General features: G+C 49.8%; 55 protein-coding genes and 2 tRNA genes. 31 read left to right on the forward strand and 26 right to left on the reverse strand.

Annotated features, from left to right (window positions below; genetic code table 11):
• The first annotated feature begins 413 nt into the window (after positions 1-413).
• The 3 genes from mtgA to tmpT all read left to right on the forward strand — a co-directional run bounded on the left by mtgA (position 414) and on the right by tmpT (position 3,210).
• Complete coding sequence (gene mtgA, locus WG68_RS09975) at positions 414-1,103, forward strand: monofunctional biosynthetic peptidoglycan transglycosylase (RefSeq protein WP_046557552.1); 690 nt, start codon at positions 414-416, stop codon at positions 1,101-1,103.
• Positions 1,104-1,178: 75 nt separating this feature from the next.
• Entirely contained in the window at positions 1,179-2,453 is a 1,275-nt protein-coding gene (locus WG68_RS09980; RefSeq protein WP_046557553.1) for an O-acetylhomoserine aminocarboxypropyltransferase/cysteine synthase family protein, read from the forward strand.
• 97 nt (positions 2,454-2,550) lie between these two features.
• Positions 2,551-3,210, forward strand: coding sequence for a thiopurine S-methyltransferase (tmpT, locus tag WG68_RS09985; RefSeq protein ID WP_046557554.1), 660 nt, complete (start codon positions 2,551-2,553; stop codon positions 3,208-3,210).
• A gap of 32 nt (positions 3,211-3,242) precedes the next feature.
• Here tmpT and WG68_RS09990 read toward each other — a convergent pair whose 3' ends face one another.
• From WG68_RS09990 to WG68_RS10010, 5 genes are all read right to left on the reverse strand, one after another.
• A complete protein-coding gene (locus WG68_RS09990; protein ID WP_200897570.1) occupies positions 3,243-3,554 on the reverse strand; it encodes a hypothetical protein in 312 nt (103 codons plus the stop codon).
• 241 nt (positions 3,555-3,795) lie between these two features.
• A complete protein-coding gene (locus WG68_RS09995; protein WP_046557555.1) occupies positions 3,796-4,722 on the reverse strand; it encodes a DMT family transporter in 927 nt (308 codons plus the stop codon).
• A 129-nt stretch (positions 4,723-4,851) separates the two neighbouring features.
• Complete coding sequence (locus tag WG68_RS10000; RefSeq protein ID WP_046557556.1) at positions 4,852-5,304, reverse strand: SRPBCC family protein; 453 nt, start codon at positions 5,302-5,304, stop codon at positions 4,852-4,854.
• 143 nt (positions 5,305-5,447) lie between these two features.
• Complete coding sequence (locus WG68_RS10005) at positions 5,448-5,663, reverse strand: hypothetical protein (protein WP_052749042.1); 216 nt, start codon at positions 5,661-5,663, stop codon at positions 5,448-5,450.
• Between the two features lie 22 nt (positions 5,664-5,685).
• The gene (locus WG68_RS10010) at positions 5,686-7,617 is read right to left on the reverse strand and encodes a hypothetical protein (protein ID WP_200897571.1); all 1,932 of its coding nucleotides are present in this window, start codon (positions 7,615-7,617) and stop codon (positions 5,686-5,688) included.
• Between the two features lie 222 nt (positions 7,618-7,839).
• On the opposite strand from WG68_RS10010, the gene WG68_RS10015 reads away from it, so the two are divergent.
• On the forward strand, positions 7,840-8,463 hold the full coding sequence (locus WG68_RS10015; protein ID WP_046557558.1) for a LysE family translocator: 624 nt from the start codon (positions 7,840-7,842) through the stop codon (positions 8,461-8,463).
• A gap of 22 nt (positions 8,464-8,485) precedes the next feature.
• Here the strand turns inward: WG68_RS10015 and WG68_RS10020 are convergent, their stop codons facing one another.
• Both WG68_RS10020 and WG68_RS10025 read right to left on the reverse strand, forming a co-directional pair.
• Entirely contained in the window at positions 8,486-9,094 is a 609-nt protein-coding gene (locus tag WG68_RS10020) for a DUF502 domain-containing protein (protein WP_046557559.1), read from the reverse strand.
• 9 nt (positions 9,095-9,103) lie between these two features.
• Positions 9,104-10,198, reverse strand: a complete 1,095-nt coding sequence (locus WG68_RS10025) for a DUF2891 domain-containing protein (protein WP_046557560.1) — start codon at positions 10,196-10,198, stop codon at positions 9,104-9,106.
• A 207-nt stretch (positions 10,199-10,405) separates the two neighbouring features.
• Between WG68_RS10025 and WG68_RS10030 the strand changes: the two genes are divergently transcribed.
• The 3 genes from WG68_RS10030 to WG68_RS10040 all read left to right on the forward strand — a co-directional run bounded on the left by WG68_RS10030 (position 10,406) and on the right by WG68_RS10040 (position 13,945).
• Positions 10,406-11,575 (forward strand): phage tail sheath family protein, encoded by a 1,170-nt coding sequence (locus WG68_RS10030; RefSeq protein WP_083981861.1) that lies wholly within the window; start codon positions 10,406-10,408, stop codon positions 11,573-11,575.
• Positions 11,576-11,708: 133 nt separating this feature from the next.
• Complete coding sequence (locus WG68_RS10035) at positions 11,709-13,169, forward strand: aminoacyl-histidine dipeptidase (protein ID WP_046557561.1); 1,461 nt, start codon at positions 11,709-11,711, stop codon at positions 13,167-13,169.
• 125 nt (positions 13,170-13,294) lie between these two features.
• The gene (locus tag WG68_RS10040; protein WP_046557562.1) at positions 13,295-13,945 is read left to right on the forward strand and encodes an alternative oxidase; all 651 of its coding nucleotides are present in this window, start codon (positions 13,295-13,297) and stop codon (positions 13,943-13,945) included.
• 29 nt (positions 13,946-13,974) lie between these two features.
• Here the strand turns inward: WG68_RS10040 and WG68_RS10045 are convergent, their stop codons facing one another.
• Positions 13,975-14,640: a peptidoglycan recognition protein family protein gene (locus WG68_RS10045; RefSeq protein ID WP_046557563.1), complete on the reverse strand. Its 666-nt coding sequence runs from the start codon at positions 14,638-14,640 to the stop codon at positions 13,975-13,977.
• Between the two features lie 250 nt (positions 14,641-14,890).
• A tRNA-Met gene (locus tag WG68_RS19535) sits at positions 14,891-15,011 on the reverse strand.
• A 164-nt stretch (positions 15,012-15,175) separates the two neighbouring features.
• On the opposite strand from WG68_RS19535, the gene WG68_RS10050 reads away from it, so the two are divergent.
• The 6 genes from WG68_RS10050 to WG68_RS10080 all read left to right on the forward strand — a co-directional run bounded on the left by WG68_RS10050 (position 15,176) and on the right by WG68_RS10080 (position 21,105).
• Positions 15,176-16,552, forward strand: a complete 1,377-nt coding sequence (locus tag WG68_RS10050; RefSeq protein ID WP_083981855.1) for a tyrosine-type recombinase/integrase — start codon at positions 15,176-15,178, stop codon at positions 16,550-16,552.
• Positions 16,552-17,229: a hypothetical protein gene (locus WG68_RS10055; protein ID WP_046557564.1), complete on the forward strand. Its 678-nt coding sequence runs from the start codon at positions 16,552-16,554 to the stop codon at positions 17,227-17,229. The genes WG68_RS10050 and WG68_RS10055 overlap by 1 nt, the downstream gene beginning before the upstream one ends.
• 269 nt (positions 17,230-17,498) lie before the next feature.
• Positions 17,499-17,774: a hypothetical protein gene (locus WG68_RS10065; protein ID WP_046557566.1), complete on the forward strand. Its 276-nt coding sequence runs from the start codon at positions 17,499-17,501 to the stop codon at positions 17,772-17,774.
• Positions 17,771-18,073 (forward strand): helix-turn-helix domain-containing protein, encoded by a 303-nt coding sequence (locus tag WG68_RS10070; protein WP_046557567.1) that lies wholly within the window; start codon positions 17,771-17,773, stop codon positions 18,071-18,073. Before WG68_RS10065 ends, WG68_RS10070 begins: the two co-directional genes overlap by 4 nt.
• Before the next feature lie 124 nt (positions 18,074-18,197).
• The gene (locus tag WG68_RS10075) at positions 18,198-20,552 is read left to right on the forward strand and encodes a DUF3987 domain-containing protein (protein WP_161796362.1); all 2,355 of its coding nucleotides are present in this window, start codon (positions 18,198-18,200) and stop codon (positions 20,550-20,552) included.
• Positions 20,553-20,856: 304 nt separating this feature from the next.
• Positions 20,857-21,105: a recombinase family protein gene (locus WG68_RS10080; protein ID WP_046557569.1), complete on the forward strand. Its 249-nt coding sequence runs from the start codon at positions 20,857-20,859 to the stop codon at positions 21,103-21,105.
• 66 nt (positions 21,106-21,171) lie between these two features.
• Here the strand turns inward: WG68_RS10080 and WG68_RS10085 are convergent, their stop codons facing one another.
• From WG68_RS10085 to rpsU, 5 genes are all read right to left on the reverse strand, one after another.
• Positions 21,172-21,660, reverse strand: a complete 489-nt coding sequence (locus tag WG68_RS10085; protein ID WP_046557570.1) for a hypothetical protein — start codon at positions 21,658-21,660, stop codon at positions 21,172-21,174.
• A 612-nt stretch (positions 21,661-22,272) separates the two neighbouring features.
• Positions 22,273-22,349 (reverse strand) — tRNA-Ile (locus WG68_RS10090).
• 162 nt (positions 22,350-22,511) lie between these two features.
• Positions 22,512-24,353, reverse strand: a complete 1,842-nt coding sequence (rpoD, locus tag WG68_RS10095) for an RNA polymerase sigma factor RpoD (protein WP_046557571.1) — start codon at positions 24,351-24,353, stop codon at positions 22,512-22,514.
• 86 nt (positions 24,354-24,439) lie between these two features.
• Positions 24,440-26,197, reverse strand: a complete 1,758-nt coding sequence (gene dnaG, locus WG68_RS10100) for a DNA primase (protein ID WP_046557572.1) — start codon at positions 26,195-26,197, stop codon at positions 24,440-24,442.
• Between the two features lie 145 nt (positions 26,198-26,342).
• Positions 26,343-26,558: a 30S ribosomal protein S21 gene (rpsU, locus tag WG68_RS10105; protein WP_019675131.1), complete on the reverse strand. Its 216-nt coding sequence runs from the start codon at positions 26,556-26,558 to the stop codon at positions 26,343-26,345.
• A 238-nt stretch (positions 26,559-26,796) separates the two neighbouring features.
• Between rpsU and tsaD the strand changes: the two genes are divergently transcribed.
• Entirely contained in the window at positions 26,797-27,810 is a 1,014-nt protein-coding gene (tsaD, locus tag WG68_RS10110; RefSeq protein WP_046557573.1) for a tRNA (adenosine(37)-N6)-threonylcarbamoyltransferase complex transferase subunit TsaD, read from the forward strand.
• On the opposite strand, the gene plsY is transcribed toward tsaD, so the two are convergent.
• Positions 27,811-28,416: a glycerol-3-phosphate 1-O-acyltransferase PlsY gene (gene plsY / locus WG68_RS10115; RefSeq protein WP_046557574.1), complete on the reverse strand. Its 606-nt coding sequence runs from the start codon at positions 28,414-28,416 to the stop codon at positions 27,811-27,813.
• Positions 28,417-28,553: 137 nt separating this feature from the next.
• Between plsY and folB the strand changes: the two genes are divergently transcribed.
• The 3 genes from folB to WG68_RS10130 are packed head-to-tail and all read left to right on the forward strand — an operon-like array spanning position 28,554 to position 30,231.
• Complete coding sequence (folB, locus tag WG68_RS10120) at positions 28,554-28,934, forward strand: dihydroneopterin aldolase (protein WP_046557575.1); 381 nt, start codon at positions 28,554-28,556, stop codon at positions 28,932-28,934.
• Positions 28,934-29,425: a 2-amino-4-hydroxy-6-hydroxymethyldihydropteridine diphosphokinase gene (folK, locus tag WG68_RS10125; RefSeq protein WP_046557576.1), complete on the forward strand. Its 492-nt coding sequence runs from the start codon at positions 28,934-28,936 to the stop codon at positions 29,423-29,425. The genes folB and folK overlap by 1 nt, the downstream gene beginning before the upstream one ends.
• A gap of 2 nt (positions 29,426-29,427) precedes the next feature.
• Positions 29,428-30,231 carry an undecaprenyl-diphosphate phosphatase gene (locus tag WG68_RS10130; RefSeq protein ID WP_046557577.1) on the forward strand — a complete coding sequence of 268 codons (804 nt, stop codon included), beginning with the start codon at positions 29,428-29,430 and terminating at the stop codon, positions 30,229-30,231.
• A gap of 12 nt (positions 30,232-30,243) precedes the next feature.
• On the opposite strand, the gene WG68_RS10135 is transcribed toward WG68_RS10130, so the two are convergent.
• Together WG68_RS10135 and WG68_RS10140 are read right to left on the reverse strand one after the other, a co-directional pair.
• A complete protein-coding gene (locus WG68_RS10135; RefSeq protein WP_046557578.1) occupies positions 30,244-30,966 on the reverse strand; it encodes a hypothetical protein in 723 nt (240 codons plus the stop codon).
• Positions 30,967-31,326: 360 nt separating this feature from the next.
• The gene (locus WG68_RS10140) at positions 31,327-32,559 is read right to left on the reverse strand and encodes a multifunctional CCA addition/repair protein (protein ID WP_200897572.1); all 1,233 of its coding nucleotides are present in this window, start codon (positions 32,557-32,559) and stop codon (positions 31,327-31,329) included.
• Between the two features lie 79 nt (positions 32,560-32,638).
• On the opposite strand from WG68_RS10140, the gene WG68_RS10145 reads away from it, so the two are divergent.
• Both WG68_RS10145 and WG68_RS10150 read left to right on the forward strand, forming a co-directional pair.
• Positions 32,639-33,574, forward strand: coding sequence for an ExeA family protein (locus tag WG68_RS10145; protein WP_046557580.1), 936 nt, complete (start codon positions 32,639-32,641; stop codon positions 33,572-33,574).
• Between the two features lie 2 nt (positions 33,575-33,576).
• Positions 33,577-34,323 carry a general secretion pathway protein GspB gene (locus WG68_RS10150; RefSeq protein ID WP_046557581.1) on the forward strand — a complete coding sequence of 249 codons (747 nt, stop codon included), beginning with the start codon at positions 33,577-33,579 and terminating at the stop codon, positions 34,321-34,323.
• Here WG68_RS10150 and WG68_RS10155 read toward each other — a convergent pair.
• Positions 34,314-35,459 (reverse strand): HD-GYP domain-containing protein, encoded by a 1,146-nt coding sequence (locus tag WG68_RS10155; protein ID WP_046557582.1) that lies wholly within the window; start codon positions 35,457-35,459, stop codon positions 34,314-34,316. The genes WG68_RS10150 and WG68_RS10155 overlap by 10 nt on opposite strands.
• A 267-nt stretch (positions 35,460-35,726) precedes the next feature.
• Between WG68_RS10155 and WG68_RS10160 the strand changes: the two genes are divergently transcribed.
• Positions 35,727-36,224 carry an Lrp/AsnC ligand binding domain-containing protein gene (locus WG68_RS10160; protein ID WP_046557583.1) on the forward strand — a complete coding sequence of 166 codons (498 nt, stop codon included), beginning with the start codon at positions 35,727-35,729 and terminating at the stop codon, positions 36,222-36,224.
• A gap of 8 nt (positions 36,225-36,232) precedes the next feature.
• Here WG68_RS10160 and WG68_RS10165 read toward each other — a convergent pair whose 3' ends face one another.
• Positions 36,233-36,850: a TIGR04211 family SH3 domain-containing protein gene (locus WG68_RS10165; RefSeq protein WP_046557584.1), complete on the reverse strand. Its 618-nt coding sequence runs from the start codon at positions 36,848-36,850 to the stop codon at positions 36,233-36,235.
• A 144-nt stretch (positions 36,851-36,994) separates the two neighbouring features.
• Between WG68_RS10165 and WG68_RS10170 the strand changes: the two genes are divergently transcribed.
• Both WG68_RS10170 and glnE read left to right on the forward strand, forming a co-directional pair.
• A complete protein-coding gene (locus WG68_RS10170; RefSeq protein WP_046557585.1) occupies positions 36,995-37,930 on the forward strand; it encodes a CYTH domain-containing protein in 936 nt (311 codons plus the stop codon).
• Positions 37,931-37,942: 12 nt separating this feature from the next.
• Positions 37,943-40,744, forward strand: a complete 2,802-nt coding sequence (glnE, locus tag WG68_RS10175; protein WP_046557586.1) for a bifunctional [glutamate--ammonia ligase]-adenylyl-L-tyrosine phosphorylase/[glutamate--ammonia-ligase] adenylyltransferase — start codon at positions 37,943-37,945, stop codon at positions 40,742-40,744.
• 12 nt (positions 40,745-40,756) lie between these two features.
• On the opposite strand, the gene WG68_RS10180 is transcribed toward glnE, so the two are convergent.
• From WG68_RS10180 to tolC, 3 genes are all read right to left on the reverse strand, one after another.
• Positions 40,757-41,323, reverse strand: a complete 567-nt coding sequence (locus tag WG68_RS10180; RefSeq protein ID WP_046557587.1) for a TcpQ domain-containing protein — start codon at positions 41,321-41,323, stop codon at positions 40,757-40,759.
• 2 nt (positions 41,324-41,325) lie between these two features.
• Positions 41,326-42,282 (reverse strand): LpxL/LpxP family Kdo(2)-lipid IV(A) lauroyl/palmitoleoyl acyltransferase, encoded by a 957-nt coding sequence (lpxL, locus tag WG68_RS10185; protein ID WP_046557588.1) that lies wholly within the window; start codon positions 42,280-42,282, stop codon positions 41,326-41,328.
• Between the two features lie 109 nt (positions 42,283-42,391).
• Positions 42,392-43,753 (reverse strand): outer membrane channel protein TolC, encoded by a 1,362-nt coding sequence (gene tolC, locus WG68_RS10190; protein WP_235357717.1) that lies wholly within the window; start codon positions 43,751-43,753, stop codon positions 42,392-42,394.
• Between the two features lie 114 nt (positions 43,754-43,867).
• Here tolC and nudF point away from each other — a divergent pair, with 114 nt between their 5' ends.
• Genes nudF through rraB form a run of 9 tightly spaced genes read left to right on the forward strand, consistent with a single transcriptional unit; the run spans position 43,868 to position 53,214 of the window.
• Complete coding sequence (gene nudF / locus WG68_RS10195; protein WP_046557589.1) at positions 43,868-44,515, forward strand: ADP-ribose diphosphatase; 648 nt, start codon at positions 43,868-43,870, stop codon at positions 44,513-44,515.
• Positions 44,502-44,963 (forward strand): DUF1249 domain-containing protein, encoded by a 462-nt coding sequence (locus WG68_RS10200; protein ID WP_046557590.1) that lies wholly within the window; start codon positions 44,502-44,504, stop codon positions 44,961-44,963. The genes nudF and WG68_RS10200 overlap by 14 nt, the downstream gene beginning before the upstream one ends.
• Positions 44,960-45,745: a metallophosphoesterase gene (locus WG68_RS10205; RefSeq protein ID WP_046557591.1), complete on the forward strand. Its 786-nt coding sequence runs from the start codon at positions 44,960-44,962 to the stop codon at positions 45,743-45,745. The genes WG68_RS10200 and WG68_RS10205 overlap by 4 nt, the downstream gene beginning before the upstream one ends.
• Positions 45,742-46,332: a YqiA/YcfP family alpha/beta fold hydrolase gene (locus tag WG68_RS10210; protein WP_046557592.1), complete on the forward strand. Its 591-nt coding sequence runs from the start codon at positions 45,742-45,744 to the stop codon at positions 46,330-46,332. The genes WG68_RS10205 and WG68_RS10210 overlap by 4 nt, the downstream gene beginning before the upstream one ends.
• Before the next feature lie 19 nt (positions 46,333-46,351).
• On the forward strand, positions 46,352-48,244 hold the full coding sequence (gene parE, locus WG68_RS10215) for a DNA topoisomerase IV subunit B (protein WP_046557593.1): 1,893 nt from the start codon (positions 46,352-46,354) through the stop codon (positions 48,242-48,244).
• Positions 48,245-48,294: 50 nt separating this feature from the next.
• The gene (locus WG68_RS10220; protein WP_046557594.1) at positions 48,295-49,683 is read left to right on the forward strand and encodes a tetratricopeptide repeat protein; all 1,389 of its coding nucleotides are present in this window, start codon (positions 48,295-48,297) and stop codon (positions 49,681-49,683) included.
• A gap of 44 nt (positions 49,684-49,727) precedes the next feature.
• Complete coding sequence (gene parC, locus WG68_RS10225; RefSeq protein ID WP_046557595.1) at positions 49,728-52,052, forward strand: DNA topoisomerase IV subunit A; 2,325 nt, start codon at positions 49,728-49,730, stop codon at positions 52,050-52,052.
• A gap of 42 nt (positions 52,053-52,094) precedes the next feature.
• Entirely contained in the window at positions 52,095-52,838 is a 744-nt protein-coding gene (locus WG68_RS10230) for a 1-acylglycerol-3-phosphate O-acyltransferase (RefSeq protein WP_046557596.1), read from the forward strand.
• Positions 52,839-52,842: 4 nt separating this feature from the next.
• A complete protein-coding gene (gene rraB, locus WG68_RS10235) occupies positions 52,843-53,214 on the forward strand; it encodes a ribonuclease E inhibitor RraB (protein WP_046557597.1) in 372 nt (123 codons plus the stop codon).
• Positions 53,215-53,217: 3 nt separating this feature from the next.
• Here rraB and WG68_RS10240 read toward each other — a convergent pair whose 3' ends face one another.
• The 4 genes from WG68_RS10240 to zntR form a co-directional block, all read right to left on the reverse strand.
• Positions 53,218-53,943, reverse strand: coding sequence for a substrate-binding periplasmic protein (locus WG68_RS10240; RefSeq protein WP_046557598.1), 726 nt, complete (start codon positions 53,941-53,943; stop codon positions 53,218-53,220).
• An 81-nt stretch (positions 53,944-54,024) separates the two neighbouring features.
• Positions 54,025-55,734 (reverse strand): TIGR03545 family protein, encoded by a 1,710-nt coding sequence (locus tag WG68_RS10245; RefSeq protein ID WP_046557599.1) that lies wholly within the window; start codon positions 55,732-55,734, stop codon positions 54,025-54,027.
• A gap of 119 nt (positions 55,735-55,853) precedes the next feature.
• A complete protein-coding gene (locus WG68_RS10250; protein ID WP_046557600.1) occupies positions 55,854-56,945 on the reverse strand; it encodes an SO_0444 family Cu/Zn efflux transporter in 1,092 nt (363 codons plus the stop codon).
• Positions 56,945-57,376 carry a Zn(2+)-responsive transcriptional regulator gene (gene zntR / locus WG68_RS10255; protein WP_046557601.1) on the reverse strand — a complete coding sequence of 144 codons (432 nt, stop codon included), beginning with the start codon at positions 57,374-57,376 and terminating at the stop codon, positions 56,945-56,947. The genes WG68_RS10250 and zntR overlap by 1 nt, the downstream gene beginning before the upstream one ends.
• Between the last annotated feature and the right edge of the window lie 99 nt (positions 57,377-57,475).

A 57,475-nucleotide genomic window follows, 5' to 3' on the forward strand; every position in this document is an offset into this window, starting at 1 on the left:
TTGATTACCCGGCTGTCAAGGTTTTGAAGATTGTCATTAAGGTGTTTTGTTGTGCCTGTCCTGCTAACACTGCTGCAACCGGCCAGCATTGCAGTACAACTTAATATACTGACAATACAAAAATGGCGAAAAAGGTGATTTAACGCCATAACGGGTGCCTTACGGATTGGCGGGACAGATCTAAGATGTTCGGCCGCGGAAAATTTGCTGCGCCAAACATTAGCGGGCTTTAAGTCGTTTTACAAGCAGGTGCAGATACTGCATGGCCAGGCGCCTGGCTGCAGACATTTAGGCTGATTAAGTTATGAGGGCCCAAAGGTTATTAATTATTATAGATGCGCTTTATCCTATACTCTTGCAAGTTGCAGGTGGCATAGCCGCAATGGCTTGTTAACACTAATAAGAGATGCTAAATGATAACGCATAAACGCGGTTTTTTCGGCTGGGCATGGTTTGTATTGTGGCGTTTTGTGCTGGCAATGGTGTTGCTGTTACTGGCACTGTTGCTGACGCTGCGCTTTGTGCCGCCACCGACGTCGGCCTTTATGCTGCAAAGCCCTTACCCGGTTAGCCAGCAGTGGATAAGTATTGCTGAGTTGCCGGCGCATGTATCGCTGGCGATGGTTGCCTCAGAAGATCAGCGTTTTCCTGAACATTTCGGGGTCGATTTTGCCGCCATCAGTAAAGCCCTGGAGCAGTACGACGATGGCGGTAGCCTGCGCGGTGCCAGTACTATCAGCCAGCAAACGGCAAAAAACCTGCTACTGTGGCCGGGGCAAAGCCTGGTGCGTAAAGGGCTAGAGGCTGGCCTGGCGCTGAGCCTTGAGCTTATCTGGGGTAAAAAAAGGATCTTAGAAGTGTATGTAAATCTGGCGGAATTTGGTAAAGGCATTTATGGTGTGGAAGCCGCCAGCCAGCATTATTTTGGCAAGTCGGCCCGCCAGCTGACTGTTAACGAAGCTGCGCGGCTGGCCGTACTGCTACCTGGCCCCCGCAGCCGTGACCCGCGCCAGTTAACGCCTTACCTGCAGCAACGCGTAGCCTGGATAGAGCGGCAAATGCAGCAACTTGGTGCGGGCCACTTGAACCTCATTCTTATTTAGCCATCCAGACATATAGATTGACACGCCATTGAGGCTATGCTTTGATTAAAGCCAATTTATTCCGGAGGATTGGCGATGAAACGAGAAACCATAGCACTGCACCATGGCTACCAGCCAGACAATCAAAACTCGGTCGCGGTACCTATTCACCAAACCAGTTCGTTTAGCTTTGACAGTGCCCAGCACGCGGCAGACTTGTTTGATTTAAAAGTGACTGGCAATATCTATTCCCGCATTATGAACCCCACTTGTGCGGTACTGGAGCAACGCATAGCGGCTCTGGAAGGCGGTATTGGCGCGCTGGCAGTGGCATCCGGCATGGCGGCTATTACCTATGCTATTCAAACTATTGCTGAAACCGGCGATAATATTATTTCAATTAACGAGCTTTATGGCGGCACTTACAACTTATTCGCCCATACTTTGCCACGGCAGGGCATTGAAGTGCGCTTTGCGAATAAAGACGATTACCCTGCTATAGAGCAACTGATTGATGAGCGCACCAGAGCCGTATACTGCGAAAGCATTGGTAACCCCTCTGGCAGTATTGTTGATATTGAAAAACTGGCGGCGCTGGCACACCGCCATGGCGTACCCTTAATTGTTGATAACACTGTTGCTACGCCATTTTTGTGGCGGCCTATTGAGCAGGGAGCCGACATAGTGGTGCATTCGGCGACCAAATACATTGGTGGCCATGGTACTACTATAGGCGGCCTGATTGTTGACTCAGGCAAATTTCCCTGGGCTAAACATGCCAAACGTTTCCCGTTATTAAACGAGCCGGATATTTCTTACCATGGTGTCAGTTACACCCGCGATGTCGGTGATGCTGCCTTTATTGCCCGCGCCCGGGTAGTGCCACTGCGTAATATGGGCGCGGCGTTAAGTGCGCAGGCTGCCTGGAACTTATTGCAGGGCCTGGAAACACTGGCGTTGCGTATTGAGCGCATTAATCAGAACACTTTGGCAGTGGCTAGCTGGCTTGAGCAGCAACCGCAAATTGGCTGGGTGAAGTACGCCGCTTTGCCGCAGCATAAAGACCACGCTTTAACACAAAAATACATGCAGGGGCAGGCATCGGGTATTCTTAGTTTTGGTATTAACGGTGGCCTTGAAGCAGCTGCCCGCTTTTACGATGCATTGCAGCTTATCCTGCGGCTGGTGAACATTGGTGATGCGAAAAGTTGTGCTGCTATTCCGGCTGCGACAACCCATCGCCAACTGAACGATACTGAATTAGCGGCGGCAGGGGTATCGGCTGATATGGTGCGTTTATCCATAGGCATTGAGCATATCGATGACTTGCTGGCTGATTTACAGCAAGCATTAATTGCTGCTTCTGCCTGATATGGCCAGTTGCGATAGTGACTAATATGCTCTGTCTGGTATTCTGGCACTCTTCAGACTGTTGACGGTATTAGCTGCTGTGCAATAAGAGGTATAAGTGGAAGCGGATTTTTGGTTACAACGATGGCAGAGCAGAGAAATTGGCTTTCACCAAGTGGCGGCCAACCCTTTGCTGGTTAGTTGTTTTAAGCAGTTGGCTCTGCCGCCGGACAGCCGGGTGTTTATACCCTTGTGTGGCAAAACGCTGGATATCGGCTGGCTGTTGGCCAGTGGCTATAGAGTGGTAGGGGCTGAGCTCAGTGAAATAGCGGTAAAAGAACTTTTTGCTGAGCTGGGTATTACACCAACCATCAAACCTGTTGGCAGCTTGCAGCATTATGCCGGCCCGGATATTGAGGTGTTTGTTGGCGATATTTTTAAGTTATCAGCTGCCAATTTAGGGCCAGTTGATGCTATCTATGACAGGGCGGCGCTGGTGGCACTGCCAGCTACTATGCGGCAAGACTATGCGCAACATCTGATTACCCTCAGCGAGTGCGCCCCGCAACTGGTTATTTGTTTTGAATACGATCAAGCAATGCTGGCAGGGCCGCCTTTTGCTGTCGATAGCCAGCAGCTGCAGCAGCTCTATGGTAGTGATTACCAGCTGTACTGCCTGCAAAAGCTGGAGGTGCCAGGTGGATTAAAGCGCAAGTGCCAGGCCACAGAGCTGGCCTGGTTATTAAAACCGACAAAATTGGGCTCAGATAACGATTAATCTGAGCTTCTGTTTTGGCAGACTATGCCGCTTTAATCTGCAGCGTGCTCTTTTTCCTGTCTGGCAGCGTGTTTCGCCGCTTTTACATCACTTTCATGCTGCATCAGCAACAGCGTCAGGTAAATTTTAGTAGGTAACGACAAGAGCAAGCCAAGTGCGCAGCAGGCCGCTACCAGCATGATGCCGGAAACGCCCATAGTTTGCGGCAGGTCCAGGCCGACCCACAAATAATGGCCAATGATGATCAGTGCTATGCCAAGCAGCATGGCCAGCTTAAGCCAGAATAACCTGGGTGGTTTAACTGCTGGGCTTGCTGCATGCTGCCCGCCCGATTGTATTGCCATTGTGCTTACCTGCAAAAGCAACCAGAACTTACTGATAACACTTGTTGATATTACGACTATAGAACAATCACCAGACAAGCAATTGATCTGTCACAAACATCGGGATGGTTGATTAGTGAAATCGAATGTCAAATCTGACTCATTAAAATGGGGTGCTCACTAAATTATCCGACCTCTAGCACTGTCAAACGTAAAATGCTGCTGGCGAAGTTAGTCATGCAACCTGCCAGCGGCGATTAAGTCAGGGCAGCATAGGCTGCGCTGGTAGCTTCGGTTTAAACAGCAGTGCTTTAATTTTAGCAAAGGGTGTTAATACCAGGGCATTGCCGGCCAGTACCAGCGCAAAGCCGGCGAAGGTGTAGCCTGTCCAGACAAAGTCTTCAAATAAGGTGCTTAACACTACCGCCACCAGCGGGAACAGCACTATTACGTAGCTGGCCTTTTCTGGACCCATTCGTTTTAATAGTGCAAAGTAGGTAGCAAAGGCGATAACCGAGCCAAACAACGCTAAATACACCAGTGAAATTATATAAGCCGGGCTGCTGCTGAAGCTAAAGGGCGTGCCGCTGAACCACACCAGTAAGGCCAGGGCGACAGAGCCATACAACATACCCCAGGCATTCACCTGCATAATCGGCAGGCCGGCACGGGAGTTGCGCACGCTAACCATATTGCCCAGGGATGCACTAAGTGCGCTACCCAGCACCAGTAACAGGCCAATCAGGCTGGCGTTGGTGAGATCGAGGCCGTCTAAATCGGGGTAAAACAACACTGCTATGCCGACGATACCCATCAGGGCACCAAAATAAATGCGCTTGGCCACCGGCTTGCCAAAAAACAGCCGGGTATTAACGATATTCATCAGCAGCATAGTGGTAAAGGCAATGGCTGCCATGGCCGACGTAATATGCAGCTGCGCCTGATAAATCAGCAGATAGTTCAGCGCGAAATTCAGTACCGCCATTAGCACAATAAAAGCATGATTCCTGCCACTAAAACGCATCGGCAGGCGGCGCCACCAGCAAAATAGCCACATTAGCAGCGCCGACAGCGCAAAGCGATACAGCAATGATACTTCTATTGCCACTTCGCCAAGCTGAAATTCAATGGCAATCCAGGTAGAACCCCAAATAAGTACAGTAATCAGGTACAACAGCATGTTTTGCATAAGGGGTAATAGTGTCTGTCATTGACGGATGGCAAATGATAAGGCTAAGTCGCGTTTTCAGCCAGAGGCAAAAGCCAATTTTCGCCAGCTTTACCACTTAAAGCTGGCCGCTTGCTGCCCGGTAAAACGTTAAACCTGATCCGGTATTTCCGGCTCAGTTAACAGCGCCAGTAACTGCAGCGATTCCTGCCAGCCGGCATAGCAAAATTCAACTGGTATTGCCGCCGGTACGCCGGTTTGCTCAATGCTCAGCTCAGTGCCACAAATAACCGGCTTTAAGCGAATGGTAACCTGCATCTGGCCGGGCAGGTTCGGGTCGTCAAACTGGTCGTTGTAGCGAATTAGCTCGTCCGGTTTTAGCTCCAGGTAAGTTCCACCAAAGCTGTGGCTCTTACCGGTATTAAAATTAATAAATGACATTTTATAACCGCCGCCCACTCTTACGTCCATACTGTGCACCTTGCCGGTAAAGCCATGCGGTGGCATCCACTTGGTTAATGCATCGGCATCTAAAAAGGCGCGGTACAACCGCTCTGGTGTGGCTCTCATTACCCGGTGTAATGTTACAGTATTGCCTGACATAACAAATCTCCTGTGCTACCTGCGGCCGGCAAAGGCCGCGTTAATTGGCTGTATCAAAGCTTAGTCGAAATAGCAGGGCGGGATTCGACAGTGGGGGGGAGATTTTTTGTTTGTCGATTACACAAATGCTGATTAGTTTCACGCTATACAATATCGTCTAATGCTATGCCAACAGCAGTTTCAATCCGTTTGTACTGCGCTTTAACTTCAGCGTATAGCTGGCTTACTGCCATTAAATACTCTTGGTAGTGAGCGCGGTCACGTAAGGTTTCACTGGTTAACAGCTGCTCGTTGTACCTTAGGGCATCACGTAGCGCCTGCACCAACATAGGTGCTGCAGCATTGGAAATTTCAATCATTTCGCTATCATTTCAATCCGTGCTAAATACTCTTTGCAATCAGCTCAGCTTTTAGTAATCCACCCTTGGTTAGCAAGCGTGCTGAGAAGTTGGGGCGGCGTTTGGCTTTGTAGGCATCGTAAATTTGCTTTAAACCTTCCGCAGTTAGCAGCGAGATATTTACCTCGGTATCCATCTCTGCTGATTCAATAAAGTCCTGCGAGAAGCTTGGCGCTATTATAAGCACTTGCGCGACCCGTTTTCCCTGATTTTCACAGCGGTTTACGTAAGCTTTTATTTGTCTGGAGGTGGTGGAATACTTAGCAAAGTCGCCATTTTTGCAGGTTTTAGCTTCCCCGATGATGATGTCATCATCACTGATTGAAATAATGATGTCGGCTTTGTCTTTGGCGGTGTTAATATTTTTACGCAGTTCCTCGTCTATTACCAGATCGAGCTGTTCCAGGATTGATTTCGTCGCTTCTTCAAATTTCACCCCTATGTCAGTTTCGGCGATGTCGATACCGACAGTTTTCAATGTCAGAAAGTCGCGCCTGGCCAGTGCTTCATAGTTTTCTATCAGTTTATCGTTGACGTTGGCGAAGGCTTGCAGAATGTTAAAGCGAGGATTGCCTTTCTTAGATAGCTTTAAAATGTCGCGCAGCTCTTTTACTTCATCATTACTAAGCAAATACAGCATATCTTGCGGTGTAATACTCAGTGCTCGCAGTCGCTCGACAGAAACTTCATCGTTTTCTTCCAACTCGAACTCTGTTCTGATCCGCTGGATCAGTGATTCGGGGTTACCGGCAGAGTCCAGCCCCTTAAAGTTTTGCTGAATAGAGTCGAACATTTCCTTGTATCCAGCGGCACTAATGGCATCAAATTCGCTATCACTGGCACTATTCAGGCTTTCAAGAATGACATCAATGCGCTCATCCAAGGTAGAGCCAATTCTTTCTGCGTCGATTTCTAAATCAGTTATGAGTACTTTTAACCGTTCTTTTCGCTTGTTTTGATTATCTGCTTCGTCATAAAGATCGCGGGACAGCATATCTCTGACGGCAATCCCGGAATGCAAAATAGTGCTAATTTTGTCGCCCCGGCTTACCCCGCGGATCCGTTTGCCATAGCTTTTCAGAATGTTTGATAGCTCTGCATCAGACAATACCCTTAAAATCCGCAGCAAGTGTTTATCTGCCAGCTCTTTTCCTTGGATCTGATTGAGGACAGCCACTACTTCGTCGGGGATCAGGACCTCTGCGTTTTTGCGGTTAATAAATATAACGCCCATATCGCGAAGTTCTTGCAGGCAGCTATCGACTGTCTGCTTTCCGGCTTTTATGGGGTCTGCCAGGTGCTCAATGGCGACGACTTCATCCTTTGAAATTTTCAGATGGTGGGACAAAGTGTTCAGGATGCTGCGCTCATCGTCAGTAATATTTGCCTGACGATTAATTTTCTCATCATTGGTGTATGCGACATTCAGGCAATCACGGAAGATCTTCAAACGATGAATGTGACTATAATCTTCCGCCTCGCTATTGCCGACATCTTGCTTAATTTGATTGGCAAGACAATCTAATGACTCCCACTCACGAGCATACAGTTGTTCAATCCAAGATATCCGTGCAACGCCATTACCATCCCGGCTAAGAATATTAACCAGCAAGGCCATTGATGCATCGCAGAGTGCCAACTTTTCCCGCGCTGACTCTTTGAACTCTTGCGCGACGGCTTGGAACAGTTGTGTAATATCACTACCCGAAGCATCTTTAATTTGTTGATTTACTTTTTTAAGAGTTTTGGTAATGGTTTCAGAAGCGGGGTCTGCAGAAGAACAAAGCTTATCCAGGCAGGTAATAAATTTAGATTTTTCAATTTGATTTAGTGTGGATAACACATGGTTCAACTTCATACGACTTCCCTTTCTTGTTGTTTTTAGTAAGCAAAGAGCTTCATCTTCGAAAAGCATTTGAAGTTCTTGATATTTTTTCAGTTGTGGCGAGTACCCAATCTAGAACATAACATGAGGATACGCAACTTTAGGAAATAACGAAGAATGCAGAACGGTGTTTGTTTGGTTTTATCAATGATGTGAGGATATCGCGTCAATCACCCTAAAATTGCGGCTTAAGCCTATTGTCGGCAGTAGCGCGATCAGCCAGAATAGCGCCATTCTGTTGTCGGGGTGGTTATGGTTAATCTGGCTTTAATGGGCGCGTTTATTCCGACCTTTTTATTTGTGTCGGTTACCCCGGGTATGTGCATGACGCTGGCAATGACGCTGGGCATGAGTCAGGGCGTGCGCCGCACCTTTTGGATGATGTGGGGCGAAATGCTCGGCGTGGCGCTGGTTGCTATCTTGGCAGTGCTGGGCGTGGCGGCGCTGATGTTGCAGTTTCCAACAGTTTTTCAGTGGTTTAAAATTCTCGGTGCCTGCTATCTGGCCTATATTGGCCTGCAAATGTGGCGGGCCAAGGGTAAGTTAGCCATACCAACCGCCGGGCTGGTGCCACAATTGCTACCCCGGCGTACCTTGTTTAGCCAGGGCTTTATTACGGCAGTATCTAACCCCAAGGGCTGGGCCTTTCATATGGCGCTGCTGCCGCCGTTTATCGATAGCCAGCTGGCGTTCTGGCCGCAGCTGGTTATTCTGATCAGTATCATTTTGTTGTTGGAGTTTTTGTCGATGCTGCTGTACGCCAGTGGCGGCAAGGCGCTAGCGTTGTTTTTAACCCGCGCGAACCGGGTGCAGTATTTAAACCGCATCGGCGCCAGCCTGATGTTTGGTGTGGCGCTGTGGATGCTGCTTGGCTAACTAAGTAACTCATCAGGTAAGCCTACCAGCCTTTACCCGGCGCTTTATTGCTGCCCAAGCCGCCACTTAGCACCAGCTGCAAGGCTTCAGCCGGTTTCATATCGATATTGCGGGTGCAGCTGCGGGGTACAACAACAGTATAACCACCCACGTTGTAAGCCATTGGCAAAAATACCGCTAATTGGTCTTGCTGCATTAATGAAGACATCCGGTCATGCGGTTGGCCACCATGCTTGGTCACAATGCCTATCAGCTCAATCTCTGACGAGGGAAGCTTCACCATCACCACTGAGCCATCGGTGAAATTTTTACCCGACATCACGTCAATAATGTCCTGTAGCATGCCATATACCTGTTTGGTACCGGGCAGGCGCATTAAAATCTTGCCCGGTAATTGCCACAGCCAGTCAAAGCTGGGCCAACGGGTACTATAGCCAATGGCAATACATACCAGCACAAAGCCCAGTATTGCCATGCCGGGCAGGTACCACTCGCCGGGTAACATCAGCTGCAGCACTGGTGCCAGGCCTGATTCAACCATGGTTAACAGCCAGCGTAACACTTCAATGGTGATTATCAGCGGCAGAATAATGGCCAGGCCTTTTAATAAACTTTTAACGATGATTTTCATCTGGTTCCTTTACTGCTTCGCGCTGTTTAACGCATGAATGGCAAAACTGCCCAGCCAGTGGCCACCTTCGTAGCTATCGCCTATCAGGTTCGGGTAAGAGTGCGCCATATGTTGATCGGCAAGCTGGCGTAAATGGCTATATTGCTGGTACTGGTTGGCCAGGGCATATAAGTTCCAGGCGCGGCTGAAATTTAAACCATCCAGATGCACCAGTTTCCCGTCAGTTCGATCACTTACTTTGCCCACTGCCAGCTGAAAATCGGGCTTAGCCAGTTGCGGCATAAAGCGCTGCAGCCAGGGTAAAAATTGCTCGGCTGGTAAAATACGCTGCATCAGGCCAATTTGCTCCAGGCAAGGCGAGATAAAATCATAGCCGCTGGGTTCCCAGTTAATCGGGCAGTGAGTATCCTGCAAGTAATACCCTTTTGCGCGTTGGCTGATCAATTGCTGCAGTTCGGTCCGTTTATGGTTCACCGCATAATCATAGGCAAAGCTTAAACCAAAAGCGGTGTTGGTATGCTCGCCAACCCGAATGGGATACAGCAGCCGTGGTAAAAAGGCGATATAACGCTCAACCAGTAAATCCGCCAGCGGTTGCAAATTAGCCGCCAGCTCGCCGGCCAGCGGGTCTTGCCAGTGCTGCAATTCATCCGAGAGCTTCAGTAGCCAGGCCCAGCCATAGGTTCGCTCGAACGAAGCATTAATGTCTTTGCTGAAAAACGCCACTTCTTGGGCCACCTTCGTCGCGGTTAAATTGCGCTTAAGAATGGTTTTTATCTCAGCGGCCTGAGCCAGCTCGGGAAATTGCCGCAGCAAGGTGACCATTGACCAGTAGCCATGCACCGCACTGTGCCAGTCGAAGCAACCATAAAATATCGGGTGCAACACTACCGGCTCTTGTAAATCGGCAGCACTGGCCAGTACCACCCCGGTTTTATAGGGGTAGGGTGTTTCAACGCAGTGGAGCGGCAGGCTGATTAGTTTATTCGCCTCTGCCAGATTAAGCTTGCCTGGTACCGGATTGTTACTGGCGACGCTTTGTGCCGCAGTTGCCAGACTTAGCGTGGCAAACGCCATGCTGCAAATAAACACGCTTAATTTCATTGCTTTACCCCATTAAATATAGTGATGGCTGGTTGCAGCTTAGCTATGGCATCGATAATACCCAGTTATGGGGGTTGTGGCGAACATAAATGCTGAGGCAGTAACTGGCTCTCAGGGTTTTTTATGGGCATTTCAGCTGAGCATAATGGCAATGACCTGGCTTTCTGACTACCTTTAACTGTGGCCAGTGAAGCGGAAGACAAAGTAATGGCAAATTTTACCAATCCCGGCATTTATCGACAAGACGTGAGCTTGCTGGGACAGCCTGTTACGGCTGCCAACACCTCAACGGTAGCTTTCATTGGCAATACGGGAGCGGGGCCGGTCGCTCAGCCGGTACTCGTAAACAGCTTTACCGAGTATCAAAGCCAATTTCAAAGTGCTGCAGACCCAGTGCAAAACTCTGCCGATAGCCCCGATGCGATGACGCAAGCGTTAATGGCCTTTTACGGCAATGGAGGTAAGAAAGCTTATATATGCCGTTTAACCAGCGCTGATTATCAGGCTTTTTATCAGACAGTGCTGCTGAATTATCATGATTTCAGCCTGATAGTATTGCCTGGCCAGCATTGGGACATTGCTACTGGCAATACGGCCATTACGGCAACGCTGGCATTTTGTCAGCAGCACAAACAGTGCTTGTTATTAATGGATGTTGCTGCAAGCCAGCCTCTTACCGGCGCAGCCAGTGTGGCAGCATTAGCGCTGCCGACGTCCAGTTATGCCGCCTTGTATTATCCCTGGTTAAAAATGGTTAACCCGCTTTATCATGCGGTAAACAACCCGACAGCGGCAAAATTGCTGTCTATTGCCCCATCGGCTGTGGCTGCCGCAGTTTATACCAGAACGGATAGCAGTTTTGGCGTATGGAAAACGCCGGCCGGCGTGTCGGCTAAAATTATTGGCGTGAGTGGCCTGGCATATAGTGTGGATGAGCTTAGTCAGCAGCAATTAAACCCCCTTGGTATTAACTGTATTCGCACCTTACCCCGGGTTGGCACAGTGTTGTGGGGGGCCCGCACCCTGGCAACCCAGGCCGATCCGGAATGGCGCTACATTTCCGTCAGGCGTACCGCTATTTTTATCGAGCAAAGTATCCGGCAAAGCCTGGGTTGGGCGGTGTTTGAACCTAACGAACAACCGCTATGGCAGGCAGTACGTCGTAATATCAGCAATTTTTTAAACACCTTGTTTCGGGCCGGTGCCATGCAGGGGCAAACAGCAAAAGAAGCTTTTTTTGTGCGCTGTGGCCTGAATGACAGCATGACGCAGCACGATATTACCAAGCAGCAGTTGGTAGTAGAGCTTGGTTTTGCGCCTCTTAAACCGGCAGAGTTTGTGGTGATACGTATCGTGCATCCCCTTACTCCACCGTAACGCACTGGCAGCCGTTCTTTACAGTGCAGTCCGCAACCAGAGCTGCCGCCAGCGGCAGTGCTCAACTAGGTTGCTCGCTTATGGTAAACTGGCGCTAAATTTTGCTTAGCTAACCAACTTATCAGGAGTATTTGTGGCTGCATTAGGTGCTTTATACCCGCAACCGTTATGGCAATGGTTTGCACAAATTTGTGCTATTCCCCACCCATCTAAACACGAACAGGCGTTAAGCCAGCATATTCAGGCCTGGGCCCGGGGGCTGGGTTTAAACGTGTTGGAAGATAAGGTGGGCAACCTGATCATTAAAAAGCCGGCTACTGCTGGCATGGAAAACCGCAAAGCAGTGGTGATTCAGGCGCATTTAGATATGGTGCCACAGAAAAATGCCGATAAAGTGCATGACTTTACTAAAGATCCGATAGACGCTTACATTGACGGCGACTGGGTTACCGCCAATGGCACTACCCTCGGCGCTGATAACGGCATTGGTATGGCCTCGGCGCTGGCGATTTTAGGCAGTAGTGAGATAAAGCATGGCCCGTTGGAAGTATTATTAACCATCGACGAAGAAGCTGGTATGACCGGCGCCTTTGGCCTGCAGCCTGGCATACTGCAGGCGGAAATTTTAATTAATACCGACTCTGAGCAGGAAGGCGAAATTTATATGGGCTGCGCCGGTGGGGTCGATGCCGAATTCAGCGTGCCGCTTAACTGGCAGACTGTGCCTGCGAATAGCGCGGCGGTAACGCTGAGTTTAAGCGGCTTAAAAGGCGGCCACTCCGGGGTGAATATTCATTTAGGCCGGGGTAATGCTAATAAACTGCTGGCGCGGTTTTTAGTGACTGAAGCGCGCGAGCTGCAGTTACAGCTTAGCGATTTATCGGGCGGTTCGCTGCGTAACGCTATTCCGCGTGAGGCCACCGTTACCCTGTGTTTGCCAGCTGCCAAACTGGATTTGCTGCAACAAAAGCTGCAGCGCTTTGAGCAATTAGTGCAGCAAGAGCTGGCCGTGGTTGAGCCCGCCATTAAACTCAGTATGAGTGACGCCGCCATGCCCACACAGGTGATGGCCGACGCCAGCCAGCAAGCGTTGTTAAACCTTTTGCATGCCTGTCCTAATGGCGTAATGCGGATGAGCGATGATGTGCCCGGTGTTACCGAAACCTCACTGAATATGGGTGTTATCAGCACCGAAGGTGACAAGGTACAGGTGCTGTGTTTAATTCGCTCGTTAATTGATTCTGGCCGCGAGCATGTCGAAACCATGTTAGCGTCTTTGGCTGAGCTGGCCGGCGCTGAAGTCAGCTTCAGTGGTGCTTATCCGGGCTGGAAGCCCGAACCAGATTCGCCAGTGATGAAAATCGTTAACGATACCTATCAGGATATTTATCAGAAACAGCCGGTGATTATGGTGATCCACGCCGGGTTAGAATGTGGCCTGTTTAAAAAGCCATACCCAGAGATGGATATGGTGTCTATCGGCCCGACTATCCGTTACCCGCACGGTCCGGATGAAATGGTGAATATTGAAACCGTGGGCCAGTACTGGCAATTGTTGCTGGCCGTACTGGAGCGTATTCCGGTTAAAGCCTGAATAAAGTAAGTTTTTACAGATAACACAGCGCATGCCATTTACCCGCTGGTAAATGGCATGGCTCAGCAAAGGTTAAGCTTTATGCCAACATACTGAGTTAATTCTGTTTACCAGAGGAGCAATAAATGTCAGCACCAGCCGACAACACGCATAATACAGATACTACTGATGATCCTTTAGCTACCCACCATACACCTGCCAATTTATCTGATCGCATTGCGTTTCGCCTGACCAAAATGCTGCGTTTTTGTGCCGATACTTTTTTTGCTAAACGCTATGGCCATCGCGCAGTTATTCTGGAAACTGTTGCTGGTGTACCAGGTATGGTGGCGGGTATGCTACGCCATATGCGCAGCTTACGGCGGATGGAAGACGACCACGGCTGGATCCGTACCTTGCTGGATGAAGCCGAAAACGAGCGGATGCACCTGATGACTTTTATTGAAATTGCCAAACCAAACTGGTTTGAACGGTTTCTAATCCTGACAGCCCAGGGCCTGTTTTTCAGTGGCTTTTTATTGTTGTATATCATGTCGGCGAAAACCGCTCACCGCCTGGTAGGCTATTTTGAAGAAGAAGCGGTGTACAGCTATAGCTGTTACCTGCAGGAGGTAGACAATGGCGCTATCGACAATATACCAGCGCCAAAGGTTGCGATTGATTACTGGAGCTTAGCAGCTGATGCCCGCTTACGTGAGGTTATTATTGCGGTACGGGCAGATGAAGCAAATCATCGCGACGTTAATCACGATTTTGCGAATCAGCTGGCAAGCTAGCCAGTGGTGTGAATCTAACAACGGATAAATCAGGGCAGCGGCTTCAGCGACAAATCGCTTAGCTGGTTGCGTAGCCGGTTCATAAAGGCAATATCCGGGTCGTTCTTTTCGGTAAAATAATTGGCATCGGTTTCCTGCCACCAACTGGTATCTCTGAATCTGTGGTACTCGCTGTGACCCAGCACATACTCTATCGGGTACTTGGCGGCTAAATAGCGAATCAGCCGGGTATTGGCGTCCAGCTGGGCGTCGGTCATCGGCAGGCTGTCACCATCTGCAATATTTTCAATGCCAATGGCGGTGTAGTTCAGGCCAATAGTATGGCGTGCCATAGTCGTCTCCGGCATTAGCTGGTAAATGGTACCGTCCCGGTCTATTACAAACTGGCTCGACACATTTAAATCGCCGCCGGCCCTTATACCGTCGCGCGCGGCGGGCAGTTCCGGAGGGTTAAACGCAGCAAATGTCTGCTCAAAAGTGGGGATCACCGTCCAGTGCACCACCACCAGCCGCGGGATAATAGTCGGCTCGTCCTGCATCATACCGTAGCGTTCCTGCATATACTGCAGCGTCAGCGCTTTGCGTTTGTCATCAAATACAATCGGCTTTTGAATAATCAGCAAATCGTCAGGCATAGTGGCAGCAACGGATAAGGGGGATACCAATCCCAGCAGACAGAGCAGTAGTTTTTTCATGGCTATTCCACACAATGATAATCATCATAGTGGTTTTATAGCATGAAATAGCATACGGCGAATAAAGATGCTTATAGTTAGCAGGTAAAGTGTGAAAAAGGGTGATAAAAGCAAAGCTTGAAATGGTGGCCCCAGCTGGGTGAAACGAGCGCAGTAACAAAGCATTGCTTTGGGCGAGTTGAACGCGCAGCAGCTTTAGCTGCAAGTGGGAATAGTCCGCTGAGGGTTAGCATGAAAGCAAAGCTTGAAATGGTGGCCCCAGCTGGACTCGAACCAGCGACCGATCGATTATGAGTCGAGCGTATAACGTGTTTTTGTATGTTTATCTGCATGTCAAAAGTTATTAAAAACAGCTATTTAACCTTAAATCCCTTTAGTGGCGCGTTGTTCTGAATTGGTGTATATTGATGCAATTCCGATCCGCAGCCGATCCGCAGAACGATCCGCAGAACGATCCGCAGCCTTAAACAACAAAAAGCCCCGCAGGTGCGCTAACACCTTGCAGGGCGAACCAGAAGAACCAAAGGGGGTTCAAATGGCTAAAGCAGATTCTACCACCAAACCAACAAGCGCCAGCAACAAAGTCAGTTTTACCGCTGGCCGTGTTGCCGCCTTCAAATGCCCGGAAGGGAAAAAAGATGCTTTCCTGTGGGATGATAAACAGCCGGGCTTAGGGCTCAGGGCGTTTGCTTCAGGCAAGAAAACTTATATTTACCAAGTGTGGGTTAACGGCAGAACACAACGGGCAGTTATTGGCCCGGTTGAAAGTTTTGATATTGAACAAGCCAGAGCTGAAGCGTCAAAACTGGGAGCACTTGCCAGCCAGAATATCAGCCCGGCCAAAGTAAAACGGGAAAAAGCCGCTGCTGAACTGGCAGAAGAGCAGGAAGTAAAACGGGGCTCAGTAACCTTCGGCACGGTATGGGCTGAATATGTAGACGCCAACAAGGGCGACTGGGGGCAAAAGCACTACCGCGATCACCTTAATTTTGTGCAAGCACCGGGCAAGCCTTTAGCAAGAGGCAAGGACAGCAAAACAGGCCAGCCCCTTGTAACTAAAGCAGGCTGCTTATATCCGCTGGTTAGTGTAAAGCTGGGGGAGTTAACCGCCACCGTAATTAAACGCTGGTTAGACAATGAAAACAAAACCCGCCCCGGCGTAGCCGCGCAAAGTTACCGCCTGCTGTTTGCCTGTTTAAGCTGGTGCAATGAACAACCAGACTATGCCGGGCTGGTTGATGTTGTTGCCCTTAAAAGTAAAGCAGTAAAAAAGACCGTTACCAAATTAAAGCCCCGTGATGATGTGTTACAGCGTGAGCAGTTACCCGCTTTTTTTGCTGAACTGCTGAAAATATCAAACCCCGTTATTGCTGCTTATGTGCAAACCCTGCTGCTAACCGGAGCCCGGCGCAATGAATTAATGGGCCTGCAATGGTCTGACGTTGATTTTAAATGGCAAAGCATGGCAATACGTGACAAAGGCACCAGCAAAGGCAGCGTTGCTGGGGTGCGCGTAATTCCCTTAACGCCTTATGTTGCCAGCCTGCTTAACCAGTTACCCCGCCGTAATCAGTGGGTTTTTTCGAGCCCTTCAGGTAAAGACGGCAGGCTAGTAGACCCCCGCAAGAGTTTTGACCCCGCAGTAATTGCCGCTGGTATTGAAGGTTTAACCTTACATGGTTTACGCCGCAGCTTTGCCACCTTATCGGAATGGGTGGAAGTACCCGCCGGGGTAGTTGCTCAGATTATGGGCCATAAGCCCAGCGCCACCGCTGAGAAGCATTACAAGCAAAGGCCGCTGGACTTGCTCAGGGTATGGCATGAACGAATAGAAGCATGGTTTTTAGAGCAGGCCGGGCTTGTTGTTCCTGCTGCTGGTGAGCAGCGTTTAACTGTGGTTAAGGGGGCGTGATGGCTGTAATAAAGGAAGAAATTAAAGGGAAGCAGTACAAAAAGTACAAAGTTACTGAATATTCAAATGATAATGAAGGCTTGAAACAGTCGTGTGAAAGTGGCGAGAATTTTACGATATATCTTGAGCGGCTTGTTGTTTGGGCTAAAGCTGAATTAGCTAAAAAGGGTTTTGATACAGATTTAATCGTGCCATTTTTTAGGGGGCGTTATTTCAAAAAGCACATAGCTGGTCCGCAATTACTCAAGCAACGAAAACAGGACGGCCTTTTAATTCTTGACGACTCTGAAGAAAGTGAATTAGTTGCGATATGGGAAGCTGCTGACTTAGCAATGGATGAAACTCTTAAAATAGATTCACGTTTAGAATATGCGTTTAAAGCTGGCGATTTAATGCGGCGTGTTTTGGTTTATCGGGATTATTCTCTGATACAGAAAAAAGTAGCAGGGCAGCTAAGGGCAAAGGATGTGCATGATCTTATCAAAAAGTTGGCAGTAAAAGACGCACCAGCTAAAGAGTTATGGAATGAATTTTTGGGATTGTTAGATAGTGAAAACTTTGAACCTATTGAAAGCCAAACGGAGAATAAAATCACTTACAAAAATAGCAACGGCAAGAAAAGGGAAATGCAATTTTCGACCTTTCAAAATAAGCTATCAGAGTTTCGAAAAAGCTAATTTTCACGATAGCCATAACTAACATGACACCCTAAACAAAATGAATCTGCTTAATCATATAGGAGCAGATTCATGCAAACATTCACACCGCAAAACCTAACCACTGAACAATTCGCTGAAGTCTTACACGGCAAGCCCAGCACGATCAGAACCCGCCTTTGTAAAACTGGCAGTTTCTATGGTATCAGACCTATCAAATTACCTTCAGGCCGCCTACTGTGGAACGCTGAAGCTGTGCAGGCTTTTTTAGCTGGCAAGGGGGCTGTGTAATGAATGAAATTACATTAGAGCAGATAGCGGCCCAGCAACACGACCTTTATACGCTGCTAAGTGATGCCGTGCTTATCGATACCAGCACCAGCGAGCAAACAAAGGCTATACACGACTTTACCGCCGCTTATGAAAGGATGGTTAACCGCTTAAATGTGGTTGATGTTGATGCTGCTATAGATGCATTGAAAGACGGCCACAAAAGCGGGGCCGTGGTTGTTATTGGCTTATGTGAAGGTAGCATTAAAGTCGTTACCAAAGGGGGCTTTTTATGAAAGTTAAGCCTTTTGCTTTGTACGCCCAAAGCGCAGAGATACAAGCCCGGAAGATATTTAAATATATGCTGGTAACGGGTTCGATTAATCGTTATGAAGCCGATCAAATAGGAGTTTGCCACCTAGCAGCACGGGTACAGGACTTAGAAGAAAAAGGGTTTTTGTATCGCTATCAGGATGAAAACGGGGTTGCTGACTTTCACGGCATAAAGCACGACAAAATACGCCGCTACTTTATCGACTGGGAGAATATGACCCCGACAGCACGGGCTTACTTTGTGGGGTGGATTTATGACTAATTCAGCAAAACAAAACCCCGCAACCGGGCAAGTTAACGGGGTTTTGCAATCATCTTTCATAGGCAATAGTAGCACAAAACTTAACCTATCCAGAACACTAACCGGGCGCGTGGGTAATACTCAGTTGCAGCCGTTTAATGTAACGCTGTCTGAACTGGTCGCCATGTTTCAGCCTGAACAGGTCAAAGCTGGCCCAAAGGAAGGCCCTTATTTTGTGCGCGGTAGCTGTAACGGTGGCCGCAGTGATGCGGCTATGGCTTTGGCCGAAAACCTGCTAATCATTATTGATGGTGATAGCTCAATCAGTGACGCTGGCGAAATTGTAGAAGGTGCGCCCGATCCTAAGCTGGCGCATGACGCTATGAAACAGGCAGGCATTGAGCACGTTATTTACACCAGCCATAGCCACCACAAGCACGGCCAGGATTTTAACAAGTGGCGTTTATTGGTGCCTAGTGATGCCATAGCTCACACGTTAACCAGTGGCGTTGATGCCATTCTTGATATTTTGCATTTAGCCGGGGTTAGAGTTGCCCCGGTAAGTGAGAATAACAAGCTATCACAGCCTTGGTTTTTCCCAAGGTTAGACGCTGGCCGGGCTGCTGGTTACTATTGCGCCAGTTATGAAACAGGGCGGCCGTTTAAGGTGCCTGACCGCCTACCAGAGCCAGTACAAGCGCCAGCCAGTGCAAAGCCTAAGCAACGAGGTGAAAGCGTGGTGCAGGCTTACTGTGACCGCTACCCGATACGCCAGAAAGTTGCAGAAATGGGCTTTAACCTCATTCGGGAAAATCGTTATTTACCGCCCGAAAGCAAAAGCGGGATAGCTGGTGCAGTTATCTTAACGGGAGAAAGAGACGGGCGCGAAAGGCTTTATATTCACAACGATAGCCACCCGCTAAAGGGTAGGGGTTTAGATTCGTTTGATCTGTACTGTGAAGATGACCACAACGGTGATTTTAAAGCCGCTGTAAAGGCCGCTGCTGAATTGTTAGGGCTTACAGCTACAGATGATGCCTTTGCGCTGTTTATCGCTGCTGAAGATCAAACAGAAGCACCAGAGCCAGACCCCTTGCCCGTTGATGTGTCAGGGGTAAGCATTGAAAACCCGCCGGGGTTAGCGGGTGAAATTTGCCAGCACCTAAACAAAACAGCAAACCGAGCTTTGCCGCTGATTTACCCTATTGTTGCTTTGCAAATGCTGTCACTAGCCGCAGGCAGCCGCAAAGGGTTAGACGGTATTAAGTTAAACCTGTTAACACTGGCGATTGCACCCAGTGCCGCAGGTAAAGAGCACGGCCAAAGCTGGTTAGCGCAAACCGCCGCTGAATTAAAGTTAGGCCGTCATGTTGTCGGGGGTATTTCTTCAGACGTTGATATGATCCGCAACCTGATAGACGGTGACGGGCGTTGCTGTTATCGCATTGATGAAATTCAGGGCTTGTTTAACGCTATCAAAAGCAAAAACGCCAATACCTATGAAAGCAAAATAGGTGACTTAATTTTGACGCTGGCAACGTCAAAAGTTTATCAGTTTGCAGGCAACCACCGCCGCACTTTTCTTATTGAAATTGATAAGGAAATAGACCACCTTAAAAAGCGTATTGCCAAAGCTGAAAAAGAACCCGAAGAGGGAGAAGAAACGCCAGACGTTGAAAAACTTAACCGGGCTTTGCGTTGGTTGTTCAAGAAACGCGACTTTATAGAAAATGGCTGGCCTGATCCTGTGGTGTCGATTATGGGCCACTCTACCCCCAGTGGGCTTGATAGCCTGATCACTGAAGATAATATAGGCAGTGGCTTAATTGGGCGTTGTCTGGTGATACGGTGCGCGGAAGAACGCGAAAAACTGCAAAAGGTAAAGGAAACGCCTTTTTTCGGTGATGTAGACTTATTTAACCGCTTACACCTGATTAATGATGGCAGCTTACAACCGCTCAGGGTTAGCACAGAAGCCCGGCAAATGCTGGACGCAATACAAAGTTACTACGACCAAGACCAGCGACTTAATGCCCCGGTAATGGGTGCCATTTATGCGCGGGTAATGGAACAGGTAAACAAGGTGGCAAGCCTGCTGGCGCTCGAAGCTGAAGAAGTAAAGCCAGAGCACGTTAGCTACGCTTTTGCCTTGGTTGCCCGGTGCATTGAGGATATTGCCTATTTACTGCAAAAGGACACAGCACAAAAAGCAAATGCCAGTATTGCTGATATTGCATTGCACACCAGAGCGGAAATTAAACGCAAGTTAGCCACCCGCAAGGCCAAGGCTGAAGGTATCTCCCCCGGCGCACTTAGAGGGGCTATTCTAAACTGCTCAGTCAAGTTAAAACAGATAACCGACCAGCACAGGAAAAGCACACAGGCTGAAGGTAAGCCCGACCTATACGATCAAATCGTTAAGCGCATGGAAGAAGTGGGCGAAATTCAACTAAAGCAGGCTGGTAAAAAGACCCGCTACATTTTAACCGAGGGCCGATAATGGCCCTTTTTTATTGTTGGCCGGGCTTTTTGTTATAGCTTTTGTAGCTTCCTTGTAGTTTAGGCCCTACAAGGCTGAAGCCTTTTATTTATAAGGCTTAGAAATAACTTTGTAGCTTTATAGTATTGTTTCTTCTTTTTTATCAGTTATCTGTTTTTATACCAGAAAATTCAATATCTGTATTTATAGGGAAATTCACTACAAAGCTATAAAGCAGCCTGAAAACAAAGCCCGGCATGGCTTATAGCCCTGTAGTGGCTAAAAATACATTGATACTATAAACCTATAAAGTTGAGGCCATAACATGACTAGAACAGAACACCAGCAACACCGCCAGCACGTTTTAAACTTGGTTTATCCATTGGTTAAAGCTGGCTGGAAAATCCCAAGCTATCAAAAAGCCGTCAATTACCTTAACGCAAAAGAAATCCGCACAGCGAGGGGGAACCCTTGGACAAGAAAAAGGCTTTTCAGATTCCTGCAAAACGCTGGTTATTCTGGCCTGTGGGGATTAAAGCAGCTTGATATAGCGCCAGAGATAGCCAGCAAGTAAGGCTCAATTACCCTGATATTACCCTAATGGTATTTTGCTACCAATACGCGCGAAGTTAAAAGCTTATCAATCAAAAGCCGAGGATAGACGCTGCCTTAACTTTGCTGCTTGCTCAATTGACTTCATGCCAACTATCTCAACCAGCTTGGAAGTTTCACCTCTACTGAAGATTACAACGTCAGTCATTCCAGACTGAATTCTTAATTGAAAACCTCTTTCTGGATGATTTTGAACAATTAATGTTCTTCTACCATGTTTTTCGTTAATCTCGCCAGACTTAGCAAGCTCATTAGATAAAGCATTGATATCACTAACTCTGTCAATAATCGATGCCATTTCATCTGGCGACAGCGTTACGTTCGAAATTCTTCCAGTAAGGTTGTAAAAGACACCGTCTTCACTAGCTCTTAACTGAATAGAAGTACTCGAGATGTCACCTAACTTCCAGATGAACTCATAATTATCAATTTTAGTGTCTTGTTTCCCGTTTGAAGCAGATGCGTTTGTGAAAAATATGACGGTTAAAGCAGTCAAAAACAGTGTGGATATTTTCATTAAAAGAGCCTTATGTTTGCATTATTAAAGTGGCTACACTTAATAAATGATAAAGGGTAATTTTGCAGAATGTAAAAACTAATCATTTCTTTAAAATTGCTGATGAGCGTTCAGGCTTTGGCAAAGTTACTTTGCATAATTATTAGGACTAAAATTTAAAGAGGGAAAGTCTCAACAAGCCAACCACCAACAACAACCCCTACAAAAAATACAATGAAATATTTAAAGGCTCGCATTGAAATTGGATCTTTAGAATTTTGCATAAAACACCTGTATTAGAAATTTGTTCAAAGTAATAATTTAGCACATAATTTTGAAAATTAACCGTCTAAATCTTTGAAGTGCAAAGGTGATTTCTCTAAAAAAATCTGAGTGGGATAAAGGGTATTTTCAGACTCCTTAAAAAGGGTAATTTCAGAAGCGCTTAAAGGGTATTACTCCGCACTATAAAAAACGGGTAATTTTAGGCACGTTAGGGAAAGGGTGTTTTCAGACATCTTTACGCGAGGGGGGAATTATTTTATTTTTCTGCAATTCCGATCCGCTACCGATCCTCAGCTAGAAAATAAGAATTTTTGAAATTTAGAATTTGACGTAAGTGCTTGAAAAGAATGGTGGCCCCAGCTGGACTCGAACCAGCGACCGATCGATTATGAGTCGAGCGCTCTAACCAACTGAGCTATGGGGCCATTTTTCGCTTTCTATGTCAGATGGCATAAGTAGCGGCGTGCAGTATAAGAAGTTTTACCGGCTTTGTCATCTTGCTTATTAGCTGGCATGGGTTTGACTGCCTAATTTTTGTGCGACAGAAAGTAAAAAGGCGCCATGCGGCGCCTTTTCGTAGCTGCTATTTATTCGTCCAGGAAGCTTTTTAATACTTCTGAACGGGAAGGGTGGCGCAGTTTACGCAGTGCCTTGGCTTCAATTTGCCGGATCCGCTCACGGGTAACGTCAAATTGCTTACCTACCTCTTCCAGCGTGTGGTCGGTATTCATATCAATACCAAAACGCATCCGCAGTACTTTGGCTTCGCGGGCGGTTAAGCCGGCCAGTACTTCGTTGGTGGCGTTTTTCAGGCTTTCCATGGTGGCCGAGTCGAGTGGTGATTCACCGCCGGCATCTTCGATAAAGTCGCCTAAGTGCGAGTCTTCATCATCACCAATCGGTGTTTCCATTGATATCGGCTCTTTGGCGATTTTTAACACCTTGCGAATTTTATCTTCCGGCATTTGCATCCGTTCAGACAATTCTTCCGGTGTTGGCTCGCGCCCCATTTCCTGCAGCATTTGCCGCGAAATACGGTTTAGCTTGTTGATGGTTTCAATCATATGCACCGGAATACGGATGGTGCGGGCCTGATCAGCGATAGACCGGGTAATGGCTTGGCGGATCCACCAGGTAGCATAGGTTGAAAACTTATAACCACGACGGTATTCAAATTTATCAACGGCTTTCATCAGGCCAATGTTGCCTTCCTGGATTAAATCGAGGAATTGCAAACCGCGGTTGGTGTATTTTTTGGCTATAGAGATAACCAGTCGTAAGTTAGCCTCGACCATTTCTTTTTTGGCGCGGCGGGCTTTGGCTTCGCCTATTGACATACGGCGGTTAATATCTTTAATTTTAAAGATGCTTAAGCCTGTTTCTTCTTCTACTTTTTTCAGTTTTTCAATGCTGCGAACTAAATCTTCCTGCATTTCTAACAGTTTAACCGCATAAGGCTTAGTGCCATTAATTTCGGCCAATAACCAGGCAGAAGACGTTTCGTTGCCGGTAAAGGCTTTAACAAAGGTTTTCTTCGGCATTTTTGCGTATTCAACGCAATGCTTCATTAACAGCCGTTCCTGCACCCGCACCCGGTCCATCATTTCGCGCATGTTCTTAACCAGGCGATCGAATTGCTTTGGCACCAGACGGAAGCAGCGGAACACTTCGCTTAGTTTTTCAATTTCAACTTTGGTAGTAGCGTGCTCGCGGCCATTCTGAACGATAGAGTTGCGGGTAACCTCGTATTGGTTGCGCAGCTCGCCAAATTTAAGCCGGGCTTCTTCCGGATCCGGGCCGGTATCGGCTTCGGCATCGTCATCGCTGTCGTCGTCATCGCTGTCGTCGCTGTCATCGTCCTGCTTATCAGCAGGCACATCTGAACCAATGTGGCTGGCAATAACCGGCGCTTCGTCGATTTCGTTCGGGTCGATAAACGCAGAGACAATGTCGCTTAAACGAATTTCTTCGGCTTCAAACTTGTCCCATTGCTCCAGCAGATATGTGATGGCTTCCGGATATTCGGCTACCGATGTTTGCACCTGGTTAATGCCGTCTTCAATCCGTTTGGCGATAAGAATTTCGCCTTCACGGGTTAATAGTTCAACAGTGCCCATTTCCCGCATATACATGCGGACGGGGTCGGTGGTGCGGCCAAGCTCTTTGTCAACACTGACCAGTGCCTGGGCTGCTTCTTCCGCGGCGTCTTCATCTGTGGACGCATCGGCCATTATCAAATCATCGGCATCTGGAGCGCTTTCAAACACCTGAATACCCATATCGTTGATCATTCGAATAATATCTTCGATCTGATCAGAGTCGATAATGTCTTGTGGAAGGTGATCGTTAACTTCGGCAAAAGTAAGATACCCTTGCTCTTTACCTTTAATGATCAGAAGTTTTAACTGAGACTGAGGACTTTGCTCCATAGAGACTTATCTTCCACCAATGTTGATTAATATAAAAATGCGAACTAGCGATTATAACAAACCGAAGCTTTTCTAGCCAGTCGGAGTTAGCTTGCTGGTCGCGGTTTTTTGCTTTTCAGTGCTTTTAGCAACAGCACATATTCATGTTGTTCGGTCTGGGTTAGCTGTTTTAGTTTATCTTTTCGTTCCAGTGCTTCCAGCCGTTGCTGCAGGTATTGATCTTCAATCGAGTGGAACGTATCCAGAAATTCAGCTGACAGCTGCTCAGGTTCTATCTGATGCTGCCAGGCTGCCAGTTTCAACAGGATGGCATGCTCCGGCAGATCCCGCCAGTATTCCAGTAATTGCGCTGTGGTAAGCCCGGGTTTATCCAGTAAATGCTGCTGTACAGCCAGTAATAAGGTAATGCCTGGAATTTCGGCACTGGCCAGCTCTGGCGCATAAGGCATTACATTAACGAGTTCTGGCGTTTGCAATAGCAAGGCAATAGCCCGTCGCATTGGCGTCATTTTGATCGTGGCCGGGGCAGGGCGCGCTTGCTGCCGGCTATTCACTGGCTTTAACCGTTCGCTGGAGCGTCCCAACAGGTTATCCAGCTTTTGTTGCAGGATTTCCTGGTAAAAGCTGCTGGGTATTTGTTTGATAAGCTCACTGCCTTTGACCAGTAAGGCGGATTTACCGCCGTCAGTGTTGGCATCAAATTCCTGTAATAAATGTTCAAACAAATACTGCTTCAAGGGCTGGGCTTGCTCTAAACGGGCCATAAAAGCCGCTTTGCCTTCTTTTTGCACTAACGAATCGGGGTCTTCACCGTCGGGCAGAAACACAAAATTCAGTTCCACGCCATCTTTTAATTGTGGCAAGGCATTTTGTAAGGCACGCCAGGCGGCATCGCGGCCGGCGCGATCACCGTCGTAACAGCAAATCACCTTCGGGCTGTAACGAAATAAGGTATGCATTTGATCGGAGGTGGTAGCTGTGCCGAGGCACGCTACGGCAAAGCGGATATCATGTTCGGCCAGGGCCACCACATCCATGTAGCCTTCTACCACCAATAATTGTTTCAGGTGGCCCGGTTGCTGCCGTACCTGATACAAGCCATACAGTTCGCGGCCTTTATGAAACAAGCGGGTTTCCGGCGAGTTCAGGTATTTCGGCTGGCCGTCATTTAAAATACGGCCACCAAACGCAATAACCCGGCCACGTTTATCGTGAATAGGGAACATTAGCCGGTCGCGGAAAAAATCGTATTCGCGGCCGTTGTCGTTGCGGTTAACCAGCTTCAGCTCAACCAGCTGTTCACGCAGCGCTCTGGGTTTGCCGTTACTTAATTGCTGTAACACACCATCCCAGCCATCGGGGGCATAGCCCAGTTGAAAGTCGCTGATAGTTTGCGCCGACAAGCCACGCTTGGCTAAATACTGTTGCACGGCCGGGCCATTGGCATGCTGCTGCAGTTGCTGCTGATAATAGTCGGCGGCTTGTTGCATCAGGCTATAATCGTCGGCCTGGGCGGCGGGCCGGGCCGGGCCTTTACCTTGCTCGCGCGGTACTTCCATGTGCAGCTGTTTAGCCAGCTCTTCAATGGCTTCCACAAATTCGAGTTGCTCAAACTCCATCATAAAGCTGATGGCATTGCCGTGCGCGCCACAACCAAAACAGTGATAAAACTGCTTATCAGGGCTAACGGTAAACGATGGGCTTTTTTCGTTATGGAACGGACAACAGGCAGAGTAGTTTTTACTACCTGCTTTTTTAAGGGGTACGCGTTGGTCTATCAGTTCAACGATATCTGTTCTGGCGAGCAGATCATCAATAAACTGACGAGGTATTTGTCCTGCCACTGATGTCCTTTATATGGTTTCCAGAAAAAGACAAACCGTGCTCAAAGAACACGGTGTGCAGATATCGGCCTGACGCCTGATTGCGAACCTGCTGACTGGAACCGCTATTGTGCGGTTACGCAGGTTAACGCCGGTTGACTGTAACTTAGTACAGGCGGATCCGACGTGCATTCTCGCGAGAAAGCTTTTTAGCGTGGCGTTTTACTGCTGCTGCTTTCTTGCGCTTGCGAACCCAGGTAGGCTTCTCGTAAAATTCTTTTGCGCGTACATCAGCTAATACGCCAGCTTTTTCACAAGAGCGCTTAAAACGACGTAAGGCTACGTCAAAGGGTTCGTTTTCTTTTACTTTAACAACAGGCATTAAATTCTCACCTCGGTCAAACTTGGTTATCGGTAACCAATTACGATTAAAAATGGTGCGGCATTTTACGCAAAAAGCACCACCAATGTAAAGCGATTAAGTGATCTTAAATCAGATCTTCTGGCTCTGACAGGGTGAAGCCGTTACAATGCGCGCATTAAAGGCCGGCAAGTGTACCTGAACTTTGCCGCGAGATCCTATTATTTGCAGAATTTTAAGACGATTTTTTAGGAAAGCGATGCGCGTATTAGGTATAGAAACATCCTGTGATGAAACCGGTATTGCGGTTTATGATGGTGACAAAGGTTTGTTAAGCCATGTGCTGTATAGCCAGATCCCATTACATGCCGATTATGGCGGGGTAGTGCCTGAATTGGCCTCGCGTGATCATGTGAAAAAAACCCTGCCGTTAATCAAGCAGGCATTGGCGCAGGCGGGTCTTAACGCCGCTGATATAGATGGCGTAGCCTATACTGCCGGCCCTGGCTTGGCCGGCGCCTTGCTGGTAGGTGCCACCATTGGCCGCAGCCTGGCCTATGCCTGGCAAAAGCCGGCGCTGGCGGTGCACCATATGGAAGGCCATTTATTAGCACCGATGCTGGAAGATAACCCGCCGCCATTTCCATTTTTAGCGCTGCTGGTCTCCGGCGGCCATACTCAGCTGGTGGGTGTGGAAGGGATTGGTCGTTATGAATTGCTGGGTGAATCGATAGATGATGCCGCCGGCGAGGCCTTTGATAAAACAGCCAAGTTAATGGGGCTGGATTACCCCGGTGGCCCACTGCTGGCAAAGCTGGCGCTTACGGGGGATAGCAAAAAATACAAGTTTCCGCGACCGATGACCGACCGGCCAGGGCTGGATTTTAGCTTTAGCGGTCTGAAAACCTCGGCCGCGAATGTGATTGCTAAAGAGGGCAGCAGTGAGCAGGTGCAGGCCGATATTGCGGCCTCGTTTCAGCAAGCGGTAGTGGATACTCTGGTAATTAAATGCGAACGGGCGCTGGAGCAAACCGGTTATCAGCGGCTGGTGATTGCCGGTGGGGTAAGTGCAAATATTTCACTGCGACAGCAGCTTGAGGTATTACTGCAGCGCCGGGGTGGGGCGGTGTATTATCCGCGCAAAGAATTTTGTACTGATAATGGCGCCATGATTGCTTTTGCGGGTTATCAGCGCTTAAGGGCCGGCCAGCAGCAAGATTTAACCATTGGCGTCACACCGCGCTGGCCAATGCAGGAGTTAGTGCCGGTCTGATTACTCGCGAATGCGCTTACTTTTATCCCACACCTTGCTTTCTTTGCCCTGATACAGCCGGACAATATTCTGGCGATGGCGGGCGATGATCAGAATGCTTAGCATCAGTACTGGCACGGTATATAAAGGTTTAATCCACCAGGTAAATACCGGCGCCAGCGCCACGGTAATAATGGCCGCTAACGATGAGTAACCGCTAATTGCCACCAGCAATACCCAGCTGGCAATTAACAAGCCGGCTAAATCAAGGCCAATCGGCATCATGGCACCAAAGGCGGTGGCTACCGCTTTGCCGCCTTTAAAGCCAAAAAACACCGGATAAATGTGGCCCAGGCAGGCACAAATGGCGATAGCCCCCAGCCATACCGGCTCAATTTTCAGGAAGTAGGAACCCCACACCGGAATGGTGCCTTTTAAAATATCGAACAGTAATACCAGCACCGCCGGCAATTTACCGCCAAGGCGTAAAACATTAGTGGCGCCAGGGTTACCAGAACCATGAAAGCGGGGATCGGGGATGCGAAACAGCTGGCATACCAGCACTGCCGACGACACCGAACCCAGTAAATAGGCGGCGAACATCATAATAACAATCAGCAGGGTCATTTCGACGGTTCCTCAGCACCAGTTTTTGCGATAAGATTGCGGCTCGCTGTACGGCAGCAGGGTAAAGGTTTAGTGACTTTTTACCTATCCGACCAGCCTACCTGAAACGAAAAATAACGCAATCCGGATTTAACTGAATGGACATAGTTTTTATAAAACAGCTACAAGTCGATACTGTGATAGGGGTATATGACTGGGAGAAATCCATTCAGCAGCGGCTGTTGCTTGATTTAGCGCTGACCGCTGATCAGCGATCTGCCGCCGCCAGCGACGACATTGGCCTGACTCTGGATTATGCCGTTATTGCAGAAAAGGTGACGGCACTGATTACTGCCCAGCCAATAGAACTGATTGAAACCGTTGCTGAAAAAGTGGCCAGTATGTTGTTAGCTGAATTTGCTACCAGCAAGGTGGAAGTGACCGTCAGTAAACCCGGTGCTGTGCCCCGGGCGCAAACGGTAGGGGTGCATATCGTCCGCACAGCACCAGCAGCACAGCTGCAGCAGGAACAACACTGATGGCGCGCATTTTTATCAGTATCGGCAGCAATACAAGGCGCGATCACTATGTCCGGGCCGGTGTGTTATCGCTACAGCAATACTTTGGTCAGCTGCATTTGTCCTCGGTATATGAAAGCGAGGCGGTCGGTTTTAATGGTGAGGCTTTTTACAATCTGGTTGCCGCTACCGACACTGAATTAAGCATTGCTGATTGTGTGCAGGTGCTAAAGCAGATTGAAGATAAGCATGGCCGCATTCGCGGTGCTGAAAAATTCTGCGGTCGCACCCTAGACTTAGATTTACTGACTTATGATCAGGTTGTTTGTCAGCAGCCAATAGTGCTGCCGCGTGGTGAGATCACCGAAAATGCCTTTGTGTTGTGGCCGATGGCTGAACTGGCACCAGAGGCAATCCATCCGTTAACCAAACTGAGTTATGCCGAACTTTGGCAAGCTTATCCCAAAACCAAACAAAAAATCTGGCCAGTGCCTTTTACATGGAGTAAATAACCTTGAGTACAGTGGAAGTTATTATTTTAGCGATAATTCAGGGTATTACCGAGTTTCTACCGATTTCATCCTCCGCCCACCTTATTTTACCCTCTGCCATTTTTGGCTGGCAGGATCAGGGCATTGCCTTTGATGTGGCGGTGCATGTGGGTACCTTGTTAGCGGTGATACTGTATTTCCGGCAGGATATCACGCAGTTAACTGTTGGTTGGCTGAACTCCTGCCGTGGCCAGCAAAGCACTTATGGCACTTTAGCCTGGATGGTGATTGCCGCCACTATTCCGGCTGGTTTAGCTGGTTTACTGGCAGCCGATCTGATCGAAACCTTATTACGCTCGCCCTGGGTAATTGCCATTACCACGCTGGTTTTTGGTAGCTTACTTTGGTATGCCGACAGCACGGCGAAGCAACATACGGCAATGGAGCAAATCGGCTGGCGCCAGGTACTGATTATTGGTCTTGCCCAGGCGGTGTCACTGATCCCGGGGACCTCGCGTTCGGGTATCACCATGACGGCGGGCCTGATGCTGGGACTGGACCGCGCCAGCGCCGCCCGCTTTTCGTTTTTACTGTCGATTCCGATTATTGTGCTGATTGGCGGCTATCAGGCGAGCAAGCTAATGAAAAATCCTGAAATTTATGATTTTTCCAGCCTGCTGCTTGGCCTGGTATTGGCCTTTGTCAGCGCGTTAATTTGTATTCACTTGTTTTTGAAAATCATCAGCCGCATGGGTATGTTACCCTTTGTGATCTACCGGTTGTTGCTGGGGGTTGCCCTGATTATTTATCTGAGTTTTTTTGTGTAGCCATTCTAAACGCTATAACACACTGAAATAAAACGCCAGGCCGGCCGAGAGAAAGTCCTCGCGGCCAGAGCGGCTAACACGGTTGCCGTAGCTTAGATCCAGTTGCAGCCGGTTGGGCAGCACTTCGGCCAGATAGCCCAGCTGATACACAGGTCTGCCGGCGTTTTCGCGGTACAGCTCGGTAAATAACCACTGATTGGCGGCGAACTCGTGTTGTAGTGCTATACCGGCAGTCCAGTCATTGTGGGCCTGCTCACGATGCAGCCGGCCAGCATTTAAATGCAGCAGCCAGGTGTCAGCGGCAAAGCTCTGGGTCAGAGCCAGATTGAGCTGCAGATCGCCTTGCTGTTGCTGGCCAGCGTCAAATTGATATGCCAGTTGAGCGGTAATACCATAGCTGTTGGTTTGCAGCGTTTTCAGTTCAGTCTTCGCTGAAAATTCATATTGTTGTGGTTCGCCAGCAGGGGTTTTGGCAACGCCCAGTGCCCATTCCACGCCCAGTAGCTGACAAGCCGGCACCGCCCAAAAGCGGGTACCTGTACGCTCGCGCTGTGCCCAGCTTTCCAGCTGGCATTGCTCAACAATAGTGGCATCGTCGGTCAGCATCGGCCGGCCGGCATGGGCCTGCAAAGTGCAAAGGGTTATACTCAGCGCCAGCATTAGCCTGGCTAAGCCTAACGATTTGGATGTGGCGTCGGTTGCATCACGCAAAGCAGCATGGTTTTTGATTAACATGTGCCTGTTCCTCTTCGGTTAGTACGAAGCGGCCACCAGGGTAAAAAATAGCAGCAGAGCCAGCCTGCAACAGTAAAAACAGCACAATAAAACGGGTTGCACTAAGCAACGCTAAGGTTTATTAAAGCTTAAAAGGGGAAGCAGAGAAATTCATTTAGAAAAATTGTCGCTACCCTGTCGCTGACAGGGCAGGCACCAAAGGGCTACACTATCAGACGGTTGTTACTGTAACAGGCCGCGGCCTACTTCCAGATTGTTCGCCCACAGTGGGACCTCGCTTTGGTTAAAATTGCTGCGCATTGTAAAGGCTGCTGCTCAGCTGTCAAGTAAAACGCGCCCAGTTCATCAAAACTTCATGGTTCACTTAATCTTCAGCTTACTGATGGCCGTTTTTAACTGCTGTAATCGTGCCTGTTGCAAGGCCGGCGCTATCGCTGGGCCACTGATCCCTTGCGCCATTATCTGCCGGGCTGAAACCTGCTGTACGGCGCCGGCCAGTTGCTGCAAGTAGTCTGCCTGCGGGTAGTCAGCCTGCTCAAAGCCGGTGCGGCCGCGTAGGTCTGCGGTGCAACAGAGCAGGATATCGGCCAGTCGCTGTGGCTTGCGCCAGAAATCAATGGCATTAAAGAATTTTAGCACAGTGCTGGCTTTCAGCTCCTTGGCGCGGTGCACCAGCTGATGGTATTCACATACCAGCAGGGCTAAATCACGGCAGTCGTTCGGTACTCTGAGTCGCTGACACAGCTGCTGAATGAGTGGCAAGCCGGTATGTTCATGACCATGGTGTGATGGCAACAGCTCAGCTTTGGTCACGCCTTTGCCCAAATCATGCACCAGCGCAGCAAAGCGGATATCTAAGCGCTCAGACAGTGCGGCTGCCTGCTCCAGTACCAGCATAGTATGAATGCCGGTATCAATTTCCGGGTGCCATTTTTCGGGTTGCGGTACGCCCCACAGGGCCGCCAGCTCAGGCATCAGCGCGTGCAGCGCACCGCAATCGTACAACAGCTGAAAATAGGCTGCCGGGCTTTGGCTGCCAAGCGCTTTGGCCGTTTCCACCCACACCCGCTCCGGGCTTAAGCTGTTTAGCTCGCCACTGGCGCTAAGCTGGCGCATTAACGCCAGGGTTTCGCTGGCCACAGTAAAGCCTAAATGAGCATAGCGGGCATAAAAGCGGGCAACCCGCAGCACCCGTAGCGGATCTTCGGCAAAGGCATCGGAAACATGGCGTAATATTTTTTGCTCGATATCAGAGCGGCCATGATAAGGGTCGATATAGTTACCATCGCTGTCTTTAGCGATAGCATTAATGGTCAGATCACGTCGTTGCAAGTCCTGCTCAAGGGTGACATCCGGCGCCGCATAGACACTAAAACCGGTATAACCCTGGCCATTTTTACGTTCAGTGCGGGCCAGTGCGTGTTCTTCTTTGGTTTTCGGGTGCAAGAATACCGGGAAATCTTTTCCCACCTGCTGATAGCCCAGTTCCAGCATTTGCCCGGGAGTAGCGCCTACTACCACCCAGTCACGCTCGTGATAGGGGTAGCCAAGTAACTCATCCCGTACTGCACCGCCCACAAGATATATCTGCACATGCTTTCCTGATTGCGTATTTTTTGCCATTATAGCGCCGTCAGTCTAATTTGCAGCGCTATTAACGCAGGATGCCTTGATGTATACCGGTTTTTTCGGTTTAACCAGCCCGCCTTTTTCCATTGCCCCTAACCCGGATTTTATGTATCTGGGGGCCCGCCATACGGAAGCACTGGCGCATTTACGTTATGGCCTGGGCGATGCCGGTGGCTTTGTGCTGTTAACCGGCGAAGTGGGGACCGGCAAAACTACGGTGTCCAGAACCCTGCTACAGGAACTGGACAGCAATACTGATGTGGCCTTTATTTTAAACCCAACCTTATCTGAGCTAGAGCTGCTGGCGGCGATTTGTGACGAGCTGAAAATTCGCTACAAAAAGGCCGATGCCAGTTTAAAAGTGCTGGGCGATAAAATTACCCAGCGCTTGCAAAAAAACCATCAGGCTGGCAAAAAAACTATTTTAATTATTGATGAAGCGCAGCATTTGCAGCCGGCAGTTTTGGAGCAGCTGCGTTTACTGACTAACCTGGAAACCAACACTAAAAAACTGCTACAGGTTATTTTAATTGGCCAGCCGGAGTTGCAGCAGTTACTGCAGCGCAATGACCTGCGCCAGCTAGCACAGCGGATCACCGCGCGTTACCATTTACTGCCGCTGGATTTAAACGAAGTGCAGCATTATTTAAAATACCGCTTACAGGTAGCCGGCTGCAGCAGGCCGGTGTTTAGCAGTAAGGCGGTGACCGAGTTATACCAGCAAAGTGGTGGTATTCCCCGCTTACTGAATTTGCTAGCAGACCGGGCGATGTTGGCCGCTTATAGTCAGCAGCAACCACTGGTAGACGTGGCGCAGGTGCAACGCGCTGCTACCGAAATTTTACCGCTGAATAACGTTAATACTGCGGGAAATGCCCGGCAGGTGTTACCAGGCTGGTTCTGGCCGTTACTGACCGGCACTGGTATAGTGGTGGGGTTTTTATTGGCCATGGTGATACTGCCGATGCTAAGAGGTTAACGTTGTCAATTTTAATGGATGCACTAAAACAACAGGTGGAGCCGACGCTGGCCAGCCCGCAACCGACTAACGGCTGGCGCAATCTGGCCTTATTGCTTGGTTTTTTGCTGGCGTTGAGCCTTGGCTTTGTGTTGGCAAGCTGGTGGCAAAGTGCCAATACAGCGTTGCCGGACAGCAGTGTTGTTGCTGTGTTACAACATAAACCCGTGTTGGCTGACAGTGCCAGTATTGTTGCTGCCCTTACCAGCGCCGAGCCTGCAGCCCAGGCTGCTGCTGTGGTGCAATCGCAGCCAAAGCAGGAGCCATTTGCACCAGAACAAAAGGTGGTTAGGGTTACCGCGCCGGAGCCAACAGCACAAGCTGCGGCAACTGAAGTGCCACGTCCCGTGTCGCCTGAGCCAGAGGTGGAAGTGTCTGCTGAATTGCGGCAACGATTTGCTTCAGCCATGGCTGCCAGCGAGATAAACCAACGTCAGCCACAAGCTGCCTTGCGCTCAAGTGGTGCGCCGGCTAGAGACATCAGTGAGCTGGCAGCGGCATTGCAGCGACAAATTCCGCCGTTGCGCTTTGAAGCGCATGTCTATGCAACCCAAAGCCAACAGCGCTGGATAAAAGTGAATGGTAAAAGTTTACAAGAAGGACAGTGGGTGACTGCTGATATCCGCTTAAAAGAAATTACCCCACAATTTGTCTTGCTGGAAATGGGGGCAGAATTATTTAGTGTGCCGGCCCTGACCGATTACAAATAATTTCGTACATCCAGGCCATATTTTTTTAAATCGACACAGCCTTCAATATGTTCTTCCTGCTGGCGTGATAAATCCATAATTTTCGGAATAATATGATGGTGATGTACGCTGTGATAGAACAGTTTCACTTTCGGCTGGGTGGGCTTTTTCGGGTTATTTTCCAGCACCAGTGCCAATTTGCCGGTGGTCAGTTTTACCACCGTTCCCGGCGGATATACGCCAATACATTTGATAAACAGCTGCAGTAACTCGGTGTCCAGTTGTAATGGTGTCATGCTAAGCAAATAGCGCGACGCAGCCAGTGGGCTTTGATTGCTGCCAGCAGGGTTTGTCAGTTTTTCATACTGGTTAACAATGGCCAGCATCTGGCTGCCTTTGGCGATCTGATGCCCTTTAATTGGCGGTGAGCCACTGCCATCGAGCAAGGCGCAGTGCTGACTAATCCACAGCGATACCTGACCCGCTAAATCTTTGTTGCGTTGCAATGCTGCCAAACTGGTGCTAATCGCAGCGGCATCAGCCTGGTGCATCAGTTCTGGTTTCAGCGCTTTGCCGACATCATGCAGTAGTGCCGCCGTGATCAGGGTTTTGCTGCGATCGCTTGGTAAATTAATAAATTTGGCATAGGCAGCAATGTAAACGGCGCAATTGACGCTGTGCTGCAGCAGGCTGTCGCTTTGTTCTGCAATCCGGGTTAAGCACAATAGCACGTCCTGATTGCGGCTAACCGAGTCGGATAAACCGGCGCTAACTTCATGCACCATAGATAAATCAATGGGTTGCTGGCTACGAGCCGCTTCAAGCACTAACTGTTGTACGCGCTGACTTTGCAGCAGGGCTTTCTCTGCCCGAGGCCATTCGTCTGCAAACAATTGCCTTACCGGAGGGGCATCTTCGTCGCTGCTGACAGGGGCAATACGATCTGGGATGGCTACTGCCGGCGTGTCCTCACTGGGCAAAAAGCGTGCTGGGTCGACCAGAACAGTCACAACCCCTTTTGCTTTTAATTGGGCAATAGCCTGAGCGCTGCGGACCCAGCCCGCATGTTTAACAGTAACCTCACCGTGTTGCTCTGCAACCTCAACAACGTAACTGCCAGGTTGCAGTTCAGTGACAGAGATTTTTTGATATGCCATCCAGTTGCCAGCTTAACCTTAATCCACCAAAAGTGTGCCATTGTACGCTAAAATTACTTAACCCACCGTTAACGCGTCGACCAAGTGCTCTGGTTTTGCGGTTAAGTAAAAATAACGGTGCTTGATGGCACAATGTTGGTTAAGCATAGCAAAGGTGCATAATTTTGTTGTTTTTGTTTGTTACCGCCCTGCCACAGTGGGTAAAGGTTATTTTTGCTATTGATCAGTATATAATCGCATTATTAGCCACTTAGTCTGACAACCGTAATGACGCTACCACTAAAACCAAAAAATCTGGATCGGATCGACTTAAGCATCCTCGATACCTTGCAAAAAGAAGGGCGGATAGCCAATGTTGATCTGGCGAAAAAGGTCAATTTAAGCGCCAGCCCCTGTATTGACAGGGTTAAGCGGCTGGAGAAATATGGCTATATTGAAGGCTACGGAGCCCGTTTAAATGCCGCTATGCTGGGTTTTGGTACTACGGTATTTATCGAAATCACGCTGGACAATACCACCAGTGCGGTGTTTGATCGTTTTAAAGACGAGGTCTTGAAAGTTCCGCATGTGGTGGAGTGCCATATGGTTGCTGGCGGTTTCGATTACCTGTTAAAACTACGCTTGCCAAATATGGATGCTTACCGGATTATTCTGGAGCAAATTGTCGATTTGCCCGGGGTGGTGAAAAATCATACTTACGTAGTGATAGAGCAGGTAAAACGCGATACCGGGCTGCCGCTGAAAGCCAACGACAGCCTGGGGTAAGTGCCGTATTACATCCAGCGTTCGCTTTCGCGACGCTTGGGCCACAATGCCGGTAACACCAGGCCGAAAATCAGACCTATTAATAAAATAGCAGAACCAATCACCATCGGGTTTTGCCAGATACTGGTTTGGGTGGCCTCAAGTTGGGTTTTAAGCTGTTCATAGGAGCGATTCGACTGGGCCAGTTGCTCCTGGGCATTTTCACGTTCAACAATAGCACTGTTCAGTTGACTGCTTAAGCTGTCGCGCTCTTCGGCAAGTTGCTGCAATTGCGAGCGCTGGTTGTTAAAACGCTCGGTCAGGGTCTCGAGCTGGGTGACCAGGCCGGGCGTAAAACTGACATATTCTTTCGGTAACCAGCCGGTTTTAGTACTGTCGTATCTGATCTGTACATAGCCGCTGTCGCGGTCTTCACTGATAAAGGTTACATCCTGCCCTGCGTTAATGGTACCCACTATCCGGTATTGGTTGCCCGGGCCAGAATGCAGGTAAACAAACAGGGCATCGCTGATAAAAGCGGGTTTCTCTGTACTGGTTTGCTGAGCGACGGTTGGCCAGCTAAGCACCAACAATATCAGGGGCAGGAAAAATATCCGGGAAACAGAGCTGCGAAATAATCTAAACATAGGTATCCTAATCTATTCTAATCAGCTGCTACGCTTGAGCAGGCGCCAACAAGGTATCCCGGATGATAGGGAGTTGTTAGCAAATTGACAAGTGTAAAAAAGTCAGCTGTACGGCTAACGGCCTAACATAGAGGATAGCCTACCATGAGTCTGGAGCTGGAATTAAAGTTTTTATTAGCAGCGCCACAGAGTAAGCCATTGGCACGGTTGCTGCGAACTTGCGGTGAGCTGAAAGATAACGGCCAGGCCGCGTTGTTAAATGCCTACTTTGACACACCCGACAATTGGTTTCGCCGCCACGATATGGGGTTGCGTACCCGTCAGAAGCGGGGCCGCTTTGAGCAAACGATTAAACTGGCCGGCCAGCAACACGGTGCCTTGCAAGCACGGCCGGAGTTTAATCTGCCTGCTGCCGGCATTGTGCCAGAGCTGGCTGCGTTTCCAGTGGATATCTGGCCTGAACAGACTGATGTCGGGAGGCTGCAACGGCAGTTAACGGAGCTTTTCCGTACCGACTTTATTCGCCAGAGCTGGCAGTTGAGTGTTGCCGGCACTGTGCTGGAAGTGGTTTATGATAGTGGCCAGATCGTTTTAGGCGACAACGTAGAAATTATCGCCGAGCTGGAGTTAGAGCTGCTAACAGGCAGCGCCACGACGCTATTTGCCGTGGCAGAGCAGTTAGTACAGCAATTGCCGCTGCGTACCGGCTGGTTAAGTAAAGCGGCGCGTGGTTATTTATTGGCTGATAAACAGCAGCTTACCCCGCCTCTGTCACAGCAGTCAGGGCTGATTGGTAACTTAACAGCCCTGCAATGTACCGAAGCTTTGTATTACCGCCAGGCTGCAGCGGCCGGCACAGGTGCTGTTAACCTGCATGAGCTTCGTCAGGCCAGCCATTTTTTGCAACGGTTAAGCGAGGAGCTGGCGGTTTTGCAATATGCTGATTTCAGCCGGCAAGCTTTGTTGCTGGCAGAGCAGTTGCAGCAGGGGGTTATTGTGTTTGAACAGCCACGCTACAACCAGTTGCTGCTGGCACTGGCGGGCTTATTGTTGCAGCAAAGTGGCGTTGCCCAAGGCTAAGCAGGAGACACTATGGGCATTACAGATCAGTATTGGCAGCAATCATTTAATCAGCTGAACGGCGCTGAATTGCCGGCCGGCGCGCAGCAACAGCTTAGGGTATTGCTGCAGGCCAGCTTATTTCTGGGCCGGACGTTATGCCAGCAGCCTGAACTACTGCCCTTGCTGCTGGATAAAACGGCGTTGGCAGCGCAACTATCGCAGCCCTGGCAAGACCCGCTGGTTCAGCTGGCAGCCACCGACGAAACCGCGGTATTCAGCTGTTTACGCCGCTACCGCAACCGGGCGTTAGCCATCTTATTAACAGCAGACATTTATCAGTTGCAAAGCACTGAACTGGGCCTGGCAAGGGTGTCCAGTCTGGCCGATAGCTTAATTAACAGTGCGTATCGCTGGGCCTATCAATTGCAGCAACAACAAAGTGGCACCCCCTATGATGAGCAGGGTAAGCCGATGCCAATGCTGATTTTAGGTATGGGTAAACTGGGCGGGCGGGAGTTGAATTTTTCCTCCGATATTGATCTTATTTTTACCTATCCGGCGCATGGCGAAACCCGTGACGGCCGCCGGCCATTAGAACATCAGCAGTTTTTCACCAAGCTCGGTCAGAAACTGATTGCGGCCTTGCATCAGGTAACGGCTGACGGTTTTGTCTACCGGGTTGATATGCGGTTACGGCCCTTTGGTGACAGCGGGCCGCTGGCGCTGAGTTTTGCTGCATTGGAAGATTACTATCAGGAGCAGGGGCGAGACTGGGAGCGTTATGCTTTGTTAAAGGCCAGAGTGTTGAACCCGGACGGGCAGCATAGTCAGGAGCTGCAGCAGCTATTAAAGCCATTTATTTACCGGCGCTATATTGATTTTTCAGCTATTGAATCACTGCGGCGTATGAAACAGCTAATCGAACAGGAAAACCGGCGTCGCAACCGGGTAGACAATATAAAACTGGGGGCAGGGGGCATTCGCGAGGTCGAGTTTGTGGTGCAAACCTTGCAGCTGATCAGGGGCGGCCGTATTCCGCAACTGCAACAGCAAAGTTTATTGCTGGCACTGGATGGACTGGTGCAGCATCAGATGTTAAGCGCGCAGCAGGCCAGAGAGCTGAAAGCGGATTACTTATTTTTGCGGCAAATTGAGCAGGCACTGCAAGGCATTGATGATAAGCAAACGCAAACCCTGCCCTCAGATAACACCGGGCGATGCCAGTTACTGAGCTGTTTAAATGAAACTGACTGGTCAGCGTTACAGCAGCGGATTGTGGCGGCCATGGCCCGGGTGCATCTGCAGTTTAAGCAGGTTATTGACCATGAAGATAGCCCGGAGCAGCAAGAATTAGGGGTGGGGCGGTTGTTGTGGGGCAGCCAGTTGCCGGCTGCCGAGTTGGCAGAGCAACTGGATTGGCTGGATACTGAAGCGGCTATCGCGCTGATTGAGCATTTGCAGGCGTTTCGCCATGACTGCCAGAAACGCAGCGTCGGGCCACGTGGCCATGACTTTTTAAGTAAACTTGTACCAATTTTACTGCATTTGTTGCAAACCGAGCAGGCCGACAGTCTGGTATTAACCCGGGTGCTTGGGGTGTTCCGGCAAATTATGACCCGTACCGCCTATCTGGAGTTATTATACGAAAACCCGTTGGCGTTGCAGCAACTGGTGCTGCTGTGCACCCAGAGCGGCTGGCTGGCTGGGCAACTGGCCCGTTATCCAATGCTGCTGGACGAGCTGATTGACCCCGAGCAGTTGTATCGGGTGGCTGATAAAGCCGATTATCAGGATCGGTTGCGCCAGTATTTGTTGCGGGTACCAGAGGATGACTTAGAGCTGCTGATGGAAACCCTGCGCCAGTATAAACAAGCGCAACAACTGCGGATAGCGGCGGCAGATATCAGTGGTGCTTTGCCGTTAATGCAGGTAAGTGATCACTTGACCTGGCTGGCAGAAGTGGTGATGGAGCAGGTGGTGACGCTTGCCTGGCAGCAAATGACCGCCCGTTATGGCTTGCCAGAGGGGGCTTCGGATACAGACCGCGGTTTTGCGGTTATTGCCTACGGTAAATTGGGCGGACTTGAGCTGGGCTATGGCTCGGATTTGGATCTGGTCTTTTTGCACCAGTGCGACAGTATGGGCAGCACCAGTGGTGATAAAGCCATTGATTCCAGACAGTTTTATTTAAAGCTCAGTCAAAGGGTGCTGCATCTGGCCACTACCCGCACTAACAGTGGTGTGTTGTATGAGATTGACACCCGCTTGCGACCATCGGGTAATTCCGGCCTGCTGGCGATTCATATTGCTACCTACCACCAATACTTACGTGATGAAGCCTGGACCTGGGAGCATCAGGCTCTGGTGCGGGCCCGTTTAATTATTGGCTCAGCGCGGATGGCTGCATTATTTAACCAGATCCGGGCTGACATTATTGAGCAACAACGAGAGCCGGCAAAATTACGGCAAGACGTGGTGGCTATGCGGCAGAAACTGCGCAGCCATCATGGCAGCGCCGACGATGATGTGAAACACAGCTTAGGCGGCATTGTTGATCTGGAGTTTATCAGTCAGTATCTGGTGCTGGCTCATGCTAAAGATTATCCGGCGCTTTATCGCTACAGCGACAACATGCGGATCCTTGATGCCGCAGCAGAGGCAGGCTTACTGCAACCTGAGCAGGTAACCGCGTTGCAACAAGCCTATCAGCTTTTGCGCGGTTGGGGGCACCGGCTAACATTAGCGCCAGCCAAAGTGCCCACCGAAAGCAGGCTGGCCGAGGCCAGAGCCACGGTGCACCAGGTATGGCAGCAGCTGTTCACGTCGCCATGACGGTAAGCCGGGTTAACGGCTGATTGCCTGACAATGTTGTTGTAAATAGGGTGTCACCCGATTCGTTACCACCACCGCCCGCTCGTTAGGACAAAAAAAGCTGACTACCGGCTCGGCAAAGTCAGGTGCAATTGATTTGGCAATATCATGCACGGTGCCAAGCAAGGTGCTGTCGGTTTGAAAATACTGCTTAATGACGTAGTCGCGCGGTAAGGTCCAGTACAATTCAATGCCCTCATTGCGGGCATGGTTGGCCAGGGTGGCTTTCAGGCTATCGCCAGCCCGAAACCGGCGGTCGGTAACCAGCCCTTGCCAGTTAGCCGGCGCAGGTAAAACGTCCCGGCCGCGTTGTGCCAGATTGCGGCTGAGCTGGCCACTGGTATCCGGCAGGGTAATATGAAAGTCACTTTGCTGACTACCCGATTGGCCACCACGAATTTTACTGTAAAACTCGGTAAAACCACGGGCAGCTGTATTCACCGTTTCTCGCTCCAACAGCAGCTCAGATTTAGTCAGTAGCAGATAAGCGCCGCCCAGCAGACTGCCCAGAATAAGGATAGTGCGAAACCAAAACCACATAATTAGTGTCTCCCGCCTGAGTTGTCTGGTGCTGCTTTATATAATGATGGTGCGTCCGGTGAGGGCCGGGTTTTAAAGCGACGATGCAACCACATATACTGTTCAGGATGTTTTAATACGGCCTGCTCTACCCATTGATTAACCCGGGTCACATCGGCTTTGTTATCGCCACTGGGAAAATGATCAAAGGCTGGCAATACGTCAATCTGGTACCCCTGATAACCAGGCAAGCGATAAGTATAGACCGGGATCACTACGCAGTTGGCGGCCTTGGCAAAAAGTAAGGTACCGGTAGTCGTCGCCGTTTCGGCTACAGCAAAGAAGGGGACAAATTCGGCCCGGTTGCGGCCATAGTCCTGATCTGGCAAATAAAAACACACTTCTTGCTCGTTCAATGCCTGGATTAGGCCTTTTACGTCGCGCTTGCCGACCATATATTTGTTGGCTTTATTGCGGCCATGGTATTGCAGGTAGTCCATTAGCGGATTATTGTGCGGCCGGTAAAAGCCGACACTGGGATGTGTTAAGCCAAACACCCGGCATGCCGCTTCTAAGTGCAGAAAATGGCCGGCCAGCAACAATACGCCTTTACCTTCTGCCATTGCAGCTTCAATATGCTGATAACCTTGCACTTGCCCCAGTTTGCGCACCCGCCAGGTTGGCCACCACCAGCCGATAATGGTTTCAAATAACGCCTTTCCCGACTCGGCAAAGTTGGCTTTGAGCAACTTATGTTGCTCAGCGTCCGGCATATCCGGGAAACACAGGGCGATATTGCGTGCAGCGACTTTACGCCGCGAGCCCAGTAGCCTGTATAACAACGCTCCCAGGCCACTGCCCATTAACATTAGCAGCCGATAAGGTAACCAGCTGATTAGCCACAGCAGGCCCACGCCCAGCCACAGTAACCAGTATTGAGGTAACAGAAAACGCCAGCTAAAACGGGGAGCATTTACCACTATGGCTGTCTCACTAGTAATTAATGGCGCTATTGTAACGAAAAAAAAGCTGTGGGAAAGGCAAAACTGGTAAGAGGTTCACCGCAAGCGCGGTGAACCTTGTGTCAGATTAACTGCTTAAGGCTTGATTGATAGCAAGCAGGTCTTGTTCCGACAGGTTACCTGCAGCCTGCTTTAACGACAAAATGGCAATAACATAGTTGTAGCGGGCGCCGGCTAAATTACGGCGTGCTTCAAACAGGTTACGGGTACTTTGCAGCACATCGACGATGGTGCGGGTACCTACCTCAAAGCCGGCTTCAGTAGCATTTAAGGCACTTTCTGCCGAAATAACCGCTTGCTCCAGCGCACGAATAGTGGCGATATTGGCATTGATATCGTTAAAGGACACCCGCACCTGGCGCATGGCAGTGCGGTGGCTTTGCTCCAGATCCTGACTGGCCGCCACATAGTTAGCCCGGGCAACCTCTGTTGCCGCCACTGTGCCACCACCACTGTATAGCGGTACCCGTAAATTTAAACCAATACTATTGTTGTCAAACCGCGGTGGATTACTGCGTTGGGAGTTGCCACTAAAGGTTCTTTTGGTTTCATCATCTGAGGTGCCGTAGCTGGCATCCAGGCTTAGCGTCGGGTAATGGCCAGCCTTGGCATTTTCAATATCATTCTGGGCAATATCCAGCGCCAGTTTACTGGCTTTAATATTCAGGTTCAGCTCTTCGGCAATGCTGACCCAGGCATCGGCGGTAGCCGGTGACGGTTGTACTGTATCAAACTTGGCCGTATCTAAACTGGCCAGCTGCTGATGATACTGGCCGGTAATTTCGCGCAGGGTCTCGCGGGCCGTTTCCAGCATATTCTGGGCGGCTATTTCCCGGGCTACGGCACTGTCAAACTGGGCCTGAGCTTCATGTACGTCGGTAATGGCGGTTAAGCCTACCGCAAAACGTTGTTTGGTTTGTTCTAACTGGCGCTCAATAGCCCGCTTTTCTGAACCGGCAAAGCCTAAATCATCGACTGCTTTTAACACATTAAAGTAGGTTTGCGACACCCGTACAATCAAGGCCTGGGCTTCTGCATCCAGAATGGTCTGGCTTTGCATCGCTTGTTTTTCTGCAGTGTTCAGATTTTTCCAGTTATTCCAGTTAAAAATAGACTGGCTCAGAGCAACCTGGGCATTCCAGCCAGTGGTATCTACTTCAACGTTAACTAGTTCATCTCCAATAAAAGTCTGGCTTTCGCGCATACTTTTGCTGTAACCCGCAGTTAAGTTAATCTGAGGCAGCAGGCTGGCTTTAGAAATGTCAATCCGCTCTCTGGCGGCATTGCGAATGGCTTCTGCTTTTAACAATTGCGGATCTTTCTGGGTGGCCAGCTGATACACAGTGGCCAGGTTTTCAGCAACAGCGCCGACGCTGAATACCGCTAAAGAAGAAAGTATTAAGGTACTTAAAAACGTTTTTTTCATCATTACCAAGTCCTGGCTTAAAAGGAAACTGCCCAAATGATAACCTGTTACGGTAAACTAAGTCAGAATTAAACCGTAAAGTTACCGTCAAGAGTGTAACAAAATGTGAGGGCAGACATGTCTGAAATCAATAGCACTGATTATCCATCATTCAGTGACCAGGATGTAGAGATAATCGATAAAAGCACGGTTTTTCAGGGTTTTTTCCGGGTAGAGCGCTGTCAGTTGCGGCATAAACTCTATGCCGGCGGCTGGAGCGAGCCGATGGTGCGGGAAATCTTTGAGCGGGGCCAGGCGGTGGCTGTGCTACCCTACAACCCGCAAACTGACGAGTTAGTGTTGGTTGAGCAGTTCCGGGTAGGGGCGATGAACGGCAGGCGCAGCCCCTGGTTGCTGGAAATTATTGCCGGTATGATAGATAAAGATCAAAGCGCTGAGCAAACGGCCCGTCGCGAAGCAATGGAAGAGGCCGGGCTTGAGCTTGGCGCCTTGTGGCCTATGTTGAGTTATTTTTCCAGCCCCGGTGGTAATACTGAGCGGGTGCAATTATTTCTTGGCCAACTGACCCAGCCGGTTAAGGCTGGCATTCACGGCCTGGCGGCCGAACATGAAGATATTTATATGCAGCCAATGCCGCGCGTTAAAGCAATGCAGTTACTTACTGACGGTGCCATTGATAATGCCGCTACCATCATCGCATTACAGTGGCTACATTTACATTTAACCGAGGTGAGACGCGCCTGGAGTAGTAATGCTGATGACTAAACCGCGGCAGTATCAGCCGCAGTTACCTGATTTTCTCAGTTTATGCGAGCGCAACTATGCGCGTTTAAATCGCTTGTTGCCCGCGCACTTTGCAGCTGGCTTACAGTGGCATATTGCCATCAATCCACAGCAGCATTATCAGCTAAGTGTGTTGGAATGCGGCCCCTTTACTACCCGGCTGCAAATTGAACTGATCGCGCCCGACCAACCGGTTTTGAGTAGTAATTTTGTTACCCCCAGTTTTGATGTGCAGCTGTATCATGATGCGCAACTGGCGGAAGTCGTGCGCGTGGCTCGCCAGCGTAAGTTTGCCGCGCGTTATCCCTACCCCAACCCACAAATGATGCAGCCGGATGAAAAACGTCAGATTAATCAGTTACTCTCAGACTGGCTTAAACTCTGTGTAGCCCAGGGTTACTCGGCAGCGGCAGTGGAACTGAAACAATGACAATATTGCAACTGCCGCCCAAAGCACATTATCAGATAGTGCAGTTAAGTGATTGTCATCTGTTGGCTGATATTGATGACTATTATCAGGGCGTGCAACCCGGCCGCTATCTGCAGCAGGCACTGCAGCACATTGCAGCTGACAAGCTGCCCGATGCTATAATTCTCAGTGGCGATCTCAGTCAGGACCACAGCGACGCATCATACCAGCTGCTGGCCCGGTTACTGGCGCCTCTTAGTTGCCCGGTGCTGCTGTTACCTGGTAATCATGACAACTATACCCAGCTAGACTGGTTAAGCCGGCAGGCGCCACTAGCAGCGGCAAGCAGTTTGCAGCTGGCCAGTTGGCAATTACTGTTACTGGATACTAAAGGCGACACGCCAGCGGGGTATTTTGGGCCTGAGCGGCGCCAGCAACTGGCAGCGCGTTTTGCCGCGAGCAATGCTGAACATTTCTGGTTATTCAGTCATCATCACCCGTTGCCTCTGGGCAGTGCCATTGATAAACATGGCTGGCAGGATGCACAGCCATTCTGGCAACTGCTGGCCAATGAACCGAGAGCCCGGGGCTTAGCCCATGGCCATTGCCACCATGCCTATGCCAAGCAGCATCAGCAAATTCAGCTGGTAGGCTGTCCGGCCAGCTCGGTGCAGTTTTGTCAGCAGCAAGCCTGGCAAACGCTCGATCTCGGGCCGATGTATTGCCAGTGGCACTTTAGCGCGGCGGGCCAGGTTAGCTGGCAATTTATCAGTGCCCACAGCCTGGCAGGAGAAACGGTTTGACCCTGTACTATCTGCACGGCTTTGCCAGTTCATCGCAGTCGGTAAAAGCGCTGCAGGCCAGCCAGTTTTTTGCCCGGCATTACCCCGGGCAGCATTTTATGGCCCCCGATTTAGCCTATACCCCAGGCGAGGCGATGGCGCAGCTAACAGCGGCCATGCAGCAAGCCCCGCCGCTGGCCATAATTGGCAGCTCGCTGGGGGGCTTTTTAGCCACAGTGATGGCCGAGCGTTATCAGTGCCGTGCCTGTTTAATTAACCCGGCAGTGGCACCGCACCAGGTACTGCATGACTATTTAGGCCACTATCATCATCCGGTGTTACAGCAGCAGTTTACCGTCGATAGCAGCCATATGGCCGAGCTGCAGCAATTAATGCCAAAGCGTCTGCAACAGCCAGCCAACTATTTAGTACTGTTGCAAAGCGGCGATGAAGTGTTAGATTACCGCAAAGCCGTTAGTTATTATCAGGGCGCGCAGCAGCAGGTGGTAATAGGTGGTGATCATAGCTTTAGCGGTTTTGCCGACTACCTGCCCGCCATTGCCGAGTTTTGCCAGCTACCTGCTGTTACTTTGACCCGAACCCCGTGACCAGACAGTGACCGAGAATATGACTGAACAACTGTACAATGCTGAATCGATTGAAGTATTAACCGGCCTGGAACCTGTGCAGCGCCGCCCGGGCATGTATACCGATACCACCCGTCCTAATCACCTTGGTCAGGAAGTAATAGACAACAGTGTGGATGAAGCGCTGGCCGGCCATGCGGATTTGGTACAGGTTATTTTGCATGATGACCAGTCACTGGAAGTGATTGACAATGGCCGCGGCATGCCGGTTGATATACACCCGGAGGAGGGCGTGTCTGGGGTTGAGCTGATTATGTGCCGCTTACACGCCGGTGGTAAATTCTCGAATAAAAATTATCAGTTCTCTGGTGGTTTGCACGGCGTGGGTATTTCGGTGGTGAACGCCTTGTCCAGCCGGGTTGATGTCAGTATCCGTCGCGATGGCAATGTGTACGACATTGCCTTTGAGCATGGCAACAAAGTCAGTGAACTGGCCATTACAGGTACAGTGGGTAAGCGCAATACCGGCACCCGCTTACGGTTTTGGCCCACGCCCTCTTATTTTGACTCGCCAAAGTTTTCCGTTAGCCGCTTGTTGCATGTACTGAAAGCCAAAGCAGTGTTGTGCCCCGGTTTAACCGTAAAATTTGACGATAAAATTAACCAGCAGCAATACAGCTGGTGTTATCAGGCGGGTATCCGGGATTACCTGGCTGAGGCGGTGCAAAACTATGTTGCCCTGCCGGAGCAGCCTTTTGTTGGCAACTTTGCCGGCTCGCAAGAAGCTGTAGAATGGGCCTTGCTGTGGCTACCAGAAGGTGGCGAGCTGGTCACTGAAAGTTATGTTAACTTAATTCCGACCGCTCAGGGCGGTACCCATGTTAATGGTTTACGTCAGGGCTTGCTGGAGGCATTGCGCGAGTTTTGTGAATATCGCACCTTGTTGCCGCGCGGCATTAAACTGTCGCCAGAAGACGTATGGGACCGCTGCAGCTATGTGCTTAGTGTGAAAATGCAGGACCCGCAATTTGCCGGCCAGACTAAAGAGCGTTTGTCATCCCGGCAATGCGCCGCCTTTGTGTCGGGTATAGTGAAAGATGCCTTTAGCTTATGGTTAAATGAACACACCGATATTGCGCTGGCGTTGGCCGATTTTTGCATAAACAATGCCCAGAAGCGCTTAAAAGCCGCCAAGAAAGTAATTCGTAAAAAAGTGACCTCAGGCCCGGCGCTACCGGGCAAGTTAACCGATTGTTCAGCGCAGGATCTGAGCCAGACAGAACTGTTTTTTGTTGAGGGCGACTCGGCCGGCGGCAGTGCCAAACAGGCACGGGATCGGGAGTTTCAGGCGGTGATGCCCCTGCGTGGTAAAATTCTCAATACCTGGGAAGTTGACTCCGGGCAAATTCTGGCCTCGCAGGAAGTGCATGATATTTCCGTGGCGATAGGTATTGATCCCGACAGCCAGGATTTATCCGGGCTGCGTTATGGCAAAATTTGTATTCTGGCAGATGCCGACTCAGATGGTTTACATATTGCCACCTTATTGTGCGCATTATTTATGCGTCATTTCAGCGCCCTGGTGACAGCCGGCCATATTTATGTGGCAATGCCGCCGCTGTACCGGATTGATATAGGCAAAGATGTTTACTATGCGCTTGATGAAGATGAAAAGAACGGCGTACTGGACCGGATTGAGGCCGAGAAAAAGCGCGGTAAAGTGAATGTACAACGCTTTAAAGGTTTGGGCGAAATGAACCCCTTGCAGCTGCGTGAAACCACCATGGATCCAAACACCCGTCGTTTGGTGCAGTTAACGATAGATGATGTTGACCAAACCATGGAAATGATGGATATGCTGTTAGCCAAAAAGCGCGCTACCGACAGACGCGATTGGCTGGAAATGAAAGGCGACCGGGCGCTGATTGCCTAGCCGCCGTTATCATAATGGCCTAAGTTATTAATTAAGGGTGTATAACCGTTTTGATTAAATTCTGTTGCTACCTATTATTACTGTTGGCATTTAGTCTGTCGGTACAGGCACAGCCTATCCCGGGCTGGTTGCTGGAGCTGGAAAACCTGAAGTATCGTCAGCCCGAACAAAGCCTGGCCATGCTAACTGAGCGCCAGCATGAGTTTGCCAGCCAACCCGATTTGGTCAAGGCCTACTGGCTGCGCCAGCAAGCGGCATTATACAGTGCGCTTGGGCGGCATCAGCAACAACAGCAAGCAGCTCGCCAGGCTCTGGAATTACTGGACGGCACTGAGTCGGCTTTAAAAGTAGAAGTATGGTACGAGCTGGGTTATGCGCTGGAAATGCAGATGCAACTCGATGAGGCCATGCGCCATTATCAGCAGGGCACTGCGCTGGCAACCCTGCTGGATGATGAAAAGCTGATCTTACGCGGCCAGGTTAATCAGGCCGCTATTATGAGTGAGCAAAACAATGATCAACAGGCGCTGGCGCTGTTAAAGGCGGTATATCAGCGTGCTGAGTTATTGCAAGACCAGGAAATATTAGCCGAGGTTAACGCTCAGCTGGGTTTAATGTATTCTTCACTGGGCTTTGAAAATGATGCATTAGAGTTTTTACAGCGGGCACTGGGGTTATATCAGCAGCTGGGTTGGGTGAAGAATGAAATAGCCGTATTATTTAATCTGGCCCGCACCTATAGCTATCAGGAACAATATCATCTGGCGTTGGAGCATTATAATCAGATGCTGCAAGGCAGCTTAAACGCAAACGATAACGTCAATTTATACCATGCCTATTTAGGGCTGGCGATAACCAGTGCTGAAATGCGTCGCACTGAAGCGGCACTGGGTTATATCGAGAAAGCAGAGCAGTATTTGCCGCATTTGCAATCAAATTATCATGTGCAATCGCATCATTATGAAAAAGCGCTGATCTATCGTGATCTGGCACAAACGTCTCTGGCCATGCAGGAATTACTGTTGGCGGAGCAAGCGGCAAAACAGCCGGCCGATCAGGCCGATCATGTTGCGCTGGCCATTATTCTGTTGCGCGCTGAATTACTGGCGCAGCAGGATCAGTATCAGCGGGCCTATCTGGCGTTGCATGAATTTATTGATGGTTTTCAGCTGCTACGTAACAAAGAGAATGAACTGGCGTTGGCGCACATGCGGCTGGAGTTTGACAGCGAGCGGCAGCAGGTTCGTACCAGTTTGTTGGAAGCAGAAAACGAGCTGAAAGCGTTGCGGCTGCAAGAAGTCGAGCGCAAACGGCAAATTCAGCTGTTGTGGCTGGCCATTCTTGGCTGCACCAGTTTAATATTATTTGGCATAGTGTTGTGGCAGTTTAGCCGGCGTGGTGGTAAGCCCCGTCGTGCCAGTAACGATGTGCCGTTATAACGCTTGACCTTGATCACGACTTTTATCCATAAACAGGAACCGGCATGACAGAAACGGTGTTATCCCACGATGGTGTTGAGCAGTTACCGCTGCGTCGCTTTACTGAAGAAGCCTACCTAAATTATTCTATGTACGTCATTATGGACCGGGCGTTACCGCATATTGGCGATGGGTTAAAACCGGTACAACGGCGCATCATCTATGCGATGTCAGAGTTAGGCCTGTCGCATTTAGCAAAGTTTAAAAAGTCGGCCCGTACCGTCGGTGATGTACTGGGTAAGTTTCACCCGCACGGTGACAGTGCGTGTTATGAAGCCATGGTACTGATGGCGCAGCCATTTTCGTACCGTTACCCGTTGGTAGATGGCCAGGGTAACTGGGGTGCGCCGGATGATCCAAAGTCCTTCGCTGCCATGCGCTATACCGAAGCCAAATTGTCCCGCTTCAGCGAAGTACTATTATCTGAGCTTGGCTCAGGTACCACTGACTGGGCGCCTAACTTTGATGGCACCCTGGAAGAGCCCAAGGTGTTACCTGCCCGTTTGCCGCATATTCTGCTAAACGGCATTACCGGTATTGCTGTGGGCATGGCGACCGATATTCCGCCGCATAATGTGCGCGAAGTGGCCAATGCCTGCGCCGCATTACTGGATAACCCGCTCAGCTCCATTACTGATTTAATGCAATATGTTAAAGGCCCGGATTACCCAACCGATGCCGAGATTATCAGCTCTGCCAGTGATATTGCGGCAATTTATCAGAGTGGCCGAGGCAGCATTAAAATGCGCGCTGTGTATCAACTGGAGGATGGCGAAATTGTGCTGACGGCACTGCCGCATCAAACCTCGGGTGCGAAAATTCTGGAGCAAATTGCCGGCCAGATGCAGGCGAAAAAGCTGCCGATGGTCACTGACTTGCGTGATGAGTCCGACCATGAAAACCCAACCCGTATCGTGATAGTGCCGCGCTCGAACCGGGTTGATATTGAGCAACTGATGCAGCATTTATTTGCCACTACCGATTTGGAACGCAGCTATCGGGTTAACCTGAATATTCTGGGGCTGGACCAACGGCCACGGGTGAAAAACCTGCTGGAGATCCTGACCGAGTGGCTTGTTTTCCGCCGCGACACGGTGCGCCGCCGGCTGCAATATCGCTTAGATAAAGTGCTCGACCGGTTGCATGTGTTAGAAGGTTTATTAATTGCCTTTTTAAATATTGATGATGTGATTCGGATTATCCGCAGCTTTGATCAGCCCAAGCCCGAGCTTATAGCGTTTTTCGGGATAACGGAGCGCCAGGCTGAAGCCATTTTAGAACTGAAATTACGCCATCTGGCCAAGCTGGAAGAAATGAAAATCCGTGGCGAGCAGGACGAGCTGGCCAAAGAGCGCGACAAACTGCAAAGCATTCTAGGTTCAGAGAAAAAGCTGACCAAGCTTATCCGCGATGAACTGCTGGCCGATGCTGAGAAATACGGCGACGAGCGGCGCAGCCCACTGGTTACCCGCGGCGAAGCCAAGGCCCTGAGTGAAAAAGAGCTGTTACCCAGCGAGCCGGTAACGGTAGTGCTATCAGAAAAAGGCTGGGTGCGCTGTGCCAAAGGCCACGATGTCGATGGTAATGCACTAAGTTATAAAGCCGGTGATGCCTTCAAGGCGATGGCCGGGGGCCGCTCTAACCAGCTGGCGGTATTTATCGACTCCAGTGGCCGCAGCTACGCTACTGAAGCGCACGAGCTGCCGTCAGCCCGTGGCCAAGGCGAACCGTTAAGCGGGCGCTTTACTATTGTCGCCGGTGAAACGGTTGACCATGTATTATTGGGCGATGAGAAGCAGGCATTATTGCTGGCCAGTGATGCCGGCTACGGTTTTGTGGCCGAATACAGTGATTTGCTCAGCCGCAATAAGGCAGGTAAAGCGGTGCTCAGCTTGCCGGTTGGCGCTAAAGTGCTGCCCCCTCTGGTCGTGAAACAGCCCGAGACCGATCTATTGTTATGTATCTCAAATGAAGGGCGGATGCTGGTGTTTCCGGTAAGCGAATTACCGAAGCTTAGCAAAGGCAAGGGCAACAAGCTGATGTCTATTCCTTCAGCTCGCGCTGCCAGCCGGGAAGAGTATGTGTGTCAGCTGGCGGTGGTGCCGGCAGCGGGCGGTGTTACCCTGGTGGCAGGCAAACGTAAACTGACTCTGAAAACGGCAGACTTAGCGCATTATATGGGCGAGCGTGGCCGGCGTGGTAATAAACTGCCACGTGGTTTGCAGCGGATTGATGAAGTGCAGTTGCAGCATGGCAGCATGGCTAACCCGGGCGATGACGACAGCAGCAATGAGCCAACTGGCAGTGATCAAACCAGCAATGACAATTAAAGCCGCTATACTGTGCCCCTTTTATTTAGAAGGGGCCTAAGGGTGATAGCTGTCGTTCGTTTAGTATTACTGGCGTTGTTTTTTATTGTCAGCACCCTGGCGGGGCTACTGGTTTGTCTGGTGCGGCCTTTTCATCGCAACAATGTGGCGTTGTTCTCACACTGGTATGGTAGCGTATCCCGGATATTAGGTATTAGCGTTGAGATCCGGCGCGACCCGGCTATCAAGCCAGACACACCCTATGTATTTATTGCTAATCATCAGAATAACCTCGACTTATTTACTATGAGTGGCTCAGTGTTGCCTGGTACCGTTACTCTTGGCAAAAAAAGCCTGAAATATATCCCATTTTTTGGCCAGTTATACTGGCTGAGCGGCAATTTAATGATTGACCGCGATAATAAAGACAAAGCGCTGTCCACTATGCTGGCAGCAGCAGAGCGTATTACTCAGCAAAACCTGTCGGTCTGGATGTTCCCGGAGGGCACCCGCAGTTACGGCAAGGGCTTGTTGCCGTTTAAAATGGGCGCTTTTCATATAGCGCTGGAGGCGAATGTGCAGCTGGTGCCGGTATGTATGAGCAGCACCCACCAGCAGGTGAAGTTAAACCGTTGGAACAACGGCAAGGTTGTTATCCAGATGCTGGCGCCATTAACGCTGACCAAAGAAGACAGCATTCGCCAGTTTGCTAAAAATGCCCGTCAGCAAATGGCGGAACAAATCCAGCTGCTTGATACTGAACTTGGCAACGACTACACTGCCAGCAAAACCCCTGTAAAAGAGTAATATCATGGAAAACTGGCAAGAATTTACTGAAGATACCATCGCCGCCTTGTTAGAAGATGGCAGCGATCCGGATGCGCTTTATACCGTTGAGCACCATTTTTACGACAAAGACTTCAACAAGCTGGAAAAGCTGGCGGTGGAGTTATTTAAGCTCGGCTACGAAGTCACCGATGCCGAAGAAGTCGAGTTTGAAGATGGCGCCAGCGCCTGGGTGTTTGATGCTATTCGGGAGCAATCGCTGGAAATAGAGCCGATAGTGGCCGATGCGATTAAACTGGAACAGCTGGCCAAGAAGCACGGCGTTGAATACGACGGCTGGGGCACTTACTTTGAAGGCGATGAAGCAGACTTTGAGCTGGATGACGACGAAGAGTAATTTCTATTCTTGATAACGCTGCATAATGGCATCTAAGGTGCCATCTTGTTTGCTAAGTTGCAGCGTGCGGTTGAGATTGTCAATGACAGCTTCCGGTACCTGCAGATTACAAGCCATCCACAGTTCAAATACGTCTGCACTGGATGCGACAGGATAAATGCGGATTCCTTTTTGCGCAGCGATGTAAGGGCCACCGACTGAGCCGGCCAGCCATAAATCAATGCGCTTTAATTGCAGCATTGCCAGGTTTACCGGGATTTCGGCAATTCGCTCAATTTTCAAACCCTGCTCCATGCCATAGTCGGTATAGGCATCAGCAGTTTGGCCGCCGATCAGCAGCTCTGCAGCGTCAGCAAATTGATTAAATTTGGGGTGTGCCGGATCGGTCGAAAATAACTGCACATACTCTCTGCTTAAGGGCCCAACCCACTGATATAACTTTTCGCGTTCAGCCGATCTGACGGCAGAAAAGAAGCAGCTATCCGCCTGAGTTTGGGTAAACAGCTGAGCTCGTCCCCATGGCACAATTTCAAAACGTCCGCGCAAGCTAAGTTTATCCAGTAACTGCTGAATAAGCTCGGTGTTAAGCCCTGTTACTTCGTCTTCGCGAGTGAAATTCCAGGGCGCATACTCTTCTGTGTAAATGCGCAGAAAGCTTGATTGTGTGGTTTGGGCAATAGTGTAGCAAGGCCACAGCAAGCCAACCATCAATATCAACGCGTTACGCATAAAACCGCCAAAGTGATAACATCAAAGGGTAAGTAAGTTTAGGCGATACAGCAATGATAGCTACCCGCCTTATGCTGGCGGCTAGCCACCGCCCAAGCGGTCTCGTAGCCGGTCTTTCAGTTTATCGGTAGCTTGATCTTTCACATCAGCCAGCTTGGCATTTAGCATTTGCTCTATATTGCTTTCCAGCGCTGCGGCCTCAGTATCCTGCTGGTTTAACATGGCCAGCCAGTCAGTTTGGCCGCCCAATTGTTGTTGCAATTCGCTGTCGAGCTTACTGCGTAACTCAGTTTGCAAGGCCGCAATTTTCTGTCTGGCTTCGCCAAGCAGGGCGTCACCAAGCATACTGTCTAATGACGAGCGGATGGTCACTTGCGGCCTGGAAACTAAACCTTTGGCTGCAACATCCAACGGTATTTGGGTTTGCTGATTGAGCAGGCGCACCAGCTGATCCAGATAGCGGTTACCGGTGTCAGCAAAATTAGCATTTTTTAGCAGTACCTTGGCCTGTTGCATTAACTGATCATCTGTAAGCGTGAGCGAGCCACTGGCACTGAACAAACCGGCCAGTAGGGTCAGCGTTGTTTGCTCAGAGCCCAGCGTCAGGTTGTCCAGCGCCATGTCTTCCAGTTGCCAGTTAAGGTTTGTGATCATTTGCTCTAAAATGGCAAAGTCACCATTTAATTTAAAGGTATTGAGCTTGGGCAGGCCAGCAACATCAAGGGTAAAGCGGGTAGCCACGTTATTGATTAGCCGATGCTGAGTGGTGATATCCTGCACGTTGATAGTACTTTCAGTGCCGGCCAGTAGCAGGTGCAGTCGGGCTTGTTTTATCCAGAAATCCGGATAGGGCTGGTTAGGATCAAAGGGTTTTGCCGGCTCTGCCTCGCTGTCTTGCTGTAAATAAGGTTTAGCCATCTGATACAGCGCTTCAAGTTTCTGAATTTCGCGGGCCCAGACATCACCGAGCAAAATCTGAAAAATGGGTGCCAAGCCACCGCTTTGAATATTTGCCAGTTGCTGCAATTGTTGCCAGTCTTGCTCAGTGGCGTTGCGTACCCCCTTTACGGCCTCACTTAACGCATCGCGGCTTTGTTGCAGGCTCTGTTGCAGTTGGCTTAGCTTGTCGCGCTCGCTGCGCAGTTGTTGTTGCAAGGCATTGAGCTGTTGGGTTTTTGCCGCCAGATCAGCGGCACTACTAATCTTGCTTTCAGTAAGGTTTTGTACGCTGGCCTGAAATTCGGCTAATTTTTCAGCCGTCGGCAATTGCTGGCGCAGCCCGCTAAGCTGCTGCTGTTGGCTGTTTGCCAGCTGCTTCAGCTTTTCACCCTGTTGCAAGGTTTGCAGATTGGCCCGTGCCAGAATAGTTGCGGCACTGGGGATCTCTACCTGCAGTAGCGATGCTAAATCAAGTGCATTGTCAGTGGGTTGCGGGGCCCGATAAACCTTGCCCGCTTGTTGTCGCTGGCTGCCATAGGCCAGTTGTTGCACCTCCAGCTCTTCGACAATGTAATATCCTTTTAACGCTGGCCAAGGGTCAACCCGGGCATAGGCCTGGCTAAAGCTGATACTATTAAAATCAGGTTTCGCTGGATCGGTTAACTGCACCCCATTAATTTGCAGCGATACCGGCAGTAAACGTAAAGCGACGCTATCAATGTTAACTTCGGCGCCGGTGACTTGTTCCAGCTCACTTTTTAGTGCGCTTTTGACGATACTGTTCGCCAGCAGATATGCCACCAGTAAGATAACGATGATGCTCGCCGGAACTAACCATAGTAACTTTTTCATTCGCATGTCCTTATTAGCACTGACAAAGATAATCAGGAGTATTGATAAGCTTCAGTTTAAAGTAAAATCTCACCACCTACACTTATTATGGTATTTATCTGGGTTTTGGTTTCCTTTTATTAGCGTGCAGCCAATAAACGGTGTTTTTGTTGCCACTGTTGCCAGATTATCCGTAAGATTAACGCGCAAAGCAGCAGGGCCGCACTGAGCTCCAGCCAGCCGGGTAACACAGAGTGCTGATGTTGTAGCGCGCCTTGCACCGAAATATCAAAGTACGCCAGGCTCTGATCCAGCAACCAGCCAAACAATACCGACATCACTATTACCCCAAACAAGTATGCCGCTAATGCGCGTTTACCCAGCTCTTTATACACCACACTAATGGTCGCGATATTGGTGGCCGGACCGGCCTGCATAAACACCAGCGCCGCGCCGGGCGAAAAGCCCATCAGCATTAATGCCGCAGCAATCGGGGTGGAGGCGGTGGCGCAAACATACATTGGCACTGAAATCAGCACGATTAACAGCATGATCCAGATGCTGTTACCGTACTGCGCCAGGGCGTTCATCGGTACCAGGGTTTGCACCAGGGCAGCAAAAAACAGCCCGATCATTAACCACAGATAAAAATCACTTAACAGCTTGCCAGTGCTGTAGCTTAAGCCGTCTTTGGCCTGTTGCCACAACGACAGCTTGGCTACAACCGGCTTTTTGCTGGCGCAGCAGCTGGTTTTTACCGGCTCACTGACTATCGGCGCTGCTTTTGTGGCGCAACAGCTTTTTATCGCAGGTGCGTCAGGCTCAGGTTCTGCGGTGGCTTTACCAACTAACAAACCAGCGGTAATGGCGCTTAAAATGGCTGCAATAGGCCGCACTATGGCCATCACCGGCCCGAGTAGCACATAAGACACGGAAATAGAATCGACGCCGGTTTCCGGGGTAGCACTTAAAAACGCCACTGTTGCGCCTTTGCCTGCACCACCACGACGCAGTTGCATGGCGGCTGGGATCACGCCGCAGCTGCACAGCGGTAGCGGTGCACCGAACAGGGCGCCTTTGAGCACAGGTTTTATGCCCTCACCGCCAAGTTGCTGCTGCAGCCAGCTCATCGGCATCCAGGCCTTCATCACGGCGGCAACCAGCAAACCGACTAGTAACCAGGGAGCTGACAGCACAAACAGCTGCCAGAAGTTATCAATAAAACTTAGCATCAGCTGTGCTCCATGTGGCTTTCAGTAACGATTTGGCCTTGCTCCAGCGCGGCCAGGATGGAGCATTCAGTGGCACTGGCAGGCCCGCCACAGCAGGCGTTGTCCAGTTGCTTAAGCGCCTGATAAAACTGCTGCAAGCCGGCCATTTGCTGCTGGATCTGCTGCATTTTCTGCTGCACTTTGTCTTTTACATCAGCGCATTGCCACTGGCTTTTGTTATCTTCAATCTGCAGCAATTCGGCAATTTGCTGTAAACTAAAACCGACGTTTTTGGCGCGCAGAATAAAGGCCAGCCGCTGGCTGTCGGCTTCTGTGTACAGGCGATAACCTGCTGCAGAGCGCGCGCTGGGGCATAGCAATTGCTGTTTTTCATAAAAACGGATGGTATCAACACTGATCTTATGACGTTTTACTAACTCACCAATCTTCATTGGCCTGCTCCTGTTGCCTGCATTTATGCTGTTATAGACAAAGTATAAACCCTTGAGCTTACTCCAGAGTCAAGGGTTAATAAAAGATCGTCCTGTTAT

It is taken from the genome of Arsukibacterium ikkense (assembly GCF_000987775.1).
Taxonomy (GTDB): Bacteria; Pseudomonadota; Gammaproteobacteria; order Enterobacterales; family Alteromonadaceae; genus Alishewanella; species Alishewanella ikkense.

Bases quoted from the DNA above. Each gene is read 5' to 3' on its own strand.
- WG68_RS10200 (WP_046557590.1), top strand. From the start codon at position 44,502: ATGCTGATGACTAAACCGCGGCAGTATCAGCCGCAGTTACCTGATTTT.
- WG68_RS10135 (WP_046557578.1), bottom strand. From the start codon at position 30,966: ATGTTAATCAAAAACCATGCTGCTTTGCGTGATGCAACCGACGCCACA.
- parE (WP_046557593.1), top strand. From the start codon at position 46,352: ATGACTGAACAACTGTACAATGCTGAATCGATTGAAGTATTAACCGGC.
- WG68_RS10250 (WP_046557600.1), bottom strand. From the start codon at position 56,945: ATGCTAAGTTTTATTGATAACTTCTGGCAGCTGTTTGTGCTGTCAGCT.
- WG68_RS09990 (WP_200897570.1), bottom strand. From the start codon at position 3,554: ATGGCAATACAATCGGGCGGGCAGCATGCAGCAAGCCCAGCAGTTAAA.
- WG68_RS10170 (WP_046557585.1), top strand. From the start codon at position 36,995: ATGAGTCTGGAGCTGGAATTAAAGTTTTTATTAGCAGCGCCACAGAGT.
- WG68_RS10000 (WP_046557556.1), bottom strand. From the start codon at position 5,304: ATGTCAGGCAATACTGTAACATTACACCGGGTAATGAGAGCCACACCA.
- rraB (WP_046557597.1), top strand. From the start codon at position 52,843: ATGGAAAACTGGCAAGAATTTACTGAAGATACCATCGCCGCCTTGTTA.
- parC (WP_046557595.1), top strand. From the start codon at position 49,728: ATGACAGAAACGGTGTTATCCCACGATGGTGTTGAGCAGTTACCGCTG.
- tolC (WP_235357717.1), bottom strand. From the start codon at position 43,753: ATGATGAAAAAAACGTTTTTAAGTACCTTAATACTTTCTTCTTTAGCG.
- WG68_RS10005 (WP_052749042.1), bottom strand. From the start codon at position 5,663: ATGATTGAAATTTCCAATGCTGCAGCACCTATGTTGGTGCAGGCGCTA.
- WG68_RS10160 (WP_046557583.1), top strand. From the start codon at position 35,727: ATGACGCTACCACTAAAACCAAAAAATCTGGATCGGATCGACTTAAGC.
- WG68_RS10080 (WP_046557569.1), top strand. From the start codon at position 20,857: ATGACTAGAACAGAACACCAGCAACACCGCCAGCACGTTTTAAACTTG.
- plsY (WP_046557574.1), bottom strand. From the start codon at position 28,416: ATGACCCTGCTGATTGTTATTATGATGTTCGCCGCCTATTTACTGGGT.
- WG68_RS10245 (WP_046557599.1), bottom strand. From the start codon at position 55,734: ATGAAAAAGTTACTATGGTTAGTTCCGGCGAGCATCATCGTTATCTTA.
- WG68_RS10155 (WP_046557582.1), bottom strand. From the start codon at position 35,459: ATGGCATATCAAAAAATCTCTGTCACTGAACTGCAACCTGGCAGTTAC.
- rpsU (WP_019675131.1), bottom strand. From the start codon at position 26,558: ATGCCTGTTGTTAAAGTAAAAGAAAACGAACCCTTTGACGTAGCCTTA.
- mtgA (WP_046557552.1), top strand. From the start codon at position 414: ATGATAACGCATAAACGCGGTTTTTTCGGCTGGGCATGGTTTGTATTG.
- WG68_RS10205 (WP_046557591.1), top strand. From the start codon at position 44,960: ATGACAATATTGCAACTGCCGCCCAAAGCACATTATCAGATAGTGCAG.
- WG68_RS10165 (WP_046557584.1), bottom strand. From the start codon at position 36,850: ATGTTTAGATTATTTCGCAGCTCTGTTTCCCGGATATTTTTCCTGCCC.
- WG68_RS09980 (WP_046557553.1), top strand. From the start codon at position 1,179: ATGAAACGAGAAACCATAGCACTGCACCATGGCTACCAGCCAGACAAT.
- glnE (WP_046557586.1), top strand. From the start codon at position 37,943: ATGGGCATTACAGATCAGTATTGGCAGCAATCATTTAATCAGCTGAAC.
- tsaD (WP_046557573.1), top strand. From the start codon at position 26,797: ATGCGCGTATTAGGTATAGAAACATCCTGTGATGAAACCGGTATTGCG.
- WG68_RS10010 (WP_200897571.1), bottom strand. From the start codon at position 7,617: ATGCTTTTCGAAGATGAAGCTCTTTGCTTACTAAAAACAACAAGAAAG.
- WG68_RS10015 (WP_046557558.1), top strand. From the start codon at position 7,840: ATGGTTAATCTGGCTTTAATGGGCGCGTTTATTCCGACCTTTTTATTT.
- WG68_RS10055 (WP_046557564.1), top strand. From the start codon at position 16,552: ATGGCTGTAATAAAGGAAGAAATTAAAGGGAAGCAGTACAAAAAGTAC.
- folK (WP_046557576.1), top strand. From the start codon at position 28,934: ATGGCGCGCATTTTTATCAGTATCGGCAGCAATACAAGGCGCGATCAC.
- rpoD (WP_046557571.1), bottom strand. From the start codon at position 24,353: ATGGAGCAAAGTCCTCAGTCTCAGTTAAAACTTCTGATCATTAAAGGT.
- WG68_RS10070 (WP_046557567.1), top strand. From the start codon at position 17,771: ATGAAAGTTAAGCCTTTTGCTTTGTACGCCCAAAGCGCAGAGATACAA.
- WG68_RS10050 (WP_083981855.1), top strand. From the start codon at position 15,176: ATGGCTAAAGCAGATTCTACCACCAAACCAACAAGCGCCAGCAACAAA.
- WG68_RS10030 (WP_083981861.1), top strand. From the start codon at position 10,406: ATGGCAAATTTTACCAATCCCGGCATTTATCGACAAGACGTGAGCTTG.
- WG68_RS10045 (WP_046557563.1), bottom strand. From the start codon at position 14,640: ATGAAAAAACTACTGCTCTGTCTGCTGGGATTGGTATCCCCCTTATCC.
- WG68_RS09995 (WP_046557555.1), bottom strand. From the start codon at position 4,722: ATGCAAAACATGCTGTTGTACCTGATTACTGTACTTATTTGGGGTTCT.
- nudF (WP_046557589.1), top strand. From the start codon at position 43,868: ATGTCTGAAATCAATAGCACTGATTATCCATCATTCAGTGACCAGGAT.
- WG68_RS10085 (WP_046557570.1), bottom strand. From the start codon at position 21,660: ATGAAAATATCCACACTGTTTTTGACTGCTTTAACCGTCATATTTTTC.
- WG68_RS10180 (WP_046557587.1), bottom strand. From the start codon at position 41,323: ATGTGGTTTTGGTTTCGCACTATCCTTATTCTGGGCAGTCTGCTGGGC.
- WG68_RS10040 (WP_046557562.1), top strand. From the start codon at position 13,295: ATGTCAGCACCAGCCGACAACACGCATAATACAGATACTACTGATGAT.
- folB (WP_046557575.1), top strand. From the start codon at position 28,554: ATGGACATAGTTTTTATAAAACAGCTACAAGTCGATACTGTGATAGGG.
- WG68_RS10020 (WP_046557559.1), bottom strand. From the start codon at position 9,094: ATGAAAATCATCGTTAAAAGTTTATTAAAAGGCCTGGCCATTATTCTG.
- WG68_RS10240 (WP_046557598.1), bottom strand. From the start codon at position 53,943: ATGCGTAACGCGTTGATATTGATGGTTGGCTTGCTGTGGCCTTGCTAC.
- WG68_RS10065 (WP_046557566.1), top strand. From the start codon at position 17,499: ATGAATGAAATTACATTAGAGCAGATAGCGGCCCAGCAACACGACCTT.
- WG68_RS10145 (WP_046557580.1), top strand. From the start codon at position 32,639: ATGTATACCGGTTTTTTCGGTTTAACCAGCCCGCCTTTTTCCATTGCC.
- WG68_RS10025 (WP_046557560.1), bottom strand. From the start codon at position 10,198: ATGAAATTAAGCGTGTTTATTTGCAGCATGGCGTTTGCCACGCTAAGT.
- zntR (WP_046557601.1), bottom strand. From the start codon at position 57,376: ATGAAGATTGGTGAGTTAGTAAAACGTCATAAGATCAGTGTTGATACC.